The organism is Pseudomonas brassicacearum, assembly GCF_918698105.1.
In the GTDB taxonomy this organism is placed as follows: domain Bacteria; phylum Pseudomonadota; class Gammaproteobacteria; order Pseudomonadales; family Pseudomonadaceae; genus Aquipseudomonas; species Aquipseudomonas brassicacearum_F.
The window spans coordinates 1-49,731 of sequence record NZ_CAKKMI010000048.1; the positions used below are offsets into that span (position 1 = coordinate 1).

The 49,731-nt window shown below is 60.7% G+C and carries 44 protein-coding genes; 8 read left to right on the forward strand and 36 right to left on the reverse strand.

Annotated features, from left to right (window positions below; translation table 11 throughout):
* Positions 1 to 107: 107 nt before the first annotated feature.
* Both cmoA and cmoB read left to right on the forward strand, forming a co-directional pair.
* Positions 108 to 851, forward strand: a complete 744-nt coding sequence (cmoA, locus tag LQ215_RS18725; RefSeq protein ID WP_003198073.1) for a carboxy-S-adenosyl-L-methionine synthase CmoA — start codon at positions 108 to 110, stop codon at positions 849 to 851.
* A complete protein-coding gene (gene cmoB, locus LQ215_RS18730; protein ID WP_230152017.1) occupies positions 848 to 1,804 on the forward strand; it encodes a tRNA 5-methoxyuridine(34)/uridine 5-oxyacetic acid(34) synthase CmoB in 957 nt (318 codons plus the stop codon). The genes cmoA and cmoB overlap by 4 nt, the downstream gene beginning before the upstream one ends.
* A gap of 125 nt (positions 1,805 to 1,929) precedes the next feature.
* Here cmoB and tadA read toward each other — a convergent pair whose 3' ends face one another.
* The 8 genes from tadA to treP all read right to left on the reverse strand — a co-directional run bounded on the left by tadA (position 1,930) and on the right by treP (position 12,138).
* Positions 1,930 to 2,427 carry a tRNA adenosine(34) deaminase TadA gene (gene tadA, locus LQ215_RS18735; protein ID WP_230152018.1) on the reverse strand — a complete coding sequence of 166 codons (498 nt, stop codon included), beginning with the start codon at positions 2,425 to 2,427 and terminating at the stop codon, positions 1,930 to 1,932.
* Complete coding sequence (locus tag LQ215_RS18740; RefSeq protein ID WP_230152019.1) at positions 2,427 to 3,803, reverse strand: multicopper oxidase family protein; 1,377 nt, start codon at positions 3,801 to 3,803, stop codon at positions 2,427 to 2,429. Before LQ215_RS18740 ends, tadA begins: the two co-directional genes overlap by 1 nt.
* Before the next feature lie 153 nt (positions 3,804 to 3,956).
* Positions 3,957 to 4,364: a DUF6632 domain-containing protein gene (locus tag LQ215_RS18745; RefSeq protein ID WP_230152020.1), complete on the reverse strand. Its 408-nt coding sequence runs from the start codon at positions 4,362 to 4,364 to the stop codon at positions 3,957 to 3,959.
* A gap of 345 nt (positions 4,365 to 4,709) precedes the next feature.
* Positions 4,710 to 4,997, reverse strand: a complete 288-nt coding sequence (locus LQ215_RS18750; protein ID WP_230152021.1) for a PTS transporter subunit EIIB — start codon at positions 4,995 to 4,997, stop codon at positions 4,710 to 4,712.
* Positions 4,998 to 4,999: 2 nt separating this feature from the next.
* Positions 5,000 to 7,534, reverse strand: coding sequence for a phosphoenolpyruvate--protein phosphotransferase (gene ptsP / locus LQ215_RS18755; protein ID WP_230152022.1), 2,535 nt, complete (start codon positions 7,532 to 7,534; stop codon positions 5,000 to 5,002).
* A 74-nt stretch (positions 7,535 to 7,608) separates the two neighbouring features.
* Positions 7,609 to 8,832 carry a maltoporin gene (locus LQ215_RS18760; protein WP_230152023.1) on the reverse strand — a complete coding sequence of 408 codons (1,224 nt, stop codon included), beginning with the start codon at positions 8,830 to 8,832 and terminating at the stop codon, positions 7,609 to 7,611.
* Between the two features lie 144 nt (positions 8,833 to 8,976).
* Positions 8,977 to 10,623 carry an alpha,alpha-phosphotrehalase gene (treC, locus tag LQ215_RS18765; protein WP_230152025.1) on the reverse strand — a complete coding sequence of 549 codons (1,647 nt, stop codon included), beginning with the start codon at positions 10,621 to 10,623 and terminating at the stop codon, positions 8,977 to 8,979.
* Between the two features lie 72 nt (positions 10,624 to 10,695).
* On the reverse strand, positions 10,696 to 12,138 hold the full coding sequence (gene treP / locus LQ215_RS18770) for a PTS system trehalose-specific EIIBC component (protein WP_230152026.1): 1,443 nt from the start codon (positions 12,136 to 12,138) through the stop codon (positions 10,696 to 10,698).
* Positions 12,139 to 12,382: 244 nt separating this feature from the next.
* On the opposite strand from treP, the gene treR reads away from it, so the two are divergent.
* Positions 12,383 to 13,087 carry a trehalose operon repressor gene (gene treR, locus LQ215_RS18775; RefSeq protein WP_230152027.1) on the forward strand — a complete coding sequence of 235 codons (705 nt, stop codon included), beginning with the start codon at positions 12,383 to 12,385 and terminating at the stop codon, positions 13,085 to 13,087.
* 350 nt (positions 13,088 to 13,437) lie between these two features.
* Here the strand turns inward: treR and LQ215_RS18780 are convergent, their stop codons facing one another.
* Positions 13,438 to 13,962: a helix-turn-helix transcriptional regulator gene (locus tag LQ215_RS18780; RefSeq protein ID WP_230152057.1), complete on the reverse strand. Its 525-nt coding sequence runs from the start codon at positions 13,960 to 13,962 to the stop codon at positions 13,438 to 13,440.
* A 285-nt stretch (positions 13,963 to 14,247) separates the two neighbouring features.
* Here LQ215_RS18780 and LQ215_RS18785 point away from each other — a divergent pair, with 285 nt between their 5' ends.
* Positions 14,248 to 16,914: an AAA family ATPase gene (locus LQ215_RS18785; RefSeq protein ID WP_230152028.1), complete on the forward strand. Its 2,667-nt coding sequence runs from the start codon at positions 14,248 to 14,250 to the stop codon at positions 16,912 to 16,914.
* A 71-nt stretch (positions 16,915 to 16,985) separates the two neighbouring features.
* On the opposite strand, the gene LQ215_RS18790 is transcribed toward LQ215_RS18785, so the two are convergent.
* From LQ215_RS18790 to LQ215_RS18810, 5 genes are all read right to left on the reverse strand, one after another.
* Positions 16,986 to 19,271: a restriction endonuclease gene (locus LQ215_RS18790; RefSeq protein WP_230152029.1), complete on the reverse strand. Its 2,286-nt coding sequence runs from the start codon at positions 19,269 to 19,271 to the stop codon at positions 16,986 to 16,988.
* 401 nt (positions 19,272 to 19,672) lie between these two features.
* Positions 19,673 to 21,250, reverse strand: coding sequence for a glutamine-hydrolyzing GMP synthase (gene guaA / locus LQ215_RS18795; RefSeq protein WP_047227488.1), 1,578 nt, complete (start codon positions 21,248 to 21,250; stop codon positions 19,673 to 19,675).
* A gap of 79 nt (positions 21,251 to 21,329) precedes the next feature.
* Positions 21,330 to 22,799 carry an IMP dehydrogenase gene (gene guaB, locus LQ215_RS18800; protein ID WP_230152030.1) on the reverse strand — a complete coding sequence of 490 codons (1,470 nt, stop codon included), beginning with the start codon at positions 22,797 to 22,799 and terminating at the stop codon, positions 21,330 to 21,332.
* 296 nt (positions 22,800 to 23,095) lie between these two features.
* A complete protein-coding gene (locus LQ215_RS18805; RefSeq protein ID WP_230152031.1) occupies positions 23,096 to 23,644 on the reverse strand; it encodes a sugar ABC transporter ATPase in 549 nt (182 codons plus the stop codon).
* 70 nt (positions 23,645 to 23,714) lie between these two features.
* Positions 23,715 to 24,482, reverse strand: coding sequence for a sulfite exporter TauE/SafE family protein (locus LQ215_RS18810; RefSeq protein ID WP_230152032.1), 768 nt, complete (start codon positions 24,480 to 24,482; stop codon positions 23,715 to 23,717).
* 218 nt (positions 24,483 to 24,700) lie between these two features.
* Between LQ215_RS18810 and xseA the strand changes: the two genes are divergently transcribed.
* From xseA to leuA, 3 genes are all read left to right on the forward strand, one after another.
* The gene (xseA, locus tag LQ215_RS18815) at positions 24,701 to 26,080 is read left to right on the forward strand and encodes an exodeoxyribonuclease VII large subunit (RefSeq protein ID WP_230152033.1); all 1,380 of its coding nucleotides are present in this window, start codon (positions 24,701 to 24,703) and stop codon (positions 26,078 to 26,080) included.
* Between the two features lie 3 nt (positions 26,081 to 26,083).
* The gene (locus LQ215_RS18820; RefSeq protein WP_230152034.1) at positions 26,084 to 26,905 is read left to right on the forward strand and encodes a peptidoglycan DD-metalloendopeptidase family protein; all 822 of its coding nucleotides are present in this window, start codon (positions 26,084 to 26,086) and stop codon (positions 26,903 to 26,905) included.
* Positions 26,906 to 27,351: 446 nt separating this feature from the next.
* Positions 27,352 to 29,031 (forward strand): 2-isopropylmalate synthase, encoded by a 1,680-nt coding sequence (gene leuA, locus LQ215_RS18825; RefSeq protein ID WP_230152035.1) that lies wholly within the window; start codon positions 27,352 to 27,354, stop codon positions 29,029 to 29,031.
* Positions 29,032 to 29,215: 184 nt separating this feature from the next.
* Here the strand turns inward: leuA and LQ215_RS18830 are convergent, their stop codons facing one another.
* From LQ215_RS18830 to trmJ, 22 genes are all read right to left on the reverse strand, one after another.
* Positions 29,216 to 29,635: a hypothetical protein gene (locus LQ215_RS18830; protein ID WP_230152037.1), complete on the reverse strand. Its 420-nt coding sequence runs from the start codon at positions 29,633 to 29,635 to the stop codon at positions 29,216 to 29,218.
* Positions 29,636 to 29,703: 68 nt separating this feature from the next.
* A complete protein-coding gene (locus tag LQ215_RS18835) occupies positions 29,704 to 30,495 on the reverse strand; it encodes an amidohydrolase (RefSeq protein ID WP_230152039.1) in 792 nt (263 codons plus the stop codon).
* Positions 30,483 to 31,631 (reverse strand): pyridoxal phosphate-dependent aminotransferase, encoded by a 1,149-nt coding sequence (locus LQ215_RS18840; protein WP_230152041.1) that lies wholly within the window; start codon positions 31,629 to 31,631, stop codon positions 30,483 to 30,485. The genes LQ215_RS18835 and LQ215_RS18840 overlap by 13 nt, the downstream gene beginning before the upstream one ends.
* A 277-nt stretch (positions 31,632 to 31,908) precedes the next feature.
* Entirely contained in the window at positions 31,909 to 33,381 is a 1,473-nt protein-coding gene (der, locus tag LQ215_RS18845; protein WP_230152042.1) for a ribosome biogenesis GTPase Der, read from the reverse strand.
* A 133-nt stretch (positions 33,382 to 33,514) separates the two neighbouring features.
* Positions 33,515 to 34,666: an outer membrane protein assembly factor BamB gene (bamB, locus tag LQ215_RS18850; protein WP_053118636.1), complete on the reverse strand. Its 1,152-nt coding sequence runs from the start codon at positions 34,664 to 34,666 to the stop codon at positions 33,515 to 33,517.
* Positions 34,659 to 35,300 carry a YfgM family protein gene (locus LQ215_RS18855; RefSeq protein ID WP_230152044.1) on the reverse strand — a complete coding sequence of 214 codons (642 nt, stop codon included), beginning with the start codon at positions 35,298 to 35,300 and terminating at the stop codon, positions 34,659 to 34,661. Before LQ215_RS18855 ends, bamB begins: the two co-directional genes overlap by 8 nt.
* Positions 35,301 to 35,340: 40 nt before the next feature.
* Positions 35,341 to 36,630 carry a histidine--tRNA ligase gene (gene hisS, locus LQ215_RS18860; RefSeq protein ID WP_230152045.1) on the reverse strand — a complete coding sequence of 430 codons (1,290 nt, stop codon included), beginning with the start codon at positions 36,628 to 36,630 and terminating at the stop codon, positions 35,341 to 35,343.
* A 22-nt stretch (positions 36,631 to 36,652) separates the two neighbouring features.
* Complete coding sequence (gene ispG / locus LQ215_RS18865; RefSeq protein ID WP_003185136.1) at positions 36,653 to 37,762, reverse strand: flavodoxin-dependent (E)-4-hydroxy-3-methylbut-2-enyl-diphosphate synthase; 1,110 nt, start codon at positions 37,760 to 37,762, stop codon at positions 36,653 to 36,655.
* A 3-nt stretch (positions 37,763 to 37,765) separates the two neighbouring features.
* The gene (locus LQ215_RS18870; protein ID WP_230152046.1) at positions 37,766 to 38,797 is read right to left on the reverse strand and encodes a RodZ domain-containing protein; all 1,032 of its coding nucleotides are present in this window, start codon (positions 38,795 to 38,797) and stop codon (positions 37,766 to 37,768) included.
* Positions 38,797 to 39,555: a type IV pilus biogenesis/stability protein PilW gene (pilW, locus tag LQ215_RS18875; RefSeq protein WP_230152047.1), complete on the reverse strand. Its 759-nt coding sequence runs from the start codon at positions 39,553 to 39,555 to the stop codon at positions 38,797 to 38,799. The genes LQ215_RS18870 and pilW overlap by 1 nt, the downstream gene beginning before the upstream one ends.
* 12 nt (positions 39,556 to 39,567) lie before the next feature.
* Entirely contained in the window at positions 39,568 to 40,716 is a 1,149-nt protein-coding gene (gene rlmN, locus LQ215_RS18880; protein ID WP_053118626.1) for a 23S rRNA (adenine(2503)-C(2))-methyltransferase RlmN, read from the reverse strand.
* A gap of 28 nt (positions 40,717 to 40,744) precedes the next feature.
* Positions 40,745 to 41,170 carry a nucleoside-diphosphate kinase gene (ndk, locus tag LQ215_RS18885; protein ID WP_042727994.1) on the reverse strand — a complete coding sequence of 142 codons (426 nt, stop codon included), beginning with the start codon at positions 41,168 to 41,170 and terminating at the stop codon, positions 40,745 to 40,747.
* A 91-nt stretch (positions 41,171 to 41,261) separates the two neighbouring features.
* The gene (gene iscX, locus LQ215_RS18890) at positions 41,262 to 41,462 is read right to left on the reverse strand and encodes a Fe-S cluster assembly protein IscX (protein ID WP_230152048.1); all 201 of its coding nucleotides are present in this window, start codon (positions 41,460 to 41,462) and stop codon (positions 41,262 to 41,264) included.
* A gap of 14 nt (positions 41,463 to 41,476) precedes the next feature.
* On the reverse strand, positions 41,477 to 41,818 hold the full coding sequence (gene fdx / locus LQ215_RS18895; RefSeq protein ID WP_230152049.1) for an ISC system 2Fe-2S type ferredoxin: 342 nt from the start codon (positions 41,816 to 41,818) through the stop codon (positions 41,477 to 41,479).
* Positions 41,819 to 41,821: 3 nt separating this feature from the next.
* Positions 41,822 to 43,684 (reverse strand): Fe-S protein assembly chaperone HscA, encoded by a 1,863-nt coding sequence (gene hscA / locus LQ215_RS18900; RefSeq protein ID WP_230152050.1) that lies wholly within the window; start codon positions 43,682 to 43,684, stop codon positions 41,822 to 41,824.
* A gap of 50 nt (positions 43,685 to 43,734) precedes the next feature.
* A complete protein-coding gene (gene hscB, locus LQ215_RS18905) occupies positions 43,735 to 44,256 on the reverse strand; it encodes a co-chaperone HscB (RefSeq protein ID WP_230152052.1) in 522 nt (173 codons plus the stop codon).
* Positions 44,257 to 44,264: 8 nt separating this feature from the next.
* Positions 44,265 to 44,588 (reverse strand): iron-sulfur cluster assembly protein IscA, encoded by a 324-nt coding sequence (gene iscA, locus LQ215_RS18910; protein ID WP_003185155.1) that lies wholly within the window; start codon positions 44,586 to 44,588, stop codon positions 44,265 to 44,267.
* A 25-nt stretch (positions 44,589 to 44,613) separates the two neighbouring features.
* Entirely contained in the window at positions 44,614 to 45,000 is a 387-nt protein-coding gene (gene iscU, locus LQ215_RS18915) for a Fe-S cluster assembly scaffold IscU (RefSeq protein WP_003185157.1), read from the reverse strand.
* Between the two features lie 43 nt (positions 45,001 to 45,043).
* A complete protein-coding gene (locus LQ215_RS18920; protein WP_230152054.1) occupies positions 45,044 to 46,258 on the reverse strand; it encodes an IscS subfamily cysteine desulfurase in 1,215 nt (404 codons plus the stop codon).
* Positions 46,259 to 46,308: 50 nt separating this feature from the next.
* The gene (gene iscR, locus LQ215_RS18925) at positions 46,309 to 46,800 is read right to left on the reverse strand and encodes a Fe-S cluster assembly transcriptional regulator IscR (RefSeq protein ID WP_024777044.1); all 492 of its coding nucleotides are present in this window, start codon (positions 46,798 to 46,800) and stop codon (positions 46,309 to 46,311) included.
* 260 nt (positions 46,801 to 47,060) lie between these two features.
* Complete coding sequence (cysE, locus tag LQ215_RS18930) at positions 47,061 to 47,837, reverse strand: serine O-acetyltransferase (protein ID WP_230152055.1); 777 nt, start codon at positions 47,835 to 47,837, stop codon at positions 47,061 to 47,063.
* Between the two features lies 1 nt (position 47,838).
* Positions 47,839 to 48,609, reverse strand: coding sequence for a tRNA (cytosine(32)/uridine(32)-2'-O)-methyltransferase TrmJ (gene trmJ, locus LQ215_RS18935; protein WP_230152056.1), 771 nt, complete (start codon positions 48,607 to 48,609; stop codon positions 47,839 to 47,841).
* 144 nt (positions 48,610 to 48,753) lie between these two features.
* Between trmJ and suhB the strand changes: the two genes are divergently transcribed.
* On the forward strand, positions 48,754 to 49,572 hold the full coding sequence (suhB, locus tag LQ215_RS18940) for a type III secretion system regulator SuhB (protein ID WP_003185165.1): 819 nt from the start codon (positions 48,754 to 48,756) through the stop codon (positions 49,570 to 49,572).
* The last annotated feature ends 159 nt before the right edge of the window (positions 49,573 to 49,731 follow it).

Here is a 49,731-nt window from a genome sequence, read left to right on the forward strand (position 1 = left end):
GTCAGCATCTGCATCAACTGACTGTCCGCTATCGCGAGCAAGCTCGCTCCCACAGGTTTTTTGGTTAAAATGCCGGCCTTTTCACCACCCATGCCGCTGGAACCGCCGTGAGCAAAGATCCCGATCGCCTATTCGCCCAACCCCTGGCCCAAGTGCCGGACTTCGCCTTCAACGAGGACGTGGTGCGAGTGTTTCCGGACATGATCAAACGTTCGGTGCCGGGTTACCCGACCATTGTCGAAAACCTCGGCGTGCTCGCCGCGCAATTCGCCCAGCCCAATAGCGTGCTCTACGACCTGGGCTCGTCCCTGGGCGCCGTGACCCAGGCCCTGCGCCGCCACGTGCGCACTGACGGTTGCCGGGTGATCGCGGTGGATAACTCGGCGGCCATGGTCGAGCGCTGCCGTGAATACCTCAACGGCCAGGACTCGATGTTCCAGGAGCTGCTGCCGGTGGAAGTGATCGAAGGCGACATCCTCGCCCTGACGTTCCAGCCAGCCTCGGTGGTAGCCCTGAACTTCACCTTGCAATTCATCGCGCCGGACCAGCGCACCGCATTGTTGAGCCGCATCCGCCAGTCCTTGCTGCCGGGTGGCGCCCTGATCCTGTCGGAAAAGTTGCGCTTCAACGATGCCGAGGAACACGCCCTGCTCACCGACCTGCACGTGGCGTTCAAGCGCGCCAACGGCTACAGCGAGCTGGAGATTGCCCAGAAACGCAGCGCCATCGAAAACGTCATGAAGCCCGACAGCCTCGAAGAACACCGCGAACGCCTGCTGGCGGCCGGGTTCTCGAAAGTCGTGCCGTGGTTCCAGTGTCTTAACTTCGCCTCGTTGATTGCCCTGCCATGATTGATCTGTCCCCCCTCGCCCGCCATCTGGCCGGCACGCCCCTGGCCGATTGGGCCGCGACGCTGCAGACGCAACTCGACAGCAAGATGGAAAAGGGCCATGGCGATCTGGAGCGTTGGCAAAGCGCGCTCGATGCGCTGCCGACCTTGCAACCCACCACGGTCGATCTGCTGAACGGCCTGACGCTCGACGCCGATTGTTCCGACGAAACCCGTGTACAGATGCGTACCGCGTTGATGGGCCTGTCGCCATGGCGCAAAGGCCCTTTCGACCTGTTTGGCGTGCATGTGGACACCGAATGGCGCTCGGACTGGAAGTGGTCACGGGTGGCCCCGCACCTGGACCTGAAAGGCAAGCGTATCCTCGATGTCGGCTGCGGCAATGGTTACTACATGTGGCGGATGCTCGGCGCCGGGGCCGACACGGTGATCGGCGTCGACCCCAACTGGCTGTTCTTCTGCCAGTTCCAGGCGGTGCAACGCTACCTGTCGCAGCCCAACGCCTGGCATTTGCCGTTCCCCTTCGAGGCTCTGCCCGCAGAGCTGGAAGGCTTCGACACGGTGTTCTCCATGGGCGTGTTCTACCATCGTCGCTCGCCGATCGAGCACCTGCTGGCGCTCAAGGACTGCCTGGTCAAGGGCGGCGAACTGGTGCTGGAGACCCTGGTGATCGAGGGCGACGAACACCAGGTGCTGGTGCCCGAGGACCGCTACGCGCAGATGCGCAACGTGTGGTTCCTGCCGTCGGTCCCGGCCCTGGAGCGCTGGCTGCGCCGCGCCGGGTTCAGCGAGGTGCGTTGCGTGGACGTGAGCCTGACCACCGTGCAGGAGCAGCGCAGCACCGAGTGGATGAAGTATCAGTCGCTGAGCGACTTCCTCGACCCCGCCGACCACAGCAAAACCATCGAAGGACTGCCGGCGCCGATGCGGGCGGTGATTGTGGCGCGTAAATAAACAGCCCGAACACCACAAAAACCTGTGGGAGCGAGCTTGCTCGCGATAGCGGTCTGTCAGGCAACATCGCTGTTGAATGTCAGGCCCTCATCGCGAGCAAGCTCGCTCCCACAGGGGATCAGTGTTCAACCTTGCGATTTGGCTCTTCGGGCCTTGAAGAACTCACTCAGCACGGTGCTGCACTCCTCAGCCAACACCCCGCCCTCGTACATCACCCGATGGTTCAGGAAACCCTGGTTGAAGAACTGCCCCTGGCTCTGCACGATGCCGGCCTTGGGCTCCAGGGCGCCATAGACGACCCGGGCGATACGCGAATGAACGATGAGGCCGGCGCACATGCTGCACGGTTCCAGCGTCACGTAGAGGGTGCTGCCGGGCAGGCGATAGTTGCTCACCGCCTGGGCGGCGGCGCGGATGGCGACCATTTCCGCGTGGGCGCTGGGGTCATGGCCGCTGATCGGGCAGTTGAAACCGCGCCCGATGATCTCGCCGTCCTGCACCAGCACCGCGCCCACTGGCACTTCGCCCAGGGCGGCGCCTTGTGCGGCGAGGGCCAGGGCTTCGCGCATGAAATCCTGGTCACGGCTGCGGTCGATGATCCTGGCAGGGCGAATCTGGCGCATCAAGCCACCTCGATGGCGGCCATCAGGCCGGTTTCCATGTGGTCGATCACATGGCAGTGGAACATCCATACGCCTGGATTATCCGCCACCAGCGCCACCTGCGCCCGCTCGTTCTTGCCCAGCAGGTAAGTGTCGGTGAAATACGGCACGACCTTGTGCCGGTTCGACGCGATCACCTTGAAGCTCATGCCGTGCAAATGGATCGGATGCTGGTACTGAGTCATGTTCTTCAATTCGAAAATGTAGCTCTGGCCTTTTTTCAGCGTGGCGATTGGCCGGTCGGCGCAGGTCTTGTCAGTGATGTCCCAGGCCTTGCCGTTGATCTGCCACAGGCTCGGCGGCTTGCCATTGTCGACATTGACCGACACCGAGCCGACCCATTCGAAATTGAAGTTGAGTTTTTCGGCATTGGCCAGGTCCGGCTCGGACACCGGGTTGGGCGGCAGCGCCGGCGGCCATTGGCTCGGCGCGTCACTGTTAGGCACCGAACGCAAGGTTCCCAGGCGCACCGGGCCATTGCGCAACGACAACTCTTCGCCGGCTGGCGGGGCCTTGATCGCCAGGCAAATGCGCATGCCCGGGCCAAGCCAGTATTCCTTGCCCAGCGGGCGCGGTTCGATGGGATTGCCGTCCAGCGCATAGATCTGCGCTTCGACGCCTGGAATGTTGATGCGGTACGTCAGGGTGTTGTCCAGGTTGAGCAAGCGCACCCGGGTGATCTGCCCGGCCGGCAAATCAATCACCGCTTCCGCCACGCCGTTGATGGTCGCCAGCCGCCCAGCCGTGCCGCCACGCGCCGCTTCACGGGGAATGCTGAACGCGACGAACTCGCCCTGCTCGTCCACATGCCAACTCTTGAGGCTCAGGGTCTGCTCGTATTTGAAGCCGGTGGGCTCACGCTCTTCGATGATCAACGGCCCCACCAGCCCACGCCCGAGCTCTTCGCTGCTGTTGACGTGAGGGTGATACCAATAGCTGCCGGCGTCTGGCACACGGAACTTGTAATCGAAATACTCGCCCGGCAACACCGGCAATTGCGAGACATACGGCACGCCGTCCATCTCCAGCGGCAAACGGATCCCGTGCCAATGAATGGTGGTGGCGACCGGCAGGTGATTGATGAAGCGTACCCGCAACCATTCGCCCTGGCGCACCCGCAGCTCGGTGCCCGGCGCCGAGGGGCCAAACGCCCAGGCCTGGGTCTTGTGCCCGGCTACCAGTTCGACGTCCAGCGGCGCGGCGATCAATTCATAGTCGTGACCGGCCTCGGCATCGGCGCGCTTGCCCAACCAGTACCGCGACGCACCTCCTGCACCCACGCCAACGACAACAAGACCGGCCAGGCCACCGAGTATTTGGCGACGGGTAAAGGACATGAACGCGACTACCTCTGGATCTGCGACGGACCGGTGGGCCCGCAAAAGGCGAATACGATACACCCGCAGATGAGAAACAGTAAGGCCAGGCAAAATGAAAAAAACCCTATGGAGGTTATCCACAGGGTTTTTCCGTAGGCACCGATACGGTGGTCAATCGTTCGGCAAACGCGCCTTGTCACCACGTGGCATGAAAAAAGCCAGCGCCGCCGCGACGATGAACAAGGCGGGCACATCGCCGAGCAGATGGCCGTAGTGCGACGCCCCATCCGCCTCGACGCCAAACGACTGCACGGCCATGATCGTGCCGTGCACGATGCTCGACCATACCGTGAACCAGATCAGGCTCAGGTGTTTCATCGGATCGCGCGATGCCATCAGCAGGAACACCCCCAGCGTCGCGTAAATGCCGACGATCATCAGCGGATAGTGGGAATGGCCGCTGTGCCACGCCCAGCCGGACGGCCACAGGTTCATCAGCGGCCAGATCGCGAAGACGGCGATCAGGCCGACAACAATCAAAACGATGCGCAAGGCGGCGAGTTTTTGAGTGTCATTCATGGCAGGCTCCTTATTGCGGCGTGTTTGTCGCCGCAACGGTGCCAGGAGTATAGAACGCGCTGGCACCCGCACCGATCTCCCTTGTGGCGAACCGCTTTTGTGGCGAGGGCATAACGGTCCATCTGAGCCAGATCGCAGCTTGCTTAAAAGTGCTTAAAAACATGGAGTTGTAATTTGTTCCATGAGAGCTGGCTCCCGTTGGGCTGCATGTAGGAGCTGCCGAAGGCTGCGATCTTTTGATCTTGATCTTGATCTTTCGCTTGCGACTCAATTGCCTGGGACAAGATCGCAGCCTCGTTGCACTCGTCAGCTCCTACACAGATCCTACACAGCTTCTACAGTGCTTCAGCCTTGCAAGCCGGTGATCAGGTGCACCACGCCGTTGTCCAGCGTCATCACGCCTGCCACACCGGCGGCACTCAAGCCCATCCGATCGATCCGCGCCACATCCCGCAGTTCCACCCGCAGCCGCGTCAACGCCACGGGCTGATGGGACTTGAGGTTATCCGCACCGCCCAACGCAGCGATAATGGCCGGCGCCAGCCCATCCACCGCGGCCGGCCGCTTGGGTTCTTCCGGCACCAGGTCCGGGGTCAGGGCTTTCCAGAATGCCTGTTGCAGTTTGTCGAACATGTTCAATGCTCCATGGCCAGGGTGGCCGGGGTGGCCGTGGATGAGTGAATACGCAGGAGGTCTCGCACCTGCTCGGCGCTTTCCTGGCCCAGGGCCTGTTGAGCCAGCGTGCGGCACTCGCTCAGGTTCCATTCACGCACGCAGGCCTTGATCGCCGGAATCAGCGGCACACTGACCGATAGCTCATCCACGCCCAACCCCAGCAATACCGGCACCGCCAGGGGTTCCGATGCCAGTGCGCCACACACCCCGACCCACTTGCCATGGGCACGGGCGGCTTCGGTCGTACGGGCGATCAGGCGCAACACCGAGGGATGCAAGCCGTCGGCCTGGCTGGCCAGGCGTGGGTGGTCACGGTCCATGGCCAGGGTGTATTGGGTCAGGTCGTTGGTGCCGATAGAGAAGAAATCCACTTCAGGGGCGAACAGGTCGGCCATCAACGCCGCCGCCGGCACTTCGATCATGATGCCCAACTTCGGCGCCTGCTTGAGTTCCAGGTGACGGACCTCTTCGTCCAGCATCTGCCGCGCCAGGCGCAGCTCCGCCAGTTGCGTGACCATGGGCAGCATGATGTGCAACCGCGCCGGCCCCGAACAGGCAAGGATGGCCCGGAACTGTTCGCGCAGCAGCTGGGGGCGCTCCAGGCACAGGCGAATACCGCGCATGCCGAGAAATGGATTGGCCTCATGAGCCATCGGCACATAGGCCAGCGGCTTGTCCCCGCCCACGTCCAGGGTACGTACCACCAGGTTGCGCTCCGGCCCCAGGGCCCGGGCGACGGCGCTGTACAGGGCCGCTTGCTCGTCATGGCCAGGTGGCTGCGCACGATCCAGGTAAAGCAGCTCGGAGCGCAACAGCCCGACCCCTTCGCCGCCCAGGCTCATGGCCTGCTCCACATCCCGTAGCGACCCGACGTTGGCACTGACCTCGACTCGATGACCGTCCAGGGTACGCGCCGCCAGGGCCGATTGTTCGAGGTCACGCTGATGCCGCTGGCGCTGCCGGTCAGCAGCGGCCTGACGTTGTTCGATCAGGGTTTGGTCCGGATTCACGTGCAGTTCACCGCTGTCGGCATCCAGCAACACCCGGGTGCCGTTATCCAGGGCCAGCACGGGGTGCGCCACGCCACACAACGAGGGCAGGCCCAACGCACGGGCCAGGATCGCGACATGGCTGGTGGCGCCGCCGCCCACGGTGACGAAACCGGCAATGCGCGAAGTGTCGAGGCTGGCGGTCTGGGATGGCGTCAGTTGTTCGGCCACCAGAATCGACCGTTCAGCCAGGTTCCAGGCGTTGTCCTTTACCCCCAGGATCAGCTTGAGCACCCGCTGCCCGACGTCGGCCAGGTCCGCTGCGCGCTCGGCCAGCAAAGCGCTGCCCAATTGCTGGAACAGCGCGGCGCTCGCCTCGGTGGCGGTTTTCCAGGCGAACGCCGCGCTCTTGCCCTCGCCGATCAAGGCTTGGGCCTGCTCGAGCAAGGTGGGGTCTTCCAGCAACTCTTGATGGGCGCGAAAAATCTGCGCCTGGACACTGCCCGCCGCCTCGCCCTGCAACGCCTTCAAGGCTTGGGTCGCCTGCTCCAGCCCTTGATCCAGGGCTGCCTGTTCAGCCTCGATGCCGGCCCCCAACTCCTCGATGTCCAACACCTGGGAGGCGATCTGGACCACCTCGCCAAACGCTGAACCGGGCGACGCGCAGACACCCCGCAGCCGGCCAGGTATCGATGGCTCGACGACGATGGTCGGCACCAACGTCAGCGGCGCCTGCACCGTTTCGCCACACCCGGACAGCAGCAATTGCTCCAACGCTTCGATGGCTTGCCCGGCCTGAGGGCCGGCGGCGCTGATCTGCACGCTGTCGCCCTTGGCCGTCTGCAACGCCATGACCGCGACCAGTGATTTTGCGTTGGCGCTGGCTTGCTGCTTATGCAGTTGGATCTTGGCATCAAACCCCTTGGCCGCCTGGGCGAACACCGCGGCAGGACGGGCATGCAGGCCACTTTCATTGGGTACAATCAGCGACCTGGAAAACAGCACCGAGCCCTGCTGCGCCTCGTCGACGAGCCCTTGTTCCGCCGGGCCCACACGCAACAGCGGAACGCCACTCTCGATACAGCTCGCCTCGTCCCCAAGCAGGCTGAAAGGTTCGCCACTGACCACCAGCATCAGCGTCAACAAGCTGCGCGCGTGCAAGGCGATGTAGTCGGCATCGAAATCGATCAGCGGCTGGCCGGCCTCGACCCGTTGCCCCATGGTCACCCGCGAGGTGAACCCCTTGCCCGCCAGATTGACCGTGTCCAGACCAATGTGCATCAGCACCTGGACGCCGTTGTCAGCGGTGACACTCACCGCATGGGCGCTGTCCTGAAGCGTGCCGATGACACCCGACAGCGGTGCGCAAAGGGTCTGCGAGGTCGGATCGATGCAGATGCCGTCCCCCACTACTCGGCTGGAGAAGACCGGGTCCGGCACGCTGTCCAAGGGCATCAAGACACCGGACAGCGGTGCGAGCAATTGCAAAGGTTGCGTTGTGTTCATGAGACTTCACCTGCTGCTGTCTGTTCTTTTTGGCATCACGGGCACGCATCGATCCGCGACCCGCGCTACACGGGTCATTTCCACCAGTATTCGACCTGCAGGCCCACGTTGGAACCATGTCGCGCACCGCCAAATACACCGGTGTCCGACAGCGCCGAGCCGGCTGCCAGTTCATTGGCTGCACGCTTGGCCGCCTCGTTCCAACTGGCGTAGGTGTAGTAGAGGCGTATTTCCGGGCGAGCCCAGAATTCCGGGCCCTTGGGCGACCAGGTGGGCGCAAAGGTGAATTTGCTCAGCTTGCGTGTTCCATCGCTGGCCTGGACCTGGTCATGGCCCAGTTCGGCCACCAGCTTGAACTGATCGGTGATGGCGTACGCCGGGCGAACCCCCAACGACAGCCAGTCCTGGTCGGCGCCATCGGGGCGAATGTCCTTCTGGTACACCGCCTGCACCTGCCCGCCGAAACGCGGCGTGACCTGCCAATCGAAAAACTCCACCAGACGATAACTCTTGTTGCTGTCGTCCAGCCCAGTGTCGCCGGTATAACCCAGCCCGGTGCCGGGCCCCTCGCCATATTGCAAGGCCAGTTTATTCTTCCCACCCAGGAAGTCCTGCTGCACATGCTGGGCGGTCAAGGCCCAGCCGCGATGGGCGTCGCGCCGGTCCGCCCGGTCGATGAAGCTCAGGCCAAATTCCAACTCGCCGCCGGGGTTGGTCTTGAAACCGGCGACGTTGAAGTCATGCCGGTTGACCGGGTCTTTCTGGTACAGGTTGTCCTTGCGCGAGAAGGCGTAGCTGTATTTCAACCCGCCGATCAGCACATCCTCGATCCCACCACCGGTAGCACTCTGGTTCCAGTAGTAGAAATCCGAGATATGGATGTCGTTACGTTTGTAGTAACGCCGACCGGCCCACAGTGACCCGCCGTTCAGGCTGGGCATGTTCGACCATTGGGCATACATCTGCGGCATGCGCGCCGAACCGTTTTCACCCTGGAAAGTCGGCGTGCGGTCATAGCGGTTGTACAGCGATGCCATGCCGTCCACGCTCAATACCGAGCCGTCGTCGAGGGTGAAAAGATCCTGGCGCAGTTCCAGTTCCCCGTACTGCTCGCATTCATTGCCCAACCGATATTTAGTCTGCGCCCCAGGCAACTGGAAGCACGATTGGGAACGGCCATTGGTCGCACTGCCGATGCCGCTGCGCAGATAACCGGAAAACTCCAGGGCCTGAACCGGAAACGGCAGCGCCAGGCAGATACAGGACGCGGCAAGGCCACGGTTTATTATTGTTTTCATACGCCTCTCCATTATTTCTTATTGTTTTTTTGCTCCATGACTCCCCCCCTTGGCCGCCATCTGGCTGACGACAAAGGGCCCACGATGCGTCTGGCGCAACGTGTTCGCTGTCAGGCATTGCCTGGATCAGGGGAAGTTTTTTATTCAGTCGCTCAGGTGCAACACAAACGACTCGTAGGGCCGCAAGCGCAGCCGTCGGTATCGGTGCTCGCTGGCCTCATAGTTGCCGATCACCCAGCGTTGTTTCGTATCCTCGCTGAGGATCCCTTCGGGCAGCTCCACGTCGCAGTCGCCTCCATAAAAGTGGCTGACCACCAACAGGCGCTCCCCCTGCCCTTCGCGCAGGTACGCCCATACGTGCGGATGGTCGGGCAACAGCAGACGGTAGACGCCGTCCTGTATCAAGGCTTCGCTGCGGCGCAGGGCGATCAATTGACGGTAGTAATGCAGCACCGAGGTCGAGTCTTGCTGTTGCTGCTCGACGTTGATGAAAGCGGCGTTGGCAGGTACGCCGATCCAGGGTTCGGCCCGGCTGAAACCCGCGTTAGGCCCGGCATTCCATTGCATCGGCGTGCGCCCGTTGTCACGGGACTTCTGCATGATCGGCGCCATGGCCTCGGCCTCCGACACCCCGGCGTTGCGCTTGAGGCGATAGATGTTCAGGGTTTCCACATCGCGATACTGCTCGATGTGCTCGAAGCCTGGATTGGTCATCCCCAATTCCTCGCCCTGGTACACGAACGGGGTGCCCTGGAGAAAGTGCAACGCCGTGGCAAGCATCTTCGCCGAAGGCTCGCGGTACTCACCGTCATCGCCGAATCGCGACACCACCCGCGGCTGGTCATGGTTACACCAGAACAGCGCGTTCCAACCGTCACCGGCCTGCATGCCGACCTGCCAGTCGGACAGGATGCGTTTGAGTTCGAGAAAATCGAAGTCGGCCCGCACCCACTTTTGCAGGTTCGGATAATCCACCTTCAAGTGATGGAAATTGAACGTCATCGACAGTTCACGGGACGCCGGGCATGAATAACGAACACAGTGCTCAAGGCTGGTGGACGACATCTCGCCGACGTTGATCAGGTCGAACCCTTCGAAGACTTCCCGATGCATTTCCTGCAGGTAGCGATGCACGTTGGGGCCGTCGGTGTAGAAACGCCGGCCATCGGTGTGGTCATCAGGGAAGTCGGTCGGCTTGGAGATCAGGTTGATCACATCGAGACGAAATCCTCCCACGCCCTTGTCCCGCCAGAAACGCATCATCTTGAACACTTCGGCGCGCACCTGGGGGTTGTCCCAGTTCAGGTCAGCCTGGGTGTGGTCGAACAGGTGCAGGTAATACTGGCCGGTCTGCGCTTCGTACTCCCAGGCCGAGCCACCGAACTTGGATTCCCAGTTGTTCGGCTGGTCGCGCCAGATATAGAAATCGCGGTACGGGTTGTCGAGGCTGCTGCGGGCGGCCTGGAACCAGGGATGTTCGATGGACGTGTGATTGACCACGATGTCGAGCATCAGCTTGATACCGCGCTTGCGCGCCTCAGCGATCAATAATTCGCAATCGGTCATGGTGCCGTAGCTGGGGTCGATGGCGTAGTAGTCACTGATGTCGTAGCCATTGTCCCGTTGCGGCGAACGCAGGAACGGCGTCAGCCACAGGTAATCCACACCCAGCCAGTGCAAGTAGTCGAGCTTGTCCACCACCCCTCGCAAATCACCGGTGGCCTGGCCGCCATGGCTGTAGAAACTCTTGGGGTAGATCTGATAGATCACCGAGCGTTGCCAGTCTTGCATGTGCGTTTCCTTCAGTCTGTTTTGTACCGGCCTCGCAGGCCTCATCGCGGGCAAGCCCGGCTCCCACAGGTGTCAGGCCACCCGATACCCTGGCCGGACGATCTTCATGCTCAACGCGCAGGTCAGGGCAAAGGGCACGCTCATGGCGATGACCATGCCAACCACGAACATCGGGATGTAGTCAGGCACGATCGAAATGAAACCCGGCAACCCCCCCACGCCAATCGCCGAGGCCTTGATCTTGTTCAGCGACAGGAAAATACAGCCCAGGGCCGAGCCGGCCAGGGCGCAATAAAAGGGGAATTTGTAGCGCAGGTTGACCCCGAACATGGCCGGTTCGGTGATGCCGAAATAAGCGGAAATAGCCGAGGTGGACGCCATGCTCTTGTCCCGCGCATTACGGGTCATGTAGAACACCGCCAGCGCCGCGCTGCCCTGGGCCAGGTTGGACATGACGATCATCGGCCAGATGAAGGTGCCGCCTTGGGTCGAGATCAATTGCAGGTCCACCGCCAGGAACATGTGGTGCATGCCGGTGACCACCAGCGGCGCATAGAGCAGGCCGAAAATCGCCCCGCCAATCACCGGTGCCAGGTCGAACAGCGCGACCATGCCTTCGGTAATCAGGATGCCCAGGTGCCGGGTGACCGGACCGATGATGGCGAGGGCCAGTACGCCGGTGATGACGATGGTGGTGATGGGGATCACGAGCAACTGGATGGCGTTGGGCACCCTCGCCCGCAACCATTTCTCGATCACGCTCATGACATAGGCCGCCAGCAGGATCGGCAGGATCTGCCCCTGGTAGCCGACTTTCTCGATGCGGAACCAGCCGAAGATGTCGAAGTACGGCAGGCTCTGGCCCTCCAGCCCCGCAACGGCCTTGCCGTAGTTCCAGGCGTTGAGCAGGTCCGGGTGGACGAGCATCAGGCCCAGCACGATGCCAAGGATCTCACTGCCGCCGAAACGCTTGGCCGCCGACCAGCCCACCAGGGCCGGGAGAAAAACGAAGGAGGTATTGGCCATGAGGTTGATCAGGCTCCAGACGCCATCCAGGTTCGGATAGGCATCGAGCAACGTCTGCCCGGCAATGAACATGCCCTTGGCGCCCAACAGGTTATTGACGCCCATCAGCAGGCCGGCGATCACCAGGGCAGGCAGGATGGGCATGAACACATCGGACAGCACCCGCACCAGGCGCTGCATGCCGTTGCCCTTCTGCGCGCCCTGGCGCTTGACGTCGGCAATGGTCGCGGCGGCCAGACCCGTCAATTCACGCAGGGCGGCATAGACCTTTTCCACCTCGCCCGGACCAATGACCACCTGGAACAGGCCACCGGTAAAAAACGAACCCTTGACCAGGTCGATCTGGTTCAGCGTGGCACTGTCCACCCGGGCCGCGTCCTTGAGGGACAGGCGCAGGCGCGTCACGCAATGGGCCGCCTGCTCGATATTGTCGACGCCACCCAAGCTTTGCAGCAGCTCACTGGCGATTTTGGAGTAATCGTGGCTCATGCTTTTTTCTTCCGCGTCATTCTTGTTATTGAGAGTCGACAGCACGTGGAAGAGAAAGTACTCGTCTGTACGAGTTAAATCAACAACTGGTACAGACGAGTTTTGTTTTTGTTTATGATAAGCCTTCGAAAACCTGGAAACGTCCTACGCTCCTGCCGTCAAAGAATGACAGCCGAATGGACAAATCCCCCACTTGGCCCGTAAGGTTCCGCCCCGGTGAACAGCGCGGTACAGAGCCCTCTCCATGAGTAAATACAACCAGATCTACAACGATCTGCTGACCAGCATTACCACCGAACGCCTTGAGCGAGGCGCCCGCCTGCCCTCCGAAACCGAGCTGATGGACAGCTATCAGGCCAGTCGCGGCACGGTGCGCAAGGCCATCGAACAACTCCAGGAGCGCGGCTTCGCCCAGAAGATCCATGGCAAGGGCACCTTCGTGCTGTCGACCCAGCCCATCGAATTCCAGCTCGGCGGCATCGTCAGCTTCCAGGAGACCTACCCGCGCCTGGGCAACGATGTCAGCACCGAAGTCGTCGAATTCAGCCAGTTGCCGTTGGAAGGCGCCCTGCTCGAACACATCAAGGCCCCCGCCGGAAGCCCGATCACCCGCATCAAGCGGGTCCGGCGAATCGACGGCAAGCGCGTGATCCTGGACATCAACCACTTCGTCAGCGACGTGATCCCCGGCCTCACCCGCGACATCGCCGAGCAGTCGATCTACGCCTTCATCGAACAGACCCTGCACCTGCAAATCGCCTACGCCCAGCGCACCATCGAAGCCGTCCGCTGCGGCAAGGACGACCAGCAGCACCTGGACCTTGAAGGGCAGAGCCATGTGATCGTGGTCAGCAACCAGACCTTTCTCCAGGACGGCCGACAGTTCGAGTACACCGAATCGCGGCATACGCTGGATAAGTTTTATTTTTCGGATGTGGCGCGGCGGTGAACACGGAAAGCCGTGTGGATATGGGTTCACACGGATTTGACTCGACCACAGCTTCTCTAATACCCAAGTCTGAAGGGCTTCAGCGGTCGACGGGCTTTCCCGGACGATATCGATCGATCACAACATCACCCGCTCCGCCGTCTTCCTCAAACCCCCGCGAGACGGCAACAGCGATTTCGGCCCATACCCCTACCTGTTGCAGCGCGGGCATTCCAGAAATGATGTCGTGCACCTGATCTTGTAGCTAACGGTTAAGGTTGTAAAAAAACGATTAGATAACAAGAGTCGCGCACAAAAACGATTACTCCTGACAACCGGCTCGTCAAACTGAGGAGAGGCTGAGATGTCTGTCACCCAACCAAAGCGTCCAACTCTTCGGAAGCCATACCAAGTAACCGTCGGCCTTCTTTCGCAACGTTGACCTGCAACGCCACCTGGGCCACATCCAACACATTCTTGGTAAGCGAATAGCTGCCCCTGGCCTGCAGCCAACCCAGAACATCTGCCAAATGCCAGATAGATGCACTCCCCTCATGCACCGGCGTCGGGAAGCTGCTCGGATGAGCCAACATCAGCTTGCGCATGTTCTGTCGAGATACGCCTACGATCTCAGCTACATCGGTCAGCCCGACCAAATCAGGCGCAACCTCGATCAATTTGGCCGACGGCACCGCGCGATGGACGTCGGCCAGAGCGCTAAGCACCGCCTTGACCGCATCAGGAGCTTCGCGAGTGAACTCAAGCGCCAGCCGCCCCGGCTGCCCGATGCCGACCAGGGCATCGTCGCAGCCTGCCTCACCCAGCCGCTCGACTAGTGCATTCGCGGCATAGCCATCGTCAGCAAGTTGATATTTCAAGGTAAAGATGTATTCCATTTCTTCGATCTCTTGCTTCGGGTGCGCTGGACGAATCATCCGTAATTGCCAGTATTTCCACGAGCCACAAAGTTGTCAAATGACAACCTCCCTCTTCTTTCAAACGGCCGCGCTCGGCAGCGTCTCAAAGGAAAGCCCTCCCAACGCCATCACGGCATGTCACTACGGCTGAAGATCTGATGAAACCTTTGACTGATGCTTGATTTTATACGTAGCAAATGAAAACGCCATCAAGATGATATTACGCTAAGCTGGACGCAACGGGGCGCCACCAAAGGAAAGGATATGGCATCGGCCAGGCAGGATTTTGAGCGTTTTGTGGGATGGCTTTATCAACCTGAAAAAGACATCCCTTCGGATGTCCGTCGTCTAGCTGCCTTGGTTTTGTCGAAATTTGATGAATTGGCTGGGACGTCGCGTCAACGAAGTCAGCGATCCATATATCTAGTTGAACTAATTCGACGAGAACTCGAGGGTACCGCAAACATTGCTCCGGTCGCAGCTGCTCAGGCTGATCTCGGGATATGGCCTTGGGCGAAACTTCGACATCTGACACTTGGTCCGTTTCGAGGCTTTCGAGCACCCGAGCCATTCGACCTCGCCAAGCAAATCATTCTTTTCTACGGCCCCAACGGTAGCGGAAAAACCAGTCTGTGCGAAGGACTGGAGTACGCGCTCTTGGGAGATGTCGAAGAGGCGGGAAGCAAGCGCATTGCAGCCCGCACTTATCTCGCCAATGTCCATGATGGGCGATTCAACGCACCAATACTGAAAGCGACCGATCAGCAAGGGCGAGAAGTAGATGTCGTTGCCAACGCTGACACCTATCGTTTCTGCTTCGTAGAAAAGAACCGGATCGACGCGTTTTCCAGAATCGCCGCACGCCCCAATGCCCAGCGAGCTGAGCTCATTGCCACCCTCTTCGGCATGGATCAGTTCAATGAGTTCGTGGGTCATTTCAATGAGAGCATCGATGGGCAGCTTATCCTTCTCGGCGAACGACAGTCCACATTGACTGCTCGCCGAAATGCGTTGGCAGCAGATAGGACGACCGTTGAAAATGAAGCGGCATCCCAGCAAGCACTGGCGGAAGAAGAGGCAGCCCTAGCGAAGGAGTACGACGCCGAGATCACATATGACATGCTTAAAGAGCTTATCGGTACCGCCGAAACTCCGGGTCGTCTTCAAGAACTCGAAGCAATTTTGGAAGCGGTACCGCTTAATGTGCTCGGCGTAACGCGCCAGGGCCTTCTTGATGCTTTTGAGAAAACGCACAAATGTGATGAGGAACTCAAAGACATCGTTGATGCTCTTCGGGCCAGAAGCGACCAAGTCTCTTTTAAGGCGCTGTATGACTCAGTCCTGGCACTACAAGAAGTTGTGGGAGACCGGTGCCCGGCGTGTGACACCCCATTCAAAGGTCAGACTCACGTAGCAGCAGATCCATATCTAAGGGCAGCCGAAGGGCTTAAACAGCTTGAAGAGCTTGGTGTTCTACAGGAGCAGCAACGGGTTACGCAGACCACACTTGGGCAAGCATCACGTGAGTTGCGTCAGATGTTCAGTCCCATCGCAGCTTTCATCGGAGCTCACCCCGGAGAAAATACGACCATTTTCCAGTGGATTGGCCAGCTCCCAGAAGAACCGGTTGGCTGTTGGTGGTCAAGCATCTACCCCCAAACGGTGGTCACTCAAGATGCACTACCGTCCCTTGATGAAATCCTGTCTGTGGTGGATCGCATGGCAGCACAAGACGATGCATCGTTGCGCGCTCAGCGGGATCGCCAGCCGCACATTACGGAGCGTCGACGACTCAACGAATTCCAGCTCAAGGTTCAGGCCCAGGATCTTAAGAGACAGCAACTGCAAGAGAACGTTGAGGCCGCGAATAGCCGTATCAATGCATTCGACGAAACAAATGCTGAGCTAATCGCCCAAGCGAACCAAGAGAAGCTCGACATAGAGCGGGATACCCCATTTAAGGGGACCTATGACCGATTTCTTGTAGAACTAAGGTCCTACAGGGATCAGCTCCCGGGGCAGTTGATAGCGGGACTCAACGACGCAGCCAAGGATCTTTACAACGCATTCAATCGCAACGATCGGGATGAGGACAAATTATTCGCACTGCACCTTCCAGTTGGTGGTGAAGGGAAGATTGAGATCTGCTTCCAAGGTAATCCGGACGCTCGGGTCGATGCACTTCATATACTTAGCGAAGGCCATATTCGCTGCCTCGGGTTGGCAATCCTCATGGCTAAGGCGAAAAGCATAGAATGCCCTGTCATCGTCTTCGACGATGCCATTAATGCAATTGACCACGACCATCGAGGCGGTATCCGAGAAACAATCTTTGAAAGTGACCACTTTGCTCAAACCCAATTAATCGTCACCTGTCACAGCAACGAATTCATCAAGGACATCCAGCAACACCTCCCCGTCCAGAGACGCAATGGTTGCCAGGTCTATCTGTTACGCCATCATGATGGCAACTATCAACCCAGAGTGACCGGCAACGTACCTAACGCAAACTACATCGCGAAAGCTAGGGCCGCAAGAGAGGCCCTGAATGATAGAGATGCCTTAGCAGCGTCACGCCAAGCCTTAGAAATGCTGTCTGAGAAGGTATGGCGTTGGCTCGGCAGTCACGACCAGGGAGTCCTAAATCTCATGCTCGCCGGGGTTGGTGCCGAGCCCGGGTTGAGAAACCTTTGTGAAGCACTGGTCAAGAAGTTACGGGATGCACAAACCTTCAACCATGCCAACAAGGTCCCCCTATTGACTGCCTATGATCGCATTTTGGGAATCCCAGCCAATAACCTAGTGTGGACGTACCTAAACAAAGGGACGCACGAAGAAGCTGACCGCGATGATTTTGATGGAGAGCTTGTGGAGTCAGTGGTTCAAACTTTAGAAGAGCTTGATCACCTCGATCTACGGGCTGGACGGTAGCGATGCGATGCTTGTGCCTTACCCATCCTTGGTACTCAGTTAGAAGTACTGATGCGAGTGTTGAACCTAGCCTAGCGATCAAGCAGAGGAGTGAAAAGGTCTCGAAGAGCTATATCGTCAAACGTCTCCCGGTCACTCTTGTTCGACGACGGAAAACTCGGAGAGGAGGCTCCACTGCTCCGGCCCTCAATCTCGCCTAAGCGATCCTCGATGGCTGAGACGGCTCTATACAACACAGCGTCCGGCACACCGAAACGCGGCGCGAACTTTTTCAGGGCATCGATCCGGTCCGACAGAGAAGACTCGCTATCATCTTCGCGAATGCGGCTGGTGTTCTCCTTGAAATCGTCGAGCACAGCTGCCTGTAAGGCATTGATAATACTGGTGGGTAGCCCCTTCGCTGCGTCCACCGCATCGACAAGCGTGGAGAGCATGTCACATGAACTCCAACGTATCGTGTCCGTGAGCGCCTTTTCGAGGAGCTCTAGGAGTTCGGCTTCGTAAATGAACGGCCGGCCGTAGCCTCTGTCGCCTAGCCGGCAAAAGAAGGCGATCAGAGTCTCCCCATCCGACCATGCACCGAAGCCCTGCTGTGGATTACGGGCAATCGCCATTATGCTGTCGGCAAACAGCCGTTCGTTCGTGAGCTGCCACCAATCCATTAGCATTCGGAGCCGCTTGGAGTTCGCGGCGTCATTGTATTCCAGCGAGCGGACATTACCAGCTCGCGGACGCCAGTGCGGACGTGTTTCGATCATCTCCAGCATACCAACGCAGGCTCTGGCGATCTTCGTTTGATCGGCTTCGCTGAGCCCGTTCGGATGCACGAAGTCCCACAGCCTCGACAGCCAATCGATGGAGACTGACGTGGGAACCAGGCGAATAAGGAGGTCCGTGTCTAGCAGGTAGGTTGAGAGATAGTCCTTGAGTGAGGGGTTGAGAAAAGAGACGATTGGCCCGCTGATGTTGACGATATTGACAAAGCTACCTTCCAGAATGCGAAGGGCTTCTTCGAAATCCTTAGGCCCATGTGCCAGACCGTAGGCCGTGCTCATCGCGATATGCAGGGTCTCGAAAGATGAGCGAAGGGTGGCGAGGTCAACCCCGTATTCCGCGAGGAAAAACATCGCCATCAAGAGGTGTCTGCACCGATGATCGATGTGCGTCCGGAAAGCGGTGTCCCAAATCTGGCTAGGGTTGTTCAGGGCGCCGATAAAAACTGCGGGATAGTTGGCGGGCTCGATATCACCGATGCGAAATGCATCGGTCATGGCCTCGATGACACGTGGGTTATAGTTCTTGTGATCAACAATTTCCGCGAGCTTATTGCTTTCCAATAGCGCCCGGATGTGCGCCTGCGGTGTCTCTAATACGAGAAGATGATTGTAGAGAATCCGCGCCTTGATGCGGCGGGTATAAATGCCTACATCGAGCACGTATTTCGTCACATCGAGGCGCTGATCGCCAAGATGCTCGGAGACTCTCCGGGCCTCCTCAAATATGTACCCCCTCGTCGTCAGGATAAAACGGGCGTTCGGTGAGCGCCGTACGCGGCTCATGAACCGCGCTAGATCAGAATCCTTGTGCGCCAGAGCTTGTCGGTCGAGGGCAACCTTTCCCAGGAAGTCGTCGAAGAGGAATACCTGCTTTTTGCTATCGGCAATGGCAGCGAAGCCGTCCTCCAGACTGCGGATGGGAACGAGCTCCCACTGCTCACTCAGGAAGGTGTAGCAGAGCATCTCGGCCAGTGTCGTTTTGCCTACGCCCGGCGGACCGGAGATGATGAGAAGCCTATGCTTCTCTAGCGAAGCTAGTGATTCGTCGAAGCTGGGGTTTGATGCGTACACGCGAACCTTCTGTTCAATGTCTTCCTGCGTGAACGCTGCAAAGGTATGAGCAGCCGCACGTACGACCCGCTCCAAAACACCCACGCCCGAGAGCCACAGTTTGATGTGCGACTTGAGGATGTCTGGATACTTCCGGAGAAGAGCGTTGATGTCCTCCGGACCAAAAATATCCGCCTCAGACTTCAGGCTTGGCCCTATGAGCGGGGCGAGCTTGCCCTTGCCGAGCGGGGTGAGCTTACAAGAGGTCGCAAGAATATATCGGGTGGGAGCCAGCTTATCGATTGATAAGCGCTCACGCGTCATGGCTGCCGTCAGCTTGCTGAACGGCGAACCTTCGTAATGTTTCGCCTGAAGGATGACGTTACCGCTGGCCTGCGCGTGTCGACCGTCAATGCCACCATCTGGCCCTGCACAGAATGCCTCGAAGCGAAGTCCCTCTTCTTTTCCGATGAGGTCCCGGACAAGATCCTCAAAGTCCGCTGATGAAAGATTTCTGAAGTCGTAACTCATGCTGCAGTATCGTCCATCGCAAATTTCGCTCCTCTTCATCTGCTGTTAGCAGACCCGCTATGCGGTTGCTAAGCAATCAGATCCTCAAGTATGGAATCAGCATCGCAGGGAAAACTAGATGCGATGATTGACCGACACCAGGCGTGCAGGGTCTGGTCGTGCGCTCCAAACGCGAGGGTTAGCTGTTGTAACCAAATAACCAGCTCTGCTAAGGCAACATGGTATCGAGCACCTAGCAAGGCATTTGGCTCAGTCAATGCCCGTACCATGCCACATAAATACAGTGCATGGCGATGCACCAAATCTGCCAGAAAGTGCCAGCCCCAAAACGCCAGAAGCCCGCAATTAAGCGGGCTTCAGGTTTTTTTGCTAGCGGCTACCGATCAGCGCCGGACGCCCCATCACTCCCACTCAATCGTCGCCGGCGGCTTGCTCGACACGTCATACGTCACGCGCGAGATACCTTCGATTTCATTGATGATGCGCCCGGAAACAGTTTCCAGCAGTTCGTACGGCAGGTGTGCCCAGCGCGCGGTCATGAAGTCGATGGTTTCCACGGCACGCAGGGCCACGACCCAGGCGTAACGACGGCCATCGCCGACCACGCCCACCGATTTCACTGGCTGGAACACCACGAACGCCTGGCTGACCTTGTGGTACCAGTCGGCCTTGCGCAGTTCTTCGATGAAGATGTGGTCGGCGCGGCGCAGCAGGTCGGCGTATTCCTTCTTCACTTCACCGAGAATCCGCACGCCCAGGCCCGGGCCTGGGAATGGGTGGCGGTAGACCATGTCGTACGGCAGGCCCAGCTCAAGGCCCAGGCGACGCACTTCGTCCTTGAACAGTTCGCGCAGCGGCTCGACCAGCTTGAGGTTCATCTCTTCCGGCAGGCCACCGACGTTGTGGTGGGACTTGATCACGTGGGCCTTGCCGCTCTTGGCGCCGGCCGACTCGATCACGTCAGGGTAGATGGTGCCCTGGGCCAGGTACTTGATGTTGTCCAGCTTGCAGGACTCGGCATCGAACACGTCGATGAAGGTACGGCCGATGATCTTGCGCTTCTTCTCCGGGTCGGACTCGCCGGCCAGGTTGTTCAGGAACTGCTCTTCGGCGTTGGCGCGGATCACCTTGACGCCCATGTTCTCGGCGAACATGGCCATCACTTGCTCGCCTTCGTGCAGGCGCAGCAGGCCGTTGTCGACGAAGACGCAGGTCAGTTGGTCGCCAATGGCCTTGTGCAGCAGCGCGGCAACCACCGAGGAGTCCACGCCGCCGGACAGGCCCAGCAGCACGTTGTCGGTGCCGACCTGGGCGCGCACCTGGGCGATGGCGTCTTCAGCGATTTTCGACGGGGTCCACAGGGCTTCACATTCGCAGATGTCGAGGATGAAACGCGACAGGATGCGGCCGCCCTGCTTGGTGTGGGTCACTTCAGGGTGGAATTGCACGCCGTAGTAACGGCGATCATCGTTGAACATGCCGGCAATCGGGCAGCTCGGGGTGCTGGCCAGGATGTGGAAGTCTTCCGGCATCTTGGTGACCTTGTCACCGTGGCTCATCCACACGTCGAGGCCGAACAGGCCGTCGGCGTCGATATGGTCTTCGATACCGTCCAACAAGCGGCTCTTGCCGACGACGTCAACGCGGGCATAACCGAACTCACGCAGGTCCGAACCTTCGACCTTGCCGCCCAGCTGTTCAGCCATGGTCTGCATGCCGTAGCAGATACCGAAGACGGGCACGCCCAGGTCGAATACGGCTTGCGGGCAGCGCGGGCTGTCGGCTTCGTGCACGGACTCGGGGCCGCCGGCGAGGATGACGCCTTTAGGCGCGAATTCGCGAATCGCTTCATCATCCATGTCGAACGGATGCAATTCGCAGTACACGCCGATTTCACGCACGCGGCGGGCGATCAGCTGGGTGTACTGGGAACCGAAGTCGAGGATCAGGATGCGGTGAGCGTGAATGTCGAGGGCCATGACTCATTCTCATGTAGTGAATCAGAAACAACTCGGGGCTGAATGAACAGCCCCGGTGATTAACGTTTTGCTGGAAGCCTTAACCTACGCGGTAGTTCGGCGCTTCCTTGGTGATCTGCACGTCGTGGACATGGGACTCGGCCATGCCAGCGCCGGTGATACGCACGAATTCCGGCTTGGTGCGCATCTCTTCGATGTTGGCGCTGCCGGTGTAGCCCATGGAAGAACGCAGGCCGCCCATCAGTTGATGGATGATGGCGCTCAGGGTGCCTTTGTACGGCACGCGACCTTCGATGCCTTCCGGCACCAGCTTCTCGGCACCCGCGGAGGAGTCCTGGAAGTAACGGTCGGAAGAGCCCTGGGCCTGGGACATGGCGCCCAGCGAACCCATGCCGCGATAAGCCTTGTAGCTACGGCCCTGGAACAGCTCGATCTCGCCCGGTGCTTCTTCGGTACCGGCGAACATCGAACCCATCATCACGCAGTAGGCACCGGCGACGATGGCCTTGGACAGGTCACCGGAGAAGCGGATACCGCCGTCGGCGATCAAGGGCACGCCCGTGCCCTCAAGGGCGGCGGCGACGTTGGCGATGGCGCTGATCTGCGGCACGCCGACACCGGCGACGATACGGGTGGTGCAGATCGAGCCAGGGCCGATACCGACCTTGACCGCATCGGCGCCGGCTTCGGCCAAGGCCTTGGCGGCAGCGCCAGTGGCGATGTTGCCGCCGATGACCTGCACGTCAGGGAAGTTCTGCTTGACCCAGCGAACGCGGTCGATCACGCCTTTGGAGTGGCCGTGGGCGGTGTCGACCACCACCACGTCTACGCCGGCATTGACCAGGGCGGCGACACGGTCACCGGTGTCCTTGCCGGTGCCGACCGCAGCGCCGACGCGCAGACGACCTTGATCGTCCTTGCTGGCCAGCGGGTAGGCCTTGGCTTTTTCGATGTCGTTGACGGTCATCATGCCCTTGAGGGCGAATTTGTCATCGACGATCAGCACGCGCTCGATGCGGTGCTTGTGCAGCAACTCGCGGACTTCGTCCTTGTCGGTGCCTTCCTTGACCGTGACCAGGCGCTCTTTAGGCGTCATCACTTGGCGGACGGTGGCATCCAGGCGGTTCTCGAAACGTACGTCGCGGGAGGTGACGATGCCGACCAGGTCGCCATCGTGCAGCACCGGAACGCCGGAGATGTTGTGCATGCGGGTCAGTTCGAACAGATCCCGGACCGTGGCGTCAGCCTCGATGGTGATCGGATCCTTGACCACGCCAGCCTCGAACCGCTTGACCTTGCGCACTTCGGCGGCCTGCTGTTCGATAGTCATGTTCTTGTGGATGATCCCGATACCGCCTTCCTGGGCCATGGCAATGGCCAGACGGGCTTCGGTCACGGTGTCCATGGCGGCGGAAACCAGGGGGATATTCAGTTCGATGCCACGGGTGAGACGGGTTTTGAGACTGACTTCGTTAGGCAGTACTTCGGAATAACCGGGCACTAGGAGAATGTCGTCGAAGGTCAGAGCTTCTTGGCTGATACGCAGCATCGCGGGGGCTCCCGAGCGGGAAAATGGAAGCGCGCCATTATACTCATGGACCCCGTCTGGCTCAATGTAAAACTCTGTCTATTATTGCCGGGGTGATTGACGGGCTAAATCACTGCACGCCCATCCAAGCTCAGAACCTGTTTGGAGCTGGGACAGGCTGGCCCCTGTGGCGAGGGAGCTTGCTCCCGCTGGGCTGCGAAGCGGCCCCGGCTTTTTGGCGGTTGCTGCGCAACCGAGCGGGAGCAAGCTCCCTCGCCACAGGGGTGGTGTTTCATCTCTACAGTGGGTGTTTCTCTCTACAACTCCACCTTCACCCAACTCACCGGCTGATCGAGCCAATCGGCGAATTCGTCGAGAAAATCCTGCTTGAACCCCGCCTCCAGCCAATTGTTGAAGATGAACCCCAGGTTGGAAAAGCCGCAGGGCTGCAGGAACAGGAAGCCGTTGATGTCGTCTTCATGACCGCATTCGGGGCAAGTGAAGTTGTCGCTGCGCGCCGGCATCCAGTCTTCCAGGCTTTCGAACAGCGCTTCGCCGACTTCCTTGCGGCACTCGGCGCAACCGGCTTCCTCGAGAAAGCCCTTGGCCGGTGTATAGATGCAGCGCTTGGTGATGATCTCCAGGCCATTGACTGCTTCACCGAACGGCAAGGCTTCAGGGTGCAGGACCACCTCGCGAGCACCTGGGGCGATGGCGTGGGCCATGCGATTGCCGGTGCGCCCGCAGGTGGTCAGTTGTTCTTCGACGATATTCTTGCGCACCAGCCAGCGTACGATCGCCCGGGCCCGAGGCTCGTGGACCGGCAGGGTGGAAATTTTCGGAACGATGATGCTTTGCGAGTTCATGGCGAGGCCTGGCTGTTTCCCTGGCAGGGTTTGATCAAAGGCCGGCAGCTTAATCCCTGGCGGGGCCAGGTCAAGCACTCAGGTAGCGCCCGATCAACGCGAGGCCGCTGGCAAGCACCAGCCAGGTAACCAGCCGCACGAACGCCTCTCGCGACATCTTCATGGTCAAGCGACGCCCTACCCACAACCCCAGCGCCATGGCCGGCAACAAACACAGCGCCAGTACCAACAAGGGTAGCTCGGCATACACCCCGGCCACGATAAACAGGCTCAGGCGCACCACGGTGCTGCAACTGATCAGAGCACTTTGCGTGGCGCGGGCCGGGTCCTTGGGCAAGCGACTGTTCAGGTAGATGGCATATAAAAAGCCGCCACTGCCAAACAACGCGCCGAACATCCCGCCCACCGTGCCCATCGGAACCGCCCACAGCGACGACAACTGTGTCGGCCTGGTCTTGATCAGCAAGCTGTAGATCGCATAGCAACTGATGAACACCCCCATCAACAGCAACAACAAATCGGACTTGAGGTTGAGCAGGAAAATCACCCCGAGGGTGCAGCCCAGCGCCATGCACGGCAACAACCGCAGCAGCTCCGGCCGGGACACGTCCCGACGCGACGGCAGCAAGTTGCCGAAGGCCGCGACAAAATCAAGCAAGACCAGCAGCGGGACGATTTTCGACAGGGGCATGAACAGCAGCAGGATGGGCGCGGCCACCAGCGCCGTGCCGAACCCGGCAATGCCGAAGACGATGTAGGCCAGGGCAATGGCCGAGCCAATCACCAGCCATTGCGTGGGGGCAAATGCCCATTGGCCCAACCATGGGAGAAGATTCATCCGGCACTTCCTTGATGGCGAAAGCGGCGACTTTAGCCAGATGGGGGGGGTACTTCCAGCATTTGTGGTGATAGACCTATCGCTATCGCGAGCAAGCTCGCTCCCACATTTGATCTTCAGTGCGACATAGATCTCCTGTGGGGCGAGCTTGCTCGCGATGCAGGCAACCCGGTCTAATTGTCTGCACACCATCGGCGAATCCCCTTATCATGCCGCCCATGATTAAAGATCCCTTTGCCCGACTGGGCCTGGACCGCGAGGTCCTGACTGTCAGCCAGCTCAACGGCCGTGCGCGGGTGTTGCTTGAAGACGTGTTCAGCAACATCTGGGTCGAGGGCGAAATCTCCAACCTCGCCCGTCCGGCCTCCGGCCATGTGTATTTCACCCTCAAGGACAGTGGCGCCCAGGTGCGTTGCGCGCTGTTCCGGCAAAATGCCGCGCGGGTGCGCCAGGCCTTGAAGGACGGGCTGGCGGTGAAAGTGCGCGGCAAGGTCTCGCTGTTCGAAGGCCGTGGCGACTATCAACTGATCCTCGACACCGTCGAGCCGGCCGGCGATGGCGCCCTGCGCCTGGCCTTCGATGCCTTGAAGGAAAAGCTCAGCGCCGAGGGCCTGTTCAGCGCCGAACGCAAGGTGCCGTTGCCGGCCCATCCGCAACGCATCGGCATCATCAGTTCACCCACGGGCGCGGTGATCCGCGACATCATCAGCGTGTTCCGCCGCCGCGCGCCGCAGATTGCCCTGACCCTGATCCCCACCGCCGTGCAAGGCCGCGAAGCCACCGCGCAAATCGTCCGCGCCCTGAAGCTGGCCGACGCCCGTGGTTTCGATGCGTTGATCCTGGCCCGGGGCGGCGGTTCGCTGGAAGACTTGTGGTGCTTCAACGAAGAAGCCGTGGCCCGGGCGGTGGATGCCTGCGTCACGCCGATCGTCAGCGCCGTGGGCCATGAAACCGACGTGTCCATCAGCGATTTCGTCGCCGACGTACGCGCCCCGACCCCGTCCGCCGCCGCCGAACTGCTGGCCCCGGATGCCGGCGACCTGGTGCGTCGGGTCGAAAGCCTGCATCGCCGGCTGGTGATGCGCATGCGTGACCGGCTGATGCGCGATCAACTGCGCCTCGAAGGCCTCACCCGACGCCTGCGCCACCCCGGCGAACGCCTGCGCCAGCAAGCCCAGCGCCTCGACGACCTGGACATGCGCATGCGCCGGGCCTTCGAGCGCAGCCTCAACACCCGCCGCGAACGCCTGATCCGCCTGGAAACCCGCCTGGCCGGGCAGCACCCGGGCCGGCAATTGGCCTTGCTGCGCCAGCGCCTGGACAGCCTGGCCGAACGCCTGCCCCGGGCCATGCGCGAAGGCCTGAAAACCCGCCGCGTGCAATTGCACAACCAGATGCAGACGCTGCACATCGTCAGCCCCCTGGCGACCCTCGGCCGGGGCTACAGCATTTTGCTCGACGAGCGCGGCCATGCGATCCGCAGTGCCGGGCAAACCCAGACCGGCCAGCGCCTGACCGCCAAGCTCGGCGAAGGCGAACTGCTGGTACGGGTCGAAGACAATCACCTGACGCCGGTCACCCTTTCTTTACTGGATTGATTCATGCCGCGATATCTCGCCCCCTTGCTCTTGCTGTGCCTGACCTTCAACGCCCACGCCGACAGTTACATCACCCGCCTGCTGAACAAACCGGTGCCCGGCGGCGTGGCCGTGGTGGACCTGGGCAGCGCCGCCAAGGCACCGAAAGCCAGTTACCAGGGAAAGCCAGTGTTGGTGGTCAAGGAACAGGACAACTGGCTGGCGATTGTTGGCATTCCGCTGACAGTCCAGCCCGGCACGCAACAAATCAGCAGTGGCGGCAGCACCCAACCGTTCGTGGTCGGCTACAAGAAGTACCCCGAGCAACACATCACCCTGAAGAATAAGCGCCAGGTCAACCCGAACCCAGCGGACCTCAAGCGCATCGATGCCGAGCTGGCGGTGCAACTGAAGGCCTACCGCAGTTTCAGCCCGAACCTCCCCAGCAACCTGTTGCTGGACAAACCGGTCAACGGCCCGCTGTCGAGCAAGTTCGGCGTACGCCGTTTCTTCAACGGCGAAGAACGCAACCCCCACGCCGGCCTGGACTTCGCCGTACCCGCCGGCACGCCGATCAAGACCCCGGCCGCCGGCAAGGTGATCCTCACCGGCAATTACTTCTTCAATGGCAACACTGTGTTCGTCGATCACGGGCAGGGCTTCATCAGCATGTTCTGCCACATGTCGAAGATCGACGTGAAGGTCGGCCAGCAATTGGCCCGAGGCACCGTGGTGGGCAAGGTCGGCGCCACCGGCCGGGCGACCGGGCCGCACATGCACTGGAACATCAGCCTGAACGATGCGCGGGTGGATCCGGCGATTTTTATCGGAGCTTTCCAACCCTGAAAGGGATGGTGGGGCTACTGGCCTCATCGCGAGCAAGCTCGCTCCCACATTTGATCTTCAGTGCGACATAGATCTCCTGTGGGAGCGAGCTTGCTCGCGATGACGGCAGCCGCATCACCCCCTCCTTAGAATTGCCAAGCTCAAAACATCGACGCAATTTCTGACATTCATATCTGGAACATGCGCGATTAAATCTCGCAAACCCGTCTAAAAGCAGAACTTATCTCAATTTTTTCCGACTGCTTGCGATCCGTTCCTCACGCGGTTAGGGTTGAAGGCATGAAAACCTCTCACACCCTCATTCAGCTTCGCCAGCACCGCAGCCTGTGCCTCGTCAGCGCACGACTGCCGGGCTGAATCGCGGCACCTCGTCCCGGCTGTGAAGCCACCCCCATCGAACCACCGGCAGGCCGCCTTTTTCCGGCCACGACAATAAGGATTTCCCCATGAGCATGCTCAAAGACCCGTCTTCCAAATACCGTGCTTTCCCGACCATCAACCTGCCGGACCGCACCTGGCCATCGAAGACCATCACCGCCGCGCCGATCTGGTGCAGCTCCGACCTGCGCGACGGCAACCAGTCGCTGATCGAGCCGATGGACGCGGTCAAGAAGCTGCGCTTCTGGAAAACCCTCGTCGCGGTGGGCGTGAAAGAAATCGAAGCTTCGTTCCCGGCCGCTTCCCAGACCGACTTCGACTTCGTGCGCACCCTCATCGAAGAAGGCCACATCCCGGATGACACCACCATTCAGGTGCTGACCCAGGCCCGTGAAGACCTCATCGCACGCACGTTCGAGTCCCTGCGTGGCGCGAAAAAAGCCATCGTCCACCTGTACAACGCCACCTGCCCGTCGTTCCGCCGCATCGTGTTCAACCAGGACAAGGAAGGCGTGAAGGAAATCGCGGTGAACGCGGCCAAGCTGTTCGTCAAATACGCCGCGCTGCAGCCGGAAACCCAGTGGCAGTTCGAGTATTCGCCAGAGACTTTCAGCGCCACTGAGCTGGAGTTCGCCAAGGAAGTCTGTGACGCGGTGATCGAAGTCTGGAACCCGACGCCAGAGCGCAAGGTGATCCTCAACCTGCCCGCTACCGTGGAAGTCGCCACCCCGAACATCTACGCCGACCAGATCGAGTGGTTCCACCGCAACATCACCCGTCGTGACAGCGTGCTCATCAGCCTGCACACCCACAACGACCGTGGCACCGGCGTGGCCGCTACCGAGCTGGGCCTGATGGCTGGCGCCGACCGTGTCGAAGGCTGCCTGTTCGGCAACGGCGAACGCACCGGTAACGTCGACCTGGTGACCGTGGCGCTGAACCTCTACACCCAGGGCATCAATCCTCTGCTGGACTTCTCCGACATCGACGGCGTGCGAAAAGTGGTCGAGGAATGCAACCAGATCCCGGTGCACCCGCGTCATCCGTACGTTGGCGACCTGGTCCACACCGCGTTCTCCGGCTCGCACCAGGACGCCATCCGCAAGGGCTTCGCCCAGCAGAAATCGGACGGCCTGTGGGAAGTGCCGTACCTGCCGATCGACCCGGCCGACATCGGCCGCAGCTACGAGGCGGTGATTCGCGTCAACAGCCAGTCGGGCAAGGGCGGTATCGCCTACCTGCTGGAACAGGAATACGGCATCAGCCTGCCGCGTCGCATGCAGATCGAGTTCAGCCAGGTGGTACAGCGCGAAACCGATCGCCTGGGCCTGGAAATGACTGCCCAGCAGATCCACGCCCTGCTGCAGCGTGAATACCTGCAAGCCAACACCCCGTACGCGCTGGTCAGCCATCGCCTGCAAGAAGAAAACGGCAACAGCGCCGTGGAAGTGGAAGTGGCGAGCAAGGGCCAGGGCGAGACCAACCTGCACTGGCGCGGCAAGGGCAACGGCGCGCTGGAAGCGCTGGTGGCCGGCCTGCCAATTCCGGTGGAGATCATGGACTACAACGAACACGCCATCGGCGCCGGCACCCATGCCAAAGCGGCGGCGTACATCGAACTGCGGGTCAACGGTGAGCGTGCGGTGCACGGCGTGGGCATCGATGAGAACATCACCACGGCGAGCTTCAAGGCGCTGTTCAGTGCGCTGAACCGGTCGCTGAGCCAGCCGGAAGCCAAGGCGGCTTGATCCAAGGCTGAAATATAAAAAGGCCCCGGGGTGTGAACCCTGGGGCCTTTTTGTTTGGCTGATGGTTTGTGTGGTCTGGTAGGGCCTCATCGCGAGCAAGCTCGCTCCCACATTTGGATAGCGGCGCTGCCCCCCTGTGGGAGCGAGCTTGCTCGCGATGGCGGTCTGTCAGACAACCAAAATGTCAGGCATGGGTATCGATCGAGACAGTCATTGCCAGCAACAGAGCGGCCTGCAGGGTCTGCAAAGTCGCTTGGGTCGCCATGATCTGGGTCTGAATCGCCATGGTTTCCTGGGCTTTCTGCGCCTCATCAGCCCGGCTTTTTTGTACCCGAGCCAGCTGGGCCTGCTGTTCGGCCAGCAACTTCTCGGTCTGTTCGATCTGCTTCTTCAGTTGTTCAATGACATCGCCGCTGCCGCTGCTGCCACCCGCACCTGCGATATTCGCGCCGCTGGTGTCGACTTCCAGTTTCTTGTCCTTGTCTTCGCTGCTGTCAGTCGCTGCCACTGGACTGACCGCTTTCTCTTCCTCAGCCCCGCGGATGGAGACTTTAGGGGCTGACAACGGATAAGGGTTTACGGTGGTTGCGCTGATGCTGGTCATAGGGACTTCTCCTTGGCTGACCGGTTATCGGCACGCAACGCCGTTCCTTAAGGGCTGAATCGTTTCAATCAGATGAATTCGAACGAATCGGCATCCAGGTTCGCCGGAAACCGCGTGCGATACGCCGCCAGGTCCGCTGCATTCAAGCACACCTTGAACACACCATCCGCCTCACCGGCGCTGAGCAAGCTCTCGCCCTGGAAATCCAGCACCTGGCTGTCACCCGTGTAGGCAAAGCCCTTGCCGTCGGTACCGACGCGGTTGACCGCCGCCACGTAGCACAGGTTCTCGATCGCCCGGGCCGGCAGCAGCCGGTTCCAGTGCATACGCCGTGCCCCGGGCCAGTTGGCGGTGTACAGCAACAGGTCGGTGTCTTCGGCGTCGCGGCTCCAGACCGGAAAGCGCAGGTCATAGCAAATCAACGGGCGAATTCGCCAGCCCTTGAGCTCGAACAGCACCTGTCGCTCGCCCGGCGTGTAGTGGTTGTGCTCCCCCGCCATGCGAAACAGATGGCGCTTGTCGTAATGCAGCACCTCTCCATCCGGCCGCGCCCAGAGCAAGCGATTGCGATGGCTGCCGTCAGCGACCTGGATAATCACACTGCCGGTGACTACCGCGTCCAGCTTCGCCGCCTGGGCCTTGAGCCATTGGCGCGTCGGGCCGTTCTCCGGCTCCGCCAGGGTCTCGGATTCCATGGAGAACCCCGTGGTGAACATCTCCGGCAGGATGATCAGGTCAGCCCCGCGCGCCTGCTCGAGCAGCGCGTCGAAATGTTCCAGGTTGGCCCGACGGTCGTGCCAGGCCAGGGTGGTCTGGACCAGGGCAATGTCGAGGTCCGGTAATGTACTCAAATCACGCATAGTTTTTCCGCCGCTTCGCGCAGCGTCTCCTCGCGTTTGGCAAAGCACAGGCGCACCAGGCGCTGGCCTTGTGGTGGGTGCTGGTAGAACACCGAGATCGGAATCGTCGCCACGCCATGCTCGCGGGTCATCCACACCGCCATGTCGACGTCATTCAGGTCCGGGCGAATCTGCGAATAGTCCACCAACTGGAAATAAGTGCCGGTCACGCGCTTGAAGCTGAACCGCGACGGGGCCAGCAGATCGCAGAACAGGTCGCGCTTGGCCTGGTAGAAGTCCGGCAGTTCATCGACGTGTTCCGGATGCTCGGCCATATAGTCAGCCAAGGCGTACTGCAACGGCGTCACGCCACAGAAGCTGACGTACTGGTGCACCTTGCGCAGCTCCGCCGTCAGGGCCGCTGGCGCCACCACGTAGCCGGTTTTCCAGCCGGTGACGTGATAGGTCTTGCCGAACGAACTGATCACAAAGGCACGTCGATACAGCTCCTCATGGGCCAGGACACTGGCGTGGGCGACGCCGTCGAACACCAAGTGTTCGTAAACCTCGTCGCTGACCAGGTAAATGTCACGGTCGCGAATCAGCGTCGCCAACTGATCCAGTTCGGCGCGGCTGATCAGGGCGCCACTGGGGTTGTGCGGCGAGTTGAGGATGATCATGCGCGTGCGCGGGCTCAGGGCTTGGCCGAGCTTCTCGAAGTCAATGGCGAAGTCGTCCAGGCCCAATGGCACGTGCACGCAACGGCCACCGGCCAATAGCACGGCAGGCTCGTAGCTGTCGTAGCTGGGGTCGAAGACAATCACTTCGTCGCCACTGTGGACCACCGCCGCAATGGCACAGAAAATCGCCTGGGTCGCGCCAGGGGTCACGGTGACTTCCTGATCGGCATCGACCTTGGCGCCGTAGCAGCGGGCGATCTTCGCCGCGATTTGCTGGCGCAGCGCCGGCAGGCCGGTCATGGGCGAGTACTGGTTATGGCCTTGGGCAATGTGCCGGCCGACCGCATCGCGCAGGGCCTGCGGGCCATCGAAATCGGGAAAGCCCTGGGACAGGTTCAGCGCGCCCGTCTGCGCGGCGAGCTGGGACATCTGGGTGAAAATCGTGATGCCGACATCCGGCAACTTGCTGGTGATCATGAAGGGTCCCTGCTCGGCACCCGGCTCTGGTGCGGCGCGGGAGAGCTCGAGGATAGCCCAATCGCCGGGCATGAAAAAGGGTGCCACGCAGGGCACCCTTTTCTTCGCCGAATCGCAGGAAAACTCTGTGGCGAGGGAGCTTGCTCCCGCTGGGCTGCGAAGCAGCCCCTGTGCTTCATCTGATGCGCTGCGGTGACAGGTACATCTTTGGGGCTGCTGCGCAGCCCAGCGGGAGCAAGCTCCCTCGCCACAAAAGCGGTCCTGGGAAAGGCCTGGGTTAGCGCTTGTCGCGGCGCTTCTTGTCGGCCTTCTTGTGGTGCGACATCAAGCGGCGCTTCTTGTTGACCTGGCGGTCGGTGAGCGTGTTCTTGTTGCCTTCGTACGGGTTTTCGCCGCCCTTGAACTCGATGCGGATCGGCGTGCCGACCAGCTTCAGGACGCGACGGTAAGTGTTCTCCAGGTAACGAACGTACGACTTGGGCACCTTCTCGATCTGGTTACCGTGGATCACGATAATCGGCGGGTTGGCACCGCCCAAGTGAGCGTAGCGCAGCTTGATCCGACGGTTGTTGACCATCGGTGGCGCGTGCTCGCCTACCGCATCTTCGAGGATCTGGGTGAGGCGGTTGGTCGGCCAGCGGGTCACCGCCGACTTGAACGAGTTCTGCACCGAGGCGTAGAGGTTGCCCACGCCCGTGCCGTGCAGGGCCGAGATGAAGTGGATGTCGGCGAAGTCGACAAAGAACAGCCGGCGCTGCAATTCGACCTTGACGAAATCCCGTTCGCTCGGCGTCATGCCGTCCCACTTGTTGATCGCGATGACCAACGCACGACCGGCTTCCAGGGCGAAGCCCAGCAGGTTCAGGTCGTGATCGACCACGCCTTCGCGGGCGTCCATCACGAAGATCACCACGTTGGCGTCCTTGATCGCCTGCAGGGTCTTGACCACGGAGAACTTTTCTACTTCTTCGTGGATCTTGCCGCGCTTGCGCACACCGGCGGTGTCGATCAGCGTGTACTTCTCTTCGTTACGCTCGAAGGGAATGTAGATGCTGTCGCGGGTGGTGCCGGGCTGGTCGTAGACGATGACCCGGTCTTCACCGAGCATGCGGTTGACCAGCGTCGACTTGCCCACGTTCGGCCGGCCGATGATGGCGATCTTGATCCCGTCTTTTTCGCTCGGGCCCGGAATGCGCTTGGCTTCCTCGCCTTCGGCAACGACCTCTTCCTCGCCCTCTTCCGGTTCTTCTTCGTCGTCCTTGGGGAAACTCTCCAGGGCGATTTCCAGCATCTGGGTGATGCCGCGCCCATGGGCGCCGGCGATCGGGATTGCCTGGCCCATGCCCAACGGTGCGAATTCGGCGCGAGCCATGTCCGGGTCGATGTTGTCGACCTTGTTGGCGACCACGTAGGAACGCTTGTTACGCTTGCGCAAATGCTCAGCGATCATCTGGTCGGCGGCGGTAAAACCGGCCTTGGCGTCTACCAGGAACAGCACCACATCGGCTTCTTCAATGGCGAGCAGCGACTGCTCGGCCATTTTTTCGTCCATGCCGTGTTCATCACCGGAGATGCCGCCGGTGTCGACCAGAATATAGGTACGCCCTTGCCACTTGGCCTCACCGTATTGGCGATCACGGGTCAGACCGGACAAATCGCCGACAATGGCGTCGCGAGTCCTGGTCAGGCGGTTGAACAAGGTGGACTTGCCGACGTTCGGTCGGCCCACCAGGGCGATTACGGGAACCATGCGGCTCTCCACTTCGTTATTTCAGAAAATACAAAAGCCGCTGCGAGGCAGCGGCTGGTGCTCGGGGCAGTCTGTGCAAGCCCTGCAAACCTTGTGAACAAGGCCGCTTGGGGGATTAGCCCCAAGCATAGTCTTACTTGATGGTCAGGGCTTCCAGTTTGCCGCTGTTGCCATACACATAGATCATGTTGCCCACCACCAGCGGACGGGCACGCAGGCCGTCGCTGTCGATGCGCTCACGGCCGACGAAACGACCGTCCACCTGGCTGAGCAGGTGCAGGTAACCTTCCAGGTCACCCACTGCGACGTAGCTGGAGAACACTTCCGGGGCCGACAGTTGACGGCGGGCCAGGGAGTCGTTGCTCCACAAGGCGGTGGTGGAACGCTCGTCAACGCCTTCGACGGTGCCCGAGGACAGGCTCACGTAGACGCTGCCAAAGCCTTGGGCGACACCGGCGTAGCTGGACGCATCGCGCTGCCACAGTGGACGACCGCTTTCCAGGTCCAGCGCCGCAACGCGGCCCTGGTAGCTGGCGACATACAGCGTACCGCCGGACAGCAGCAGGCCGCCGTCGATGTCGACCACACGCTCCAGCTCCGAACGACCTTGCGGGATCGCTACGCGCTGTTCCCAGACCGGCACGCCGTTGGAAATATCCAGGGCCACCACTTTACCGGTCGACAAACCAGCCACCGCCAGGCGGTTGGTGACGATCGGCGCGCTGGTGCCGCGCAGGGTCAGTACCGCCGGGGTGCTGTCGTACAACCAGCGCTGGTTGCCGGTAGCGGCATCCAGGCCGATCAGACGGTCGTCCTGGGTCTGGACCACTACCACATCACCGTTGGTGGCCGGCGGTGCGAGCACTTCACTGGTCACGCGGGCGCGCCATTTCTCTTCACCGCTGCTCGCGTCCAGGGCGACGATCTCGCCCTTGAGCGTGCCGATCATGACCAGGCCATAACCCACGCCAACGGCGCCGGAAACGGGCAGCTCAAGATCCTTTTCCCATTTGACGTCGCCGTTGGTGCGGTCCATCGCCATCACTACGCCGGTGACATCGCCTGCATAGATGGTGTCGCCGTCAATGGCCGGCACCAGCATGTTGTAGGTTTCGCCCTGGCCATCGCCGATGGAACGGCTCCACTGCTTCTGCAGCACGACTTCTTCTTTGAAGTCGGTCAGTTCGGCCGGCGGCAGTTCTTTCTTGCTGTTGCTGCTGCAACCCGCGGCCAGAATGGCCAGAGCCAGCAATGCTGCATGTTTCCAACGGATCACGTCACGCATCCCCTTTGGCCAGGTCGTCCAGCTTGATTTGCAGGCCACCGACTGCGGCTTCATCCGACAGCGCAGCCTTGGCTTTTTGGTAGGCCGCATGGGCCTCATCGGCACGGCCCAGCTGTACCAGCAGGTCGCCCTTGAGTTCTTCGCGGGTCGCCAGGAATGCCTTGTCGGCATCACCGTCGAGCAGCTTCAAGGCGTCTTCGGCCTTGTTCTGTGCCGCCAGCACCTGCGCCAGGCGCTGACGCGCCACTTCGCCCAGGGTCGGGTTGACCGGTTTGTCGACGATACCTTTGAGCTCGGTGGCCGCGTCGTCCAACTTGCCGCTGTCCACCGCCACCTTGGCCACGAACAGGCGGCCGTACTGCGCGTAGGCGGTGCCGCCGAATTCCTTGTCCAGCTTGCCGGCCAGATCCGCCACGCGGCCAGCATCAGGCTTGCCGTCCGGGGTCAGGGTGGTTTCCAGCAATTGCTGGTAGAGCACCGAGGCACCCTGCGACTGGTTGCTCTGGTATTTCTGGTAGGCCTGCCAGCCGAACACGATGACCAGCGCCAACAGGCCGCCAGTGACCAGCGGCTTGCCGTTGCGCGTCCACCAGTCCTTCAAATCCGCCAGCTGTTCATCTTCGGTACTCGACACCCCAATACTCCTTAATCGCTAAATCGGCTGTTTGACAGCTTCAACCCTGCACGACGCAGGTGGCCAGGTGTGCAGCAAGCGCATCCCAGGCAATGCTTTGTTGTTCGCCCTGGCCACGCAGGGGTTTGAAACCTACCACTTGTTGGGCCAGTTCGTCGTCACCGAGGATCAGTGCGTACAGCGCACCGCTCTTGTCGGCCTTCTTGAATTGGCTCTTGAAGCTGCCGGCCCCGGCGTTGATCTGCAGGCGCAGGTTGGGCAACTGGTCGCGGATCCGTTCGCTCAACGTCAGGGCCGCCAGTTCGGCTGCTTCACCGAAGGCGCACAGGTAAACGTCGACCTGACGGGACAGTTCTTCCGGGACCTTGTCCAAGGCTTCAAGCATCAGCACCAGGCGCTCGATGCCCATGGCAAAGCCCACGCCGGACGTTGGCTTGCCGCCCATCTGTTCTACCAGCCCGTCGTAACGGCCACCGGCACACACGGTGCCCTGGGCGCCGAGCTTGTCGGTGACCCATTCGAAGACGGTCTTGCTGTAGTAGTCCAGGCCACGGACCAACTTGGGGTTGATCACGTAGGGAATGCCGGCGGCGTCCAGGCGAGCCTTGAGCCCCTCGAAGTGCACGCGGGACTCTTCGTCCAGGTAGTCGGCCATTTTTGGCGCTCCCACCAGTACGGCCTGGGTGTCCGGGTTCTTGGTGTCCAGTACCCGCAGTGGGTTGGTCTTCAAGCGACGCTGGCTGTCTTCGTCCAGCTTGTCCAGGTGGGCGCTGAGAAACTCCACCAGTGCTTCACGGTAGCGGCCACGGGACTCGCTGGTGCCCAGGCTGTTGAGCTCGAGCTTGACCGCGTCACGGATGCCCAGCTCGCCCCACAGGCGCCAGGTCAGCACGATCAGTTCGGCGTCGATGTCCGGACCGTCGAGGTTGAACACTTCGCAACCGATCTGGTGGAACTGGCGATAACGGCCTTTCTGCGGGCGCTCGTGACGGAACATCGGGCCGATGTACCAGAGTTTCTGCACCTGGCCGCCGCCGGTGATGCCGTGTTCGAGCACCGCACGCACGCAGGCCGCCGTGCCTTCGGGGCGCAGGGTCAGGGAGTCGCCGTTGCGGTCGTCGAAGGTGTACATCTCTTTTTCGACGATGTCGGTCACTTCACCGATGGAGCGCTTGAACAGCTCGGTGAACTCGACGATTGGCATGCGGATCTGCCGATAGCCGTAGTTATCCAGCAGACGCGCCACAGTGCCCTCGAAATAGCGCCACAGGGGCGTCTGCTCGGGCAGGATGTCGTTCATGCCACGAATGGCTTGCAGGGACTTGCTCACGTGTATTCCTTAATCTTTCGACTTAACCGCGCGCGATGACCGCTGCGTCGGCTTCGACCTTTTCGGCCGCTTTCTGGCGGATCAGCCGTTCCAGCTCATCCACCAGATTGTCATTCGTCAGTTTCTGCGACGGCTTGCCGTCGATGTAAATCAGGTTCGGTGTACCGCCAGTCAGGCCGATGTGGGCCTCCTTGGCTTCGCCCGGCCCGTTGACCACGCAACCGATCACCGCGACATCCAGCGGCACCAGCAGGTCTTCAAGGCGCCCTTCCAGCTCGTTCATGGTCTTGACCACATCGAAGTTCTGCCGCGAGCAGCTCGGGCAGGCGATGAAGTTGATGCCACGGGAACGCAGGTGCAGGGACTTGAGAATGTCGTAGCCGACTTTCACTTCCTCGACCGGGTCAGCCGCCAACGAGATGCGGATGGTATCGCCAATCCCTTCGGCGAGCAGCATACCGAGGCCGACGGCGGATTTCACCGTGCCCGAACGCAACCCACCGGCTTCGGTGATGCCCAGGTGCAGCGGCTGGACGATTTCCTTGGCCAATAAGCGGTAGGCTTCGACGGCCATGAACACGTCGGATGCCTTTACGCTGACCTTGAAGTCCTGGAAATTCAGGCGTTCGAGGTGCTCGACGTGGCGCAGCGCCGACTCCACCAGTGCCGCCGGGGTCGGTTCGCCGTATTTCTTTTGCAGGTCTTTTTCCAGGGAACCGGCGTTGACGCCGATGCGGATCGGGATGCCCCGGTCGCGGGCGGCATCCACCACGGCACGGACACGGTCTTCGCGGCCGATGTTGCCCGGGTTGATGCGCAGGCAATCGACGCCCAACTCGGCCACGCGCAGGGCGATGCGGTAGTCGAAGTGAATGTCGGCCACCAAGGGGACCTTGACCAATTGCTTGATCTTGCCGAACGCCTCCGCGGCGTCCATGTCCGGCACCGATACGCGCACGATGTCGACACCGGCGGCTTCCAGGCGGTTGATCTGGGCGACCGTGGCGGCCACGTCATTGGTGTCGCTGTTGGTCATGCTCTGCACAGCGATAGGCGCATCGCCGCCCACGGGCACGTTGCCGACCCAGATTTTTCGGGATTCGCGACGCTTGATTGGAGATTCGCCGTGCATGACTTATTGACCTAACTTCAGGCGAGCGGTCTCGCCACTGGTGAACGGAGCGATGTCGACTGGCTGGCCGTTGTAGCTGACCTGCGCGCCACGGGCGTAGCCCAGGCGTACGGCGAACGGCGGCTTGCCGTTGACGGCCGCGCTGTCGCCCTTGCGCTTGAGGCCGCTGAACAACACCTTGCCGTTGCCGTCGGTGATCTGCGTCCAGCAGTCAGCGACAAATTGAATCTGTACCTGGCCTTCACCTGCCGCTGGAGCCGGGGCCGGAGCCGTCGGAGCTGCCGGAACAACTGGCGTGGCATGGGTCGCAGGCGCAGCCGTGGTCGGCGCTGACGTGCTCGGTGCGACAGGCGCCGTGGCAATCGGTGTGCTGCCGGTGCTCGGGGCAGCCGGCGCTGTGGGTGCAGCGGGGGCGGGGGCTGGAACGGCCGGCTCGGCACCTGCTTGGGCATCGGCGTCATCCTGGCCCTGCGGCAACGCCAGGGCGGTTTCGCCTTCGGCCTGGCCTTCGACGACAGCCTGGTCTTCCGGCTCGTCCAACGGATGGATCTGGGTGGTGCCGTCAGCGCCTTCGACCTCAACGTGCTCAGGGTTCATGACGACCGGCTCCTTGTTGCGCAAGGAAGCCTGGTCCTGCCACCAGACAAAGCCGCCACCAATCACAGCGATCAGCAGCAACAGGCTGACGATTCGCAAAATGGTGTGGGAAACGCGAACCGGCTCCTCGATGCGACCCAGGCTGTGCACGCTGCTGCCCTGGGCATCGGAACCGGTGTATTGATCGAATTGCTGGACCAGCACGGTCTGGTCCATGCCGAGCAACTTGGCATAGGCGCGGATATAGCCCCGGGCAAAGGTATGCCCAGGCAGCTTGTCGAACGCGCCCGCTTCCAGATTGCCCAAGGAGGCCACGGTGAGATTGAGCTTGAGGGCCACTTCGGCCAGCGACCAACCATTGCTTTCGCGGGCTTGACGCAGGGTCTCACCAGGATTTACGCGAGTCGCTGCTACAACTTCGGGATGCGCCGCTTTCATCATTGCTCCGACAGGTATTGCTGATATTCCGGCGTACCGGGATAGAGTCTTTTGAGTTGCAGGCCGTAACTTGCAGCCTTGTCGCGATCTTCAAACACATGTGCCAGCCGAACGCCGAGCAATAGACTACGTGCATTTTGCTCGCTCAGCAGGCTAAAACGCTCGTAGTAGTCACGCGCGGGCACATAATGCCTGTCTTCGTAGGACAACTCAGCCATTTCCAGCAGCGCCCGCGGTTGTTGGCGGTTGAGCCGCAGCGCCTTTTCCAGCTGCTGGCGGGCCAGGTCACGCTGGCCGAGCTGCGCGGCCGTCATGCCAAGATTTTCGAAAACCCGCGAACGCTCAGGGTAAAGAATGTCGGCGGCAGCCTGCTCGAAACGCTCGTAGGCGTCCTTGTAGCGTTTTTGCTCGAAAAGAAAGCTGCCGTAGTTGTTCAGGATCCGTGCGTCTTGCGGGCGGGCAGACAGCGCCTTGCGAAAATGCTCGTCGGCAAGCGCAGGCTCCATCTCGGCCTGGAACACCAGGGCCAGGGCCGCGTTGGCATCAGGGTCGGAATCGTCCAGCTCAAGGGCTTTCTTGAGCGGCACCTTGGCCCGTTCGGTCATGCCCTGCTGCAGGTAGCCAATGCCCAGTTGCACGTAGGCCACGCGCGCCTCGTCGCGCCCTTTGCTGGTCCTCATCGGGTTGTAGTCACCCGACAGGACACAACCGGAACAAAGGCCGGCCAACAGCAAAACGAGCGCGAAGCGCAGGGACATAGAGTTCCTCTCTTAGTGACTGTTCGCAGCGTTTTGCACCGCATCGTCCGCGGCGTTCAACTCACGCACGGCAATGTAGCGTTCGCTGCGACGGGTGCGATCCAGCACCTGTCCTACCAATTGGCCACAGGCGGCGTCGATGTCTTCGCCGCGGGTGGTGCGCACGGTGACGTTGAAGCCAGCGTGGTGAAGCTGATCCTGGAAGCGACGAATCGCGTTGTTGCTCGGACGCTCGTAACCGGAATGCGGGAACGGGTTGAACGGGATCAGGTTGATCTTGCACGGGATGTTCTTGAGCAGCTCGATCATCTCGACCGCGTGTTCGACCTTGTCGTTCACATCCTTGAGCAGTGTGTACTCGATGGTCAGCACGCGCTTTTCGCCCAGGGACGACATGTAGCGCTGGCACGACTCGAGCAGCATCTTAAGCGGATACTTCTTGTTGATCGGCACCAATTGGTTACGCAATGCGTCATTGGGTGCATGCAGCGACAACGCCAGGGAGACGTCGATGTGCTTGGCCAGCTCATCGATCATCGGCACCACGCCGGAGGTGGACAGGGTCACGCGGCGCTTGGAGATGCCGTAGCCCAGGTCGTCCATCATCAGGTGCATGGCGGAAACGACGTTGTCGAAGTTCAGCAGCGGCTCACCCATGCCCATCATCACCACGTTGGTGATGGCACGGTCGACGGTCGCCGGGACGCTGCCAAAGGATTTGTTGGCAATCCACACCTGGCCGATCACTTCGGCGGCGGTGAGGTTGCTATTGAAGCCTTGCTTGCCGGTGGAGCAGAAACTGCAATCCAGGGCACAGCCTGCCTGGGACGAAACGCACAAGGTGCCGCGCTTGCCCTGGGGAATGTAGACGGTCTCGACGCAGCTGCCGGACGCCACGCGCACCACCCACTTGCGGGTGCCGTCGCTGGAAATGTCCTGGCTGACCACTTCGGGGCCGCGAATCTCGGCAACAGCCTTGAGCTTTTCGCGCAAGGCCTTGCCGACATTCGTCATGGCATCGAAGTCGTCGACGCCAAAGTGGTGAATCCATTTCATCACCTGGCCGGCACGGAAACGCTTCTCCCCGATCGAGTCGAAGAATTTCTCCATTTCCGGCTGGGTCAGGCCCAACAGGTTGGTTTTGCCGTTCGATGTAGTCATGGATTCACCTTCACTCAAAAGCCTGGGCTTAGCGAGTGGTTACTTCAGTAGCGGAGAAAAAGTAGGCGATTTCGCGAGCAGCAGCGGCTTCGGAGTCCGAACCGTGAACGGCGTTGGCGTCGATGGACTCAGCGAAGTCAGCGCGGATGGTGCCGGCAGCAGCTTCTTTAGGGTTGGTAGCGCCCATCAGCTCACGGTTGCGAGCGATAGCGTTTTCGCCTTCCAGCACCTGAACGACAACCGGACCGGAAGTCATGAAAGCAACCAGCTCACCGAAGAAACCGCGCTCGCTGTGCTCAGCGTAGAAGCCTTCGGCTTCGGCTTTGGACAGTTGCTTCATTTTCGAAGCTACAACGCGCAGGCCAGCGTCTTCGAAGCGGGTAACGATCTTGCCGATCACGTTTTTAGCAACGGCGTCAGGCTTGATGATGGAGAAAGTACGTTGAACAGCCATGGTGTAACTCCAGAAACGGTAATTTGCGAAAAATTAAACCCGCGAATTATACGCGGGTTCTTGGGTATTGCCTAACTGCGTAGGGGAGGCTTCAGTCCTGCTCTTCTTTCCAGGCAGTCTGGATCGCTTCAAGGACCTTTTCACCACCGCGATCCCGATCATCTTCAAACCCTGGCAAAGCCATGACCATGTCACGCAATGCCACAAAGTTCACCGAATAGGGATCCATATCCGGGTGACCATCAGCCAAAAGGATAGCAATCTCTTGCACATCAACCCATTTAAGGCTCATGACAGTTCCTTGAATCAGTGCGGCGCTTCGGCCGCATGGTTAAGCGAATATTTCGGGATTTCGACGGTCAGGTCTTCGGTGCCGACGATGGCCTGACAGGTCAGGCGCGACGTCGGCTCCAGGCCCCAGGCCCTATCAAGGTAGTCTTCTTCCAGCTCATCAGCCTCATTCAGCGAGTCGAAACCCTCACGAATGATGCAATGGCACGTGGTGCAGGCACAGACACCGCCGCAAGCGCTCTCGATCTCGATGTGGTTGTCGTGAGCCACTTCAAGAATGGACTTGCCGGTTTCGGCCTCTACCACCATACCGTCCGGGCAATGCTCGGCGTGTGGCAGAAAAATGATCTGCGGCATCAGTTATTCCTCGATTTCATTCAGGTTGCGCCCCGCCAGGGCGGCTTTCACCGTCGAGTCCAGGCGGCGGGCAGCAAAGGCGTCAGTGACTTGCGACAGACGCTTGGTCTGCTGCTCGATGGCATAGCCATCGGTGCCTTTGATCAATTCGGACAATTCCTGCATCTGCAGCTCGATGACCATGCGTTCTTCAGCGTCGAGCAAACGGTCGCCGTCGGCTTCAAGGGCGCCTTGCACGGCTTCAAGCAGGCGCTGGGCGTCGACCTGTTGCTCACGCAGCACCCGCGCCACCTTGTCATCGCTGGCGTGCTGGAAGGAATCCTTGAGCATCTTGGCGATTTCGCCGTCGGTCAGGCCGTAGGACGGCTTGACCTGGATGCTCGCCTCGACGCCCGAACCCAGCTCGCGGGCGGAGACGTTGAGCAAGCCGTCGGCATCGACCTGGAAGGTCACGCGGATCTTCGCCGCACCGGCGACCATGGCCGGGATGCCGCGCAATTCGAAGCGAGCCAGGGAACGGCAGTCGCTGATCAGCTCACGCTCGCCTTGCAGCACGTGGACCATCATGGCCGACTGGCCGTCTTTATAGGTGGTGAAGTCCTGGGCGCGGGCCACGGGGATGGTGGTATTGCGCGGAATCACCTTCTCCATCAGGCCGCCCATGGTTTCCAGGCCCAGGGACAACGGAATCACGTCGAGCAACAGCAGCTCGCCGCCGTCGCGCTTGTTGCCGGCCAGGGTATCGGCCTGGATCGCGGCGCCGATGGCCACCACCTGGTCCGGGTCGATTTCAGTCAGCGGCTGGCGGCCAAAGGCCTCGGCAACGGCTTCGCGAACCCGAGGCACGCGGGTCGAACCACCGACCATGACCACGGCCTTGACGTCTTCGAGCTCTATGCCGGAATCGCGCACGGCACGGCGGCAGGCCTTGAGGCTGCGGGCGACCATGGGCTCGATCAGGGCATCGAAGGCTTCGCGGGTCAGCGTGGCTTTCCAGTCGCCATAAGCGACTTCAACGGTGGCAGCGTCGGTCAGGGCTTCCTTGGCGGCGCAGGCGGTTTGCAACAGATGGCGCTGCGCACCCGGGTCGAGGTCAGCGGATAAACCGGCTTGCTCGATGATCCAGCCGGCGATGGCGTGGTCGAAGTCATCGCCGCCCAGGGCGCTGTCGCCGCCGGTGGCCAGGACTTCGAAGACACCGCCGGTCAGGCGCAGGATCGAAATATCAAAAGTGCCGCCGCCCAGGTCGTAGATGGCGACCAGGCCTTCGGCATGCTGGTCCAGGCCGTACGCCACCGCAGCGGCGGTCGGTTCGTTGAGCAGGCGCAGCACGTTCAGGCCGGCGAGCTTGGCCGCATCCTTGGTGGCTTGGCGCTGGGCGTCGTCGAAATAGGCTGGGACAGTGATGACCGCACCCACCAATTCACCGCCCAATGCCGCTTCGGCGCGCTGGCGCAGGACCTTGAGGATGTCGGCGGAAACCTCTACCGGGCTTTTCGGGCCCTGTATGGTTTCAATAAACGGCATGTGGGATTCGCCACCGACGAAGCGGTACGGCAGCTGGTCGCCCAATTGCTTGACGTCGGACAGACCACGACCCATCAAGCGCTTGACCGACACGACGGTGTTCAAAGGATCGGTGGCGGCGGCCAGCTTGGCCGACTCGCCCACTTCAACGCGGTCGGCGTGATAACGCACGGCGGACGGCAGGATCACCCGCCCCTGCTCGTCGGCCAGCGGTTCGGAAAGACCGCTGCGCAAGGCAGCGACCAGGGAATTGGTGGTACCCAAGTCGATCCCGACAGCCAGGCGACGCTGGTGCGGTTGTGGACTTTGGCCGGGTTCGGCGATCTGCAGTAGGGCCATCGTAATCAGGACTTATCTGTAATCAGGCGTGCGACCGGAGCGGCACTGGGTTAATCGTCGAGGCGCTCTTCGAGCTGGCGCACTTCGTAGGTGAGCTTGTCGAGGAACTGCATGCGCCGCATCAGGCGTTCGGCCTGTTCGCGTTGCGCGGCATCGTTCCAGCAGGCTGCGAAGCTTTCGTTCAGTGTTTGCTGGGCATCTTTCAAGCGGCGCTTGAATACCGCGACACCGGCCAGGTCGGCACTGTCCTGCAGGTCTTCGAGCTCTTCGCGCCATTGCATCTGCTGCAAAAGAAACTCGGGATCGTGGACCGTGACCTCCAGCGGCAACTCATGGCCGCTGATGGCGAGCAGGTAACGCGCGCGCTTGGCTGGACTCTTGAGCGTCTGGTAAGCCTCGTTGAGGTTCGCAGACTGCTCAAGCGCCCGGCGCTGCTCGGCTTCGGAGGCGTCAGCAAAGCGGTCCGGGTGGACACCACGGGCCAATTCCAGATAACGCGCGGACAACTGGTCGAGATCCAGCTGGAAAGCAGGCTGCATCTGGAACAACGCAAAATGACAAGGAGTACCCACAAGCTGCCTCAGATGTTGAAGCTTTCGCCGCAGCCACATTCACCGCGCACGTTGGGGTTGTTGAACTTGAAGCCTTCGTTCAACCCTTCCTTGACGAAATCCAGTTCGGTGCCGTCCAGGTACGTCAGGCTTTTCGGGTCGATGATCACTTTCTGACCATGACTCTCGAACACCTGGTCGTCTTCACCGACTTCGTCGACGAATTCCAGTACATAGGCGAGGCCGGAACAGCCCGTGGTGCGAACACCCAGGCGGATACCCTCGCCCTTGCCGCGCCCTGCAAGTGAGCGCTGGATATGGTTAGCTGCCGCTTCTGTCATCTGGATAGCCATGGAAAACTCCTTACCGTAACGCGGATCAGATCAAGCCTTTCTTCTGCTTGTAATCGCGAACGGCGGCCTTGATGGCGTCTTCGGCGAGTACCGAGCAGTGGATCTTCACTGGCGGCAGGGCCAGTTCTTCGGCCAGCTGGGTGTTCTTGATGGTTTCGGCTTCATCGAGGGTCTTGCCCTTCATCCACTCGGTGGCCAGGGAGCTGGACGCAATGGCGGAACCGCAGCCGTAGGTCTTGAACTTGGCATCTTCGATGATGCCTTGCTCGTTGACCTTGATCTGCAGGCGCATCACGTCGCCGCACGCCGGGGCGCCGACCATGCCGGTGCCGACATCAGGATCCTGCGCGTCCATCTTGCCGACGTTGCGCGGGTTCTCGTAGTGGTCGATGACCTTTTCGCTATATGCCATTTGCTTTAATCCTCATCAGTGAGTCGCTCTGGTGGCGACTTCTTCAGTGCGCCGCCCACTCGATTTTCGAAATGTCGACGCCGTCTTTGTACATGTCCCACAGCGGCGACAGAGCGCGCAGCTTGGTAACGGCCTCGCAGACTTTCTGCGCGGCGTAATCGATTTCTTCTTCGGTGGTGAAGCGGCCGAAGGTGAAGCGGATCGAACTGTGGGCCAGTTCGTCGTTGCGGCCCAGGGCGCGCAATACGTACGAAGGCTCAAGCGATGCCGAGGTGCAGGCCGAACCGGACGACACGGCCAGATCCTTGAGCGCCATGATCAGCGACTCGCCTTCAACATAGTTGAAGCTCAGGTTCAGGTTGTGCGGTACGCGGGCGGTCATGCTGCCGTTGACGTAGAGTTCTTCCAGGTGCTCGACCTGCTTGAAGAAGCGGTCGCTCAGGGCCTTGATGCGCACGTTCTCGGCAGCCATGTCTTCCTTGGCTACGCGGAAGGCTTCGCCCATGCCGACGATCTGGTGGGTCGCCAGGGTGCCGGAGCGCATGCCACGCTCGTGACCGCCGCCGTGCATGGTCGCTTCGAGGCGCACACGCGGCTTGCGGCTGACGTACAGGGCGCCGATGCCTTTAGGGCCGTAGGTCTTGTGGGCCGAGAACGACATCAGGTCGACTTTCAGCTTGGACAGGTCGATGTCGACCTTGCCGGTGGACTGGGCCGCGTCGACATGGAACAGGACGCCCTTGGAGCGGGTCAGTTCGCCGATGGCTGCGATGTCGTTGATGGTGCCGATTTCGTTGTTCACGTGCATGATCGAAACCAGGATGGTGTCGTCGCGCAGGACGGCTTCGACCATGGCTGGGGTGATGATGCCGTCTGCACCCGGTTCGATGTAGGTGACTTCGAAACCTTCACGCTCCAGTTGGCGCATGGTGTCCAGGACAGCCTTGTGCTCGATCTTGGAGGTGATCAGGTGCTTGCCCTTGGTGTGATAGAAGTGCGCGACACCCTTGATTGCCAGGTTGTCGGACTCGGTGGCACCGGAGGTCCAGACGATTTCACGCGGGTCGGCATTGACCAGGTCGGCGACCTGGCGGCGGGCGTTTTCAACCGACTCTTCGGCCTTCCAGCCGAACACGTGGGAACGGGACGCCGGGTTACCGAAGTTTCCGTCGACCAGCAGGCATTCACTCATTTTCTGCGCGACACGCGGATCAACCGGGGTGGTCGCAGAGTAATCAAGGTAAATCGGCAATTTCATGGACTCTCTCCTAAATCAGGCTGGCTGGCGTTCCGCGTGCTCTGCGGCAGTCATTCGACGGCGGACGCTTCAATCTTGTCCAGGTGCGGCGCCTTGCCATTGCAACGGCGCTGGTCCTGACGCTGGGCTACTTCTTGCACCTCACGGCGAGTTACAAGGTCAGCCAAGCTGATACCGCTTAGAAATTCGTGGATCTGCAGGCTGAGGTCGCACCACAAGTGGTGGGTCAGGCAAGTATCGCCGCCATGGCAGTCGCCAAGGCCCTGGCATTTGGTCGCATCGACCGATTCGTTTACCGCATCGATCACCTGGGCGACCTGGATGCCCTGCATGTCACGCGACAATTGGTAGCCGCCGCCCGGGCCGCGAACGCTGGAAACCAGGTTGCTACGGCGCAGCTTGGCGAACAGCTGCTCAAGGTAGGACAAGGAAATGCCCTGGCGCTCGGAGATATCGGCCAGGGACACCGGCCCGTGCTGCGCATGCAATGCCAGATCCAGCATTGCGGTCACGGCGTATCGGCCTTTTGTAGTCAGTCGCATGGACAATTACCACGGAGTTCGGAATGGGGGCGAGTATGCAATTCCCGAGTATTTAAGTCAAGTATAAGACCTAGTGCTTTACTCGGGTTTACCCGCGAAAGAGCGCGCGCATGATAGCAAAGGCTGGTCGGCGGCGACCAGTGATACCGCGTTATCGTTTATCGCGAGTAAGCTCGCTCCCACATGGGATCTGTGCTGACTTTCAGCCACCGCAAAACCCTTGTGGGAGCGAGCTTGCTCGCGATGAGGCCGGCCGGGCTTCAGCTGGCCTGGCTCTCATCCTTGTCCTTCACACACGCAAAGTCTTCCTCGCGCAGTTCAGGCAGGTCCTTGGCGCAGTAATTACTGCCCAGTTCCTTCAGGGCGCCGCACATCCCCTCCAGGCGCCCATCGACGGCCTGCAGGTGATCGAGCAACTGGTTGATGGCGCGGGCGACCGGGTCGGGCATGTCTTCGCCGACACCGTAGGCGTCGAAACCGATCTTCTCGGCCATGGCCTTGCGGCGCGCATCCTGCTCGTCATCGGACTTGACGATGATCCGCCCCGGAATACCCACCACGGTCGCGCCAGGCGGCACGGCCTTGGTCACTACCGCGTTGGAGCCGACTTTCGCCCCCGCCCCTACCGTGAACGGTCCGAGCACCTTGGCGCCGGCACCGACCACCACGCCGTCTTCCAGGGTTGGGTGGCGCTTGCCTTTGTTCCAGCTGGTGCCGCCGAGGGTCACGCCCTGGTACAGGGTCACGTCGTCGCCGATTTCGGCGGTCTCGCCGATGACGATGCCCATGCCGTGGTCGATGAAGAACCGACGACCGACCTTCGCCCCCGGATGGATCTCGATTCCGGTCAACCAGCGCCCGAAGTTCGAGACCAGCCGCGCCAGCCACTTCCAGCCCATGTTCCACAAGGCGCCGGACAGGCGGTGAATCCAGATTGCGTGCATGCCCGGGTAGCAGGTCAGCACTTCAAAGGCATTGCGCGCCGCCGGGTCACGATGGAAAACACTTTGGATATCTTCACGCAAACGTTCGAACATTTTATTTCTTCCGCTTAATCAGCTCGCCACGGGCCGCCTTCTGGGTTTCCGTGAGGATGCCGCGCAATATATTCATCTCCGCCCGGCTAACCGAGCTTCGTCCGTACAACCGACGCAGGCGCGCCATCAAGTGTCGCGGCTTTTCCGGGTCAAGGAACTCGACGTCCACCAGGGTCTGCTCCAGGTGTTCATAGAATCGCTCCAGCTCGTCCATGGTCGCCAGTGTCTCACTGCGCGGCGACGTGACCTCGGTTTTTTCGACTTTGCTGGGCTTGCCTTCGGCTGCCAGCCAAGCCATGCGCACTTCATAGCTCAACACCTGCACCGCCGCTCCCAGGTTCAAGGAACTGAACTCGGGGTCAGAAGGGATATGCACGTGAAAGTGACATCGCTGCAACTCGTCGTTGGTCAGGCCGGAGTCTTCACGACCGAACACCAGGGCGATTTCAAAGCCTTGCGCAGCCTCCTCGACCACTTTGGTGCCGCATTCGCGGGGGTCGAGCAGCGGCCAAGGGATACGCCGGTCGCGGGCGCTGGTACCCAGCACCAGGTTGCACCCCACCAGGGCGTCTTCCAGGGTGGCGACGACCTGGGCATTGGCGAGGATGTCGCCGGCACCGGAGGCCCGGGCGTCGGCTTCGTGATGGGGAAACAAGCGCGGTTCGACCAGCACCAGGCGCGACAGGCCCATGTTCTTCATGGCCCGCGCAGCTCCGCCGATGTTACCCGGATGGCTGGTATTGACCAGGACGACACGAATGTTCTGCAACAAGGGAGGCGCTCTCGAACACGATAAAGGGAGCAAATCTTACATAAGCACCTACCGTTAAGCTATGAAAGCGAACACCAACCTTCTCCTGAGAAAACTTTCTGATAGAATGCGCGGCTTTCTTTAACAACCTTAGGTGACACATCCATGCAGCCCATGCTGAATATCGCGCTGCGCGCCGCCCGCAGCGCCAGTGAACTGATCTTCCGCTCCATCGAGCGCCTGGATACCATCAAGGTCGATGAAAAAGACGCCAAGGACTACGTGTCCGAGGTTGATCGCGCCGCCGAGCAAAAAATCGTCGACGCCCTGCGCAAGGCTTACCCGAACCACTCCATCCTCGGCGAAGAGACCGGCATGCACGCCGGTACTGGCATCGAAGGTGAAGAGTACCTGTGGATCATCGATCCACTGGACGGCACCACCAACTTCCTGCGCGGCATTCCTCACTTCGCTGTCAGCATCGCCTGCAAATACCGTGGCCGCCTGGAACACGCCGTTGTGCTGGACCCGGTTCGCCAGGAAGAATTCACCGCCAGCCGTGGCCGTGGCGCCCAACTGAACGGTCGTCGCCTGCGCGTCAGCGGCCGCACCAGCCTGGACGGCGCCCTGCTGGGTACCGGCTTCCCGTTCCGTGACGACCAGATGGACAACCTGGACAACTACCTGGGCATGTTCCGCGCTCTGGTTGGCCAGACCGCCGGCATCCGCCGCGCCGGCGCTGCGAGCCTGGACCTGGCTTACGTGGCCGCTGGCCGTTTCGATGCGTTCTGGGAATCGGGCCTGTCCGAATGGGACATGGCTGCAGGCGCCCTGTTGATCCAGGAAGCCGGTGGCTTGGTGAGCGACTTCACCGGCGGCCACGACTTCCTTGAGAAAGGCCACATCGTTGCCGGTAACACCAAATGCTTCAAGGCTGTGCTCACCGCCATCCAGCCGCACCTGCCGGCTTCGCTGAAGCGCTAAGCAGTTCGGCTGCAAGGAAAAGCACCTTTCGGGGTGCTTTTTTTATGCCCGTCTCACACCACTCGGCTCAGATATGGACACTGTGGCGAGGGAGCTTGCTCCCGCTCGGTTGCGCAGCGACCGCAAGATCTTGGGTCTGCTGCGCAGCCCAGCGGGAGC

What these genes read in the sequence shown, in the direction of transcription:
- LQ215_RS18810 (WP_230152032.1), bottom strand. Translation starts at nt 24,482, where the DNA reads ATGAATCTTCTCCCATGGTTGGGCCAATGGGCATTTGCCCCCACGCAA.
- tadA (WP_230152018.1), bottom strand. Translation starts at nt 2,427, where the DNA reads ATGCGCCAGATTCGCCCTGCCAGGATCATCGACCGCAGCCGTGACCAG.
- fdx (WP_230152049.1), bottom strand. Translation starts at nt 41,818, where the DNA reads ATGCCGCAGATCATTTTTCTGCCACACGCCGAGCATTGCCCGGACGGT.
- iscA (WP_003185155.1), bottom strand. Translation starts at nt 44,588, where the DNA reads ATGGCTATCCAGATGACAGAAGCGGCAGCTAACCATATCCAGCGCTCA.
- der (WP_230152042.1), bottom strand. Translation starts at nt 33,381, where the DNA reads ATGGTTCCCGTAATCGCCCTGGTGGGCCGACCGAACGTCGGCAAGTCC.
- treR (WP_230152027.1), top strand. Translation starts at nt 12,383, where the DNA reads ATGAGTAAATACAACCAGATCTACAACGATCTGCTGACCAGCATTACC.
- rlmN (WP_053118626.1), bottom strand. Translation starts at nt 40,716, where the DNA reads ATGACTACATCGAACGGCAAAACCAACCTGTTGGGCCTGACCCAGCCG.
- LQ215_RS18745 (WP_230152020.1), bottom strand. Translation starts at nt 4,364, where the DNA reads ATGAATGACACTCAAAAACTCGCCGCCTTGCGCATCGTTTTGATTGTT.
- LQ215_RS18790 (WP_230152029.1), bottom strand. Translation starts at nt 19,271, where the DNA reads ATGAGTTACGACTTCAGAAATCTTTCATCAGCGGACTTTGAGGATCTT.
- xseA (WP_230152033.1), top strand. Translation starts at nt 24,701, where the DNA reads ATGATTAAAGATCCCTTTGCCCGACTGGGCCTGGACCGCGAGGTCCTG.
- hscA (WP_230152050.1), bottom strand. Translation starts at nt 43,684, where the DNA reads ATGGCCCTACTGCAGATCGCCGAACCCGGCCAAAGTCCACAACCGCAC.
- LQ215_RS18920 (WP_230152054.1), bottom strand. Translation starts at nt 46,258, where the DNA reads ATGAAATTGCCGATTTACCTTGATTACTCTGCGACCACCCCGGTTGAT.
- cysE (WP_230152055.1), bottom strand. Translation starts at nt 47,837, where the DNA reads ATGTTCGAACGTTTGCGTGAAGATATCCAAAGTGTTTTCCATCGTGAC.
- LQ215_RS18780 (WP_230152057.1), bottom strand. Translation starts at nt 13,962, where the DNA reads ATGGAATACATCTTTACCTTGAAATATCAACTTGCTGACGATGGCTAT.
- LQ215_RS18760 (WP_230152023.1), bottom strand. Translation starts at nt 8,832, where the DNA reads ATGAAAACAATAATAAACCGTGGCCTTGCCGCGTCCTGTATCTGCCTG.
- iscR (WP_024777044.1), bottom strand. Translation starts at nt 46,800, where the DNA reads ATGCGACTGACTACAAAAGGCCGATACGCCGTGACCGCAATGCTGGAT.
- suhB (WP_003185165.1), top strand. Translation starts at nt 48,754, where the DNA reads ATGCAGCCCATGCTGAATATCGCGCTGCGCGCCGCCCGCAGCGCCAGT.
- LQ215_RS18785 (WP_230152028.1), top strand. Translation starts at nt 14,248, where the DNA reads ATGGCATCGGCCAGGCAGGATTTTGAGCGTTTTGTGGGATGGCTTTAT.
- LQ215_RS18820 (WP_230152034.1), top strand. Translation starts at nt 26,084, where the DNA reads ATGCCGCGATATCTCGCCCCCTTGCTCTTGCTGTGCCTGACCTTCAAC.
- cmoB (WP_230152017.1), top strand. Translation starts at nt 848, where the DNA reads ATGATTGATCTGTCCCCCCTCGCCCGCCATCTGGCCGGCACGCCCCTG.
- ispG (WP_003185136.1), bottom strand. Translation starts at nt 37,762, where the DNA reads ATGCACGGCGAATCTCCAATCAAGCGTCGCGAATCCCGAAAAATCTGG.
- iscU (WP_003185157.1), bottom strand. Translation starts at nt 45,000, where the DNA reads ATGGCATATAGCGAAAAGGTCATCGACCACTACGAGAACCCGCGCAAC.
- pilW (WP_230152047.1), bottom strand. Translation starts at nt 39,555, where the DNA reads ATGTCCCTGCGCTTCGCGCTCGTTTTGCTGTTGGCCGGCCTTTGTTCC.
- LQ215_RS18740 (WP_230152019.1), bottom strand. Translation starts at nt 3,803, where the DNA reads ATGTCCTTTACCCGTCGCCAAATACTCGGTGGCCTGGCCGGTCTTGTT.
- LQ215_RS18805 (WP_230152031.1), bottom strand. Translation starts at nt 23,644, where the DNA reads ATGAACTCGCAAAGCATCATCGTTCCGAAAATTTCCACCCTGCCGGTC.
- LQ215_RS18840 (WP_230152041.1), bottom strand. Translation starts at nt 31,631, where the DNA reads ATGATCACCAGCAAGTTGCCGGATGTCGGCATCACGATTTTCACCCAG.
- iscX (WP_230152048.1), bottom strand. Translation starts at nt 41,462, where the DNA reads ATGAGCCTTAAATGGGTTGATGTGCAAGAGATTGCTATCCTTTTGGCT.
- LQ215_RS18870 (WP_230152046.1), bottom strand. Translation starts at nt 38,797, where the DNA reads ATGAAAGCGGCGCATCCCGAAGTTGTAGCAGCGACTCGCGTAAATCCT.
- LQ215_RS18830 (WP_230152037.1), bottom strand. Translation starts at nt 29,635, where the DNA reads ATGACCAGCATCAGCGCAACCACCGTAAACCCTTATCCGTTGTCAGCC.
- ptsP (WP_230152022.1), bottom strand. Translation starts at nt 7,534, where the DNA reads ATGAACACAACGCAACCTTTGCAATTGCTCGCACCGCTGTCCGGTGTC.
- bamB (WP_053118636.1), bottom strand. Translation starts at nt 34,666, where the DNA reads ATGCGTGACGTGATCCGTTGGAAACATGCAGCATTGCTGGCTCTGGCC.
- guaB (WP_230152030.1), bottom strand. Translation starts at nt 22,799, where the DNA reads ATGCTGCGTATCAGCCAAGAAGCTCTGACCTTCGACGACATTCTCCTA.
- treC (WP_230152025.1), bottom strand. Translation starts at nt 10,623, where the DNA reads ATGCAAGACTGGCAACGCTCGGTGATCTATCAGATCTACCCCAAGAGT.
- guaA (WP_047227488.1), bottom strand. Translation starts at nt 21,250, where the DNA reads ATGGCCCTCGACATTCACGCTCACCGCATCCTGATCCTCGACTTCGGT.
- treP (WP_230152026.1), bottom strand. Translation starts at nt 12,138, where the DNA reads ATGAGCCACGATTACTCCAAAATCGCCAGTGAGCTGCTGCAAAGCTTG.
- ndk (WP_042727994.1), bottom strand. Translation starts at nt 41,170, where the DNA reads ATGGCTGTTCAACGTACTTTCTCCATCATCAAGCCTGACGCCGTTGCT.
- leuA (WP_230152035.1), top strand. Translation starts at nt 27,352, where the DNA reads ATGAGCATGCTCAAAGACCCGTCTTCCAAATACCGTGCTTTCCCGACC.
- LQ215_RS18750 (WP_230152021.1), bottom strand. Translation starts at nt 4,997, where the DNA reads ATGTTCGACAAACTGCAACAGGCATTCTGGAAAGCCCTGACCCCGGAC.
- LQ215_RS18835 (WP_230152039.1), bottom strand. Translation starts at nt 30,495, where the DNA reads ATGCGTGATTTGAGTACATTACCGGACCTCGACATTGCCCTGGTCCAG.